At 70.3% G+C, this 57,017-nt stretch carries 53 protein-coding genes (1 of these 53 cut by a window edge); 28 read left to right on the plus strand and 25 right to left on the minus strand.

Annotation, left to right across the window (positions count from 1 at the left end; genetic code table 11):
- Positions 1–1,368, minus strand: a 1,368-nt coding sequence (locus O6P37_RS10035) for a cadherin-like domain-containing protein (protein WP_269893911.1), incomplete at its 3' end; no start/stop codon positions are given.
- 831 nt (positions 1,369–2,199) lie between these two features.
- On the opposite strand from O6P37_RS10035, the gene O6P37_RS10040 reads away from it, so the two are divergent.
- Together O6P37_RS10040 and O6P37_RS10045 are read left to right on the plus strand one after the other, a co-directional pair.
- Positions 2,200–2,556, plus strand: coding sequence for an RNA-binding protein (locus tag O6P37_RS10040; RefSeq protein WP_269893912.1), 357 nt, complete (start codon positions 2,200–2,202; stop codon positions 2,554–2,556).
- 29 nt (positions 2,557–2,585) lie between these two features.
- Entirely contained in the window at positions 2,586–3,356 is a 771-nt protein-coding gene (locus O6P37_RS10045) for an SDR family NAD(P)-dependent oxidoreductase (protein ID WP_269893913.1), read from the plus strand.
- 30 nt (positions 3,357–3,386) lie between these two features.
- Here the strand turns inward: O6P37_RS10045 and O6P37_RS10050 are convergent, their stop codons facing one another.
- Together O6P37_RS10050 and O6P37_RS10055 are read right to left on the minus strand one after the other, a co-directional pair.
- On the minus strand, positions 3,387–4,181 hold the full coding sequence (locus O6P37_RS10050) for an enoyl-CoA hydratase/isomerase family protein (protein WP_269893914.1): 795 nt from the start codon (positions 4,179–4,181) through the stop codon (positions 3,387–3,389).
- A 43-nt stretch (positions 4,182–4,224) separates the two neighbouring features.
- Positions 4,225–4,905, minus strand: coding sequence for a TetR family transcriptional regulator (locus tag O6P37_RS10055; protein WP_269893915.1), 681 nt, complete (start codon positions 4,903–4,905; stop codon positions 4,225–4,227).
- A 70-nt stretch (positions 4,906–4,975) separates the two neighbouring features.
- On the opposite strand from O6P37_RS10055, the gene O6P37_RS10060 reads away from it, so the two are divergent.
- Entirely contained in the window at positions 4,976–6,043 is a 1,068-nt protein-coding gene (locus tag O6P37_RS10060; RefSeq protein ID WP_269893916.1) for a ferredoxin reductase, read from the plus strand.
- Between the two features lie 15 nt (positions 6,044–6,058).
- A complete protein-coding gene (locus tag O6P37_RS10065; RefSeq protein ID WP_269893917.1) occupies positions 6,059–7,204 on the plus strand; it encodes a fatty acid desaturase family protein in 1,146 nt (381 codons plus the stop codon).
- 71 nt (positions 7,205–7,275) lie between these two features.
- Here O6P37_RS10065 and nei2 read toward each other — a convergent pair whose 3' ends face one another.
- Positions 7,276–8,049 (minus strand): endonuclease VIII Nei2, encoded by a 774-nt coding sequence (gene nei2 / locus O6P37_RS10070; RefSeq protein ID WP_269893918.1) that lies wholly within the window; start codon positions 8,047–8,049, stop codon positions 7,276–7,278.
- Positions 8,050–8,308: 259 nt separating this feature from the next.
- Between nei2 and O6P37_RS10075 the strand changes: the two genes are divergently transcribed.
- Positions 8,309–9,754 (plus strand): PE-PPE domain-containing protein, encoded by a 1,446-nt coding sequence (locus tag O6P37_RS10075; protein ID WP_269893919.1) that lies wholly within the window; start codon positions 8,309–8,311, stop codon positions 9,752–9,754.
- 5 nt (positions 9,755–9,759) lie between these two features.
- Here O6P37_RS10075 and O6P37_RS10080 read toward each other — a convergent pair whose 3' ends face one another.
- The 4 genes from O6P37_RS10080 to O6P37_RS10095 form a co-directional block, all read right to left on the minus strand.
- Complete coding sequence (locus tag O6P37_RS10080; protein WP_269893920.1) at positions 9,760–14,337, minus strand: ATP-dependent helicase; 4,578 nt, start codon at positions 14,335–14,337, stop codon at positions 9,760–9,762.
- 68 nt (positions 14,338–14,405) lie between these two features.
- Positions 14,406–15,494 carry a GGDEF domain-containing protein gene (locus tag O6P37_RS10085; RefSeq protein ID WP_269893921.1) on the minus strand — a complete coding sequence of 363 codons (1,089 nt, stop codon included), beginning with the start codon at positions 15,492–15,494 and terminating at the stop codon, positions 14,406–14,408.
- A 187-nt stretch (positions 15,495–15,681) separates the two neighbouring features.
- Positions 15,682–16,953 carry a sensor domain-containing phosphodiesterase gene (locus O6P37_RS10090; RefSeq protein ID WP_269893922.1) on the minus strand — a complete coding sequence of 424 codons (1,272 nt, stop codon included), beginning with the start codon at positions 16,951–16,953 and terminating at the stop codon, positions 15,682–15,684.
- 98 nt (positions 16,954–17,051) lie between these two features.
- On the minus strand, positions 17,052–17,663 hold the full coding sequence (locus tag O6P37_RS10095; protein WP_269893923.1) for a TetR family transcriptional regulator: 612 nt from the start codon (positions 17,661–17,663) through the stop codon (positions 17,052–17,054).
- A 137-nt stretch (positions 17,664–17,800) separates the two neighbouring features.
- Between O6P37_RS10095 and O6P37_RS10100 the strand changes: the two genes are divergently transcribed.
- Together O6P37_RS10100 and O6P37_RS10105 are read left to right on the plus strand one after the other, a co-directional pair.
- Positions 17,801–18,808, plus strand: coding sequence for an NAD(P)-dependent alcohol dehydrogenase (locus O6P37_RS10100; RefSeq protein ID WP_269893924.1), 1,008 nt, complete (start codon positions 17,801–17,803; stop codon positions 18,806–18,808).
- A 76-nt stretch (positions 18,809–18,884) separates the two neighbouring features.
- Positions 18,885–20,255 (plus strand): cytochrome P450, encoded by a 1,371-nt coding sequence (locus O6P37_RS10105; protein ID WP_269893925.1) that lies wholly within the window; start codon positions 18,885–18,887, stop codon positions 20,253–20,255.
- Here the strand turns inward: O6P37_RS10105 and O6P37_RS10110 are convergent.
- Positions 20,252–21,052, minus strand: a complete 801-nt coding sequence (locus O6P37_RS10110) for an SDR family oxidoreductase (RefSeq protein ID WP_269893926.1) — start codon at positions 21,050–21,052, stop codon at positions 20,252–20,254. The genes O6P37_RS10105 and O6P37_RS10110 overlap by 4 nt on opposite strands.
- A gap of 74 nt (positions 21,053–21,126) precedes the next feature.
- Between O6P37_RS10110 and O6P37_RS10115 the strand changes: the two genes are divergently transcribed.
- The gene (locus O6P37_RS10115; RefSeq protein WP_269894160.1) at positions 21,127–21,660 is read left to right on the plus strand and encodes a hypothetical protein; all 534 of its coding nucleotides are present in this window, start codon (positions 21,127–21,129) and stop codon (positions 21,658–21,660) included.
- Between the two features lie 68 nt (positions 21,661–21,728).
- Here the strand turns inward: O6P37_RS10115 and amaB are convergent, their stop codons facing one another.
- On the minus strand, positions 21,729–23,285 hold the full coding sequence (gene amaB, locus O6P37_RS10120) for an L-piperidine-6-carboxylate dehydrogenase (protein WP_408633139.1): 1,557 nt from the start codon (positions 23,283–23,285) through the stop codon (positions 21,729–21,731).
- A gap of 42 nt (positions 23,286–23,327) precedes the next feature.
- Between amaB and O6P37_RS10125 the strand changes: the two genes are divergently transcribed.
- The gene (locus O6P37_RS10125) at positions 23,328–23,807 is read left to right on the plus strand and encodes an Lrp/AsnC family transcriptional regulator (protein ID WP_269893927.1); all 480 of its coding nucleotides are present in this window, start codon (positions 23,328–23,330) and stop codon (positions 23,805–23,807) included.
- On the opposite strand, the gene O6P37_RS10130 is transcribed toward O6P37_RS10125, so the two are convergent.
- Entirely contained in the window at positions 23,808–24,065 is a 258-nt protein-coding gene (locus tag O6P37_RS10130) for a hypothetical protein (RefSeq protein ID WP_269893928.1), read from the minus strand.
- Positions 24,066–24,153: 88 nt separating this feature from the next.
- The gene (locus O6P37_RS10135) at positions 24,154–28,479 is read right to left on the minus strand and encodes a cation-translocating P-type ATPase (protein ID WP_269893929.1); all 4,326 of its coding nucleotides are present in this window, start codon (positions 28,477–28,479) and stop codon (positions 24,154–24,156) included.
- 104 nt (positions 28,480–28,583) lie between these two features.
- On the opposite strand from O6P37_RS10135, the gene lat reads away from it, so the two are divergent.
- Entirely contained in the window at positions 28,584–29,924 is a 1,341-nt protein-coding gene (lat, locus tag O6P37_RS10140) for an L-lysine 6-transaminase (protein ID WP_269893930.1), read from the plus strand.
- On the opposite strand, the gene O6P37_RS10145 is transcribed toward lat, so the two are convergent.
- The 3 genes from O6P37_RS10145 to O6P37_RS10155 are packed head-to-tail and all read right to left on the minus strand — an operon-like array spanning position 29,902 to position 34,054.
- Complete coding sequence (locus tag O6P37_RS10145) at positions 29,902–30,444, minus strand: restriction endonuclease (RefSeq protein ID WP_269893931.1); 543 nt, start codon at positions 30,442–30,444, stop codon at positions 29,902–29,904. The genes lat and O6P37_RS10145 overlap by 23 nt on opposite strands.
- A gap of 29 nt (positions 30,445–30,473) precedes the next feature.
- Entirely contained in the window at positions 30,474–33,224 is a 2,751-nt protein-coding gene (locus O6P37_RS10150; RefSeq protein WP_269893932.1) for a molybdopterin-dependent oxidoreductase, read from the minus strand.
- Complete coding sequence (locus tag O6P37_RS10155) at positions 33,221–34,054, minus strand: FAD binding domain-containing protein (RefSeq protein ID WP_269893933.1); 834 nt, start codon at positions 34,052–34,054, stop codon at positions 33,221–33,223. The genes O6P37_RS10150 and O6P37_RS10155 overlap by 4 nt, the downstream gene beginning before the upstream one ends.
- Positions 34,055–34,184: 130 nt before the next feature.
- Here O6P37_RS10155 and O6P37_RS10160 point away from each other — a divergent pair, with 130 nt between their 5' ends.
- Genes O6P37_RS10160 through usfY form a run of 3 tightly spaced genes read left to right on the plus strand, consistent with a single transcriptional unit; the run spans position 34,185 to position 35,621 of the window.
- Complete coding sequence (locus tag O6P37_RS10160; protein WP_269893934.1) at positions 34,185–34,856, plus strand: PAS and ANTAR domain-containing protein; 672 nt, start codon at positions 34,185–34,187, stop codon at positions 34,854–34,856.
- Positions 34,857–34,892: 36 nt separating this feature from the next.
- Positions 34,893–35,258: a hypothetical protein gene (locus O6P37_RS10165; protein ID WP_269893935.1), complete on the plus strand. Its 366-nt coding sequence runs from the start codon at positions 34,893–34,895 to the stop codon at positions 35,256–35,258.
- Positions 35,259–35,312: 54 nt separating this feature from the next.
- The gene (usfY, locus tag O6P37_RS10170) at positions 35,313–35,621 is read left to right on the plus strand and encodes a protein UsfY (protein WP_269893936.1); all 309 of its coding nucleotides are present in this window, start codon (positions 35,313–35,315) and stop codon (positions 35,619–35,621) included.
- 64 nt (positions 35,622–35,685) lie between these two features.
- Here usfY and mbp1 read toward each other — a convergent pair whose 3' ends face one another.
- Positions 35,686–35,922: a microaggregate-binding protein 1 gene (mbp1, locus tag O6P37_RS10175; protein ID WP_269893937.1), complete on the minus strand. Its 237-nt coding sequence runs from the start codon at positions 35,920–35,922 to the stop codon at positions 35,686–35,688.
- Between the two features lie 112 nt (positions 35,923–36,034).
- The gene (locus O6P37_RS10180) at positions 36,035–36,832 is read right to left on the minus strand and encodes an SDR family oxidoreductase (RefSeq protein ID WP_269894162.1); all 798 of its coding nucleotides are present in this window, start codon (positions 36,830–36,832) and stop codon (positions 36,035–36,037) included.
- A 226-nt stretch (positions 36,833–37,058) separates the two neighbouring features.
- Between O6P37_RS10180 and O6P37_RS10185 the strand changes: the two genes are divergently transcribed.
- On the plus strand, positions 37,059–38,024 hold the full coding sequence (locus O6P37_RS10185) for a glycosyltransferase (protein ID WP_269893938.1): 966 nt from the start codon (positions 37,059–37,061) through the stop codon (positions 38,022–38,024).
- Positions 38,025–38,044: 20 nt separating this feature from the next.
- Complete coding sequence (locus O6P37_RS10190) at positions 38,045–39,277, plus strand: glycosyltransferase (RefSeq protein ID WP_269893939.1); 1,233 nt, start codon at positions 38,045–38,047, stop codon at positions 39,275–39,277.
- 5 nt (positions 39,278–39,282) lie between these two features.
- On the opposite strand, the gene O6P37_RS10195 is transcribed toward O6P37_RS10190, so the two are convergent.
- Positions 39,283–40,179, minus strand: coding sequence for a glycosyltransferase family 2 protein (locus tag O6P37_RS10195; protein WP_269893940.1), 897 nt, complete (start codon positions 40,177–40,179; stop codon positions 39,283–39,285).
- A gap of 73 nt (positions 40,180–40,252) precedes the next feature.
- On the opposite strand from O6P37_RS10195, the gene O6P37_RS10200 reads away from it, so the two are divergent.
- The 9 genes from O6P37_RS10200 to O6P37_RS10240 are packed head-to-tail and all read left to right on the plus strand — an operon-like array spanning position 40,253 to position 50,341.
- Positions 40,253–41,245: an NAD-dependent epimerase/dehydratase family protein gene (locus tag O6P37_RS10200; RefSeq protein WP_269894163.1), complete on the plus strand. Its 993-nt coding sequence runs from the start codon at positions 40,253–40,255 to the stop codon at positions 41,243–41,245.
- A 10-nt stretch (positions 41,246–41,255) separates the two neighbouring features.
- On the plus strand, positions 41,256–42,911 hold the full coding sequence (locus O6P37_RS10205; RefSeq protein WP_269893941.1) for a carbamoyltransferase family protein: 1,656 nt from the start codon (positions 41,256–41,258) through the stop codon (positions 42,909–42,911).
- On the plus strand, positions 42,908–44,404 hold the full coding sequence (locus O6P37_RS10210; protein WP_269893942.1) for an HAD-IIIA family hydrolase: 1,497 nt from the start codon (positions 42,908–42,910) through the stop codon (positions 44,402–44,404). Before O6P37_RS10205 ends, O6P37_RS10210 begins: the two co-directional genes overlap by 4 nt.
- Positions 44,401–45,417, plus strand: coding sequence for a glycosyltransferase family 9 protein (locus O6P37_RS10215; RefSeq protein WP_269893943.1), 1,017 nt, complete (start codon positions 44,401–44,403; stop codon positions 45,415–45,417). Before O6P37_RS10210 ends, O6P37_RS10215 begins: the two co-directional genes overlap by 4 nt.
- Positions 45,414–45,983, plus strand: coding sequence for a D-sedoheptulose-7-phosphate isomerase (locus O6P37_RS10220; RefSeq protein ID WP_269893944.1), 570 nt, complete (start codon positions 45,414–45,416; stop codon positions 45,981–45,983). The genes O6P37_RS10215 and O6P37_RS10220 overlap by 4 nt, the downstream gene beginning before the upstream one ends.
- Entirely contained in the window at positions 45,976–47,364 is a 1,389-nt protein-coding gene (rfaE2, locus tag O6P37_RS10225; protein ID WP_269893945.1) for a D-glycero-beta-D-manno-heptose 1-phosphate adenylyltransferase, read from the plus strand. Before O6P37_RS10220 ends, rfaE2 begins: the two co-directional genes overlap by 8 nt.
- 18 nt (positions 47,365–47,382) lie before the next feature.
- Positions 47,383–48,072 carry an SDR family oxidoreductase gene (locus tag O6P37_RS10230; RefSeq protein ID WP_269893946.1) on the plus strand — a complete coding sequence of 230 codons (690 nt, stop codon included), beginning with the start codon at positions 47,383–47,385 and terminating at the stop codon, positions 48,070–48,072.
- Positions 48,063–49,046 carry a glycosyltransferase family 9 protein gene (locus O6P37_RS10235; RefSeq protein ID WP_269893947.1) on the plus strand — a complete coding sequence of 328 codons (984 nt, stop codon included), beginning with the start codon at positions 48,063–48,065 and terminating at the stop codon, positions 49,044–49,046. Before O6P37_RS10230 ends, O6P37_RS10235 begins: the two co-directional genes overlap by 10 nt.
- Positions 49,043–50,341: a UDP-glucose dehydrogenase family protein gene (locus tag O6P37_RS10240; protein ID WP_269893948.1), complete on the plus strand. Its 1,299-nt coding sequence runs from the start codon at positions 49,043–49,045 to the stop codon at positions 50,339–50,341. Before O6P37_RS10235 ends, O6P37_RS10240 begins: the two co-directional genes overlap by 4 nt.
- Here O6P37_RS10240 and O6P37_RS10245 read toward each other — a convergent pair.
- Positions 50,335–51,354: a DNA topoisomerase IB gene (locus O6P37_RS10245; protein WP_269893949.1), complete on the minus strand. Its 1,020-nt coding sequence runs from the start codon at positions 51,352–51,354 to the stop codon at positions 50,335–50,337. The genes O6P37_RS10240 and O6P37_RS10245 overlap by 7 nt on opposite strands.
- 239 nt (positions 51,355–51,593) lie before the next feature.
- Between O6P37_RS10245 and O6P37_RS10250 the strand changes: the two genes are divergently transcribed.
- Positions 51,594–52,031 carry an ATP-binding protein gene (locus O6P37_RS10250; protein ID WP_269894164.1) on the plus strand — a complete coding sequence of 146 codons (438 nt, stop codon included), beginning with the start codon at positions 51,594–51,596 and terminating at the stop codon, positions 52,029–52,031.
- A 62-nt stretch (positions 52,032–52,093) separates the two neighbouring features.
- The gene (locus tag O6P37_RS10255; RefSeq protein WP_276009836.1) at positions 52,094–52,819 is read left to right on the plus strand and encodes an RNA polymerase sigma factor SigF; all 726 of its coding nucleotides are present in this window, start codon (positions 52,094–52,096) and stop codon (positions 52,817–52,819) included.
- On the opposite strand, the gene O6P37_RS10260 is transcribed toward O6P37_RS10255, so the two are convergent.
- The 4 genes from O6P37_RS10260 to uraD all read right to left on the minus strand — a co-directional run bounded on the left by O6P37_RS10260 (position 52,790) and on the right by uraD (position 55,215).
- A complete protein-coding gene (locus O6P37_RS10260) occupies positions 52,790–53,245 on the minus strand; it encodes an STAS domain-containing protein (RefSeq protein ID WP_269893950.1) in 456 nt (151 codons plus the stop codon). The genes O6P37_RS10255 and O6P37_RS10260 overlap by 30 nt on opposite strands.
- 220 nt (positions 53,246–53,465) lie before the next feature.
- Entirely contained in the window at positions 53,466–54,380 is a 915-nt protein-coding gene (pucL, locus tag O6P37_RS10265; protein WP_269893951.1) for a factor-independent urate hydroxylase, read from the minus strand.
- Between the two features lie 3 nt (positions 54,381–54,383).
- The gene (gene uraH / locus O6P37_RS10270) at positions 54,384–54,704 is read right to left on the minus strand and encodes a hydroxyisourate hydrolase (RefSeq protein WP_269893952.1); all 321 of its coding nucleotides are present in this window, start codon (positions 54,702–54,704) and stop codon (positions 54,384–54,386) included.
- A 4-nt stretch (positions 54,705–54,708) separates the two neighbouring features.
- Entirely contained in the window at positions 54,709–55,215 is a 507-nt protein-coding gene (gene uraD / locus O6P37_RS10275; protein ID WP_408633140.1) for a 2-oxo-4-hydroxy-4-carboxy-5-ureidoimidazoline decarboxylase, read from the minus strand.
- A 33-nt stretch (positions 55,216–55,248) separates the two neighbouring features.
- On the opposite strand from uraD, the gene O6P37_RS10280 reads away from it, so the two are divergent.
- A complete protein-coding gene (locus O6P37_RS10280) occupies positions 55,249–55,785 on the plus strand; it encodes a nucleotidyltransferase family protein (protein WP_269893953.1) in 537 nt (178 codons plus the stop codon).
- Here O6P37_RS10280 and O6P37_RS10285 read toward each other — a convergent pair whose 3' ends face one another.
- Positions 55,786–56,103 carry a hypothetical protein gene (locus tag O6P37_RS10285; protein ID WP_269893954.1) on the minus strand — a complete coding sequence of 106 codons (318 nt, stop codon included), beginning with the start codon at positions 56,101–56,103 and terminating at the stop codon, positions 55,786–55,788.
- Between the two features lie 42 nt (positions 56,104–56,145).
- On the opposite strand from O6P37_RS10285, the gene O6P37_RS10290 reads away from it, so the two are divergent.
- Positions 56,146–56,970 carry an alpha/beta fold hydrolase gene (locus O6P37_RS10290; protein WP_269893955.1) on the plus strand — a complete coding sequence of 275 codons (825 nt, stop codon included), beginning with the start codon at positions 56,146–56,148 and terminating at the stop codon, positions 56,968–56,970.
- A 3-nt stretch (positions 56,971–56,973) separates the two neighbouring features.
- Here O6P37_RS10290 and O6P37_RS10295 read toward each other — a convergent pair whose 3' ends face one another.
- Positions 56,974–57,017, minus strand: partial view of an acetyl/propionyl/methylcrotonyl-CoA carboxylase subunit alpha gene (locus O6P37_RS10295; RefSeq protein ID WP_269893956.1) — the end only. It continues 1,771 nt past the right edge of the window; the window shows 44 of its 1,815 coding nt (coding positions 1,772–1,815); the start codon falls outside the window, past its right edge; the stop codon is at positions 56,974–56,976.

The following is a 57,017-nucleotide window of genomic DNA, read 5'->3' on the forward strand; positions in this document are numbered from 1 at the left end:
CGGTCCGTCGGGGTCGGAGTCGTTCTGCAGCAGGACGGTCGGGTCGAGGACCTTGGTGGTGTCCTCGTCGACGGGGGCGGCGTCGGGTCCCATGGTGGCGGCGTCATCGACCGCCGTGACCGTCACCGTGACGGTGGCCGTGTCCTGGTGTCCGACGTTGAACAACCCGCCCAGAGGGCCGTGCCAGTGGGGCAGGCCACCATGGTCAGAGACCGCGTACTCGAACGAGTCCGTGCCGTGGAAGTTCTCGTCGGGGGTGTAGGTGAACTGCTTGGTGACCGGGTCGTAGGTGACCGTGCCGTTCTCGGGCTGGGTGTAGTCGGTGACGGTCAGCGGGTCCTCGTCGGTGTCGAAATCGTTGGTCAGCGCCGAGATGGTGACAGCTGCATCCTCACCGGTGGTGATGGACGTGTCGTCGACGGCGGTGGGGGTTTCGTTGAAGAGCGTTCGCTGGAACTCCCGACGGACCCATGCGAGCACCGCCCACAAGACCGGGGGCTGTACGGGCGCATTGGGTCCACCCACCACGAACGGCGACAGGAACGCTGCCGCCACGGTGTACGCCAACCGCGCGGCCACGCCGGGGATCGTGGCGATGCCGGCCCAGAGGTCCGGTTGCTCGGGTTCGATGATGTTCGGCTCAGGTGCGATCAGGGCCGAGAATGTCTGCGAATCCTCGGCGTTGAAGGCAGTCAGCCTGTTCGCGGCGCCGTCATCGAGTTGCTCGACCTCGAATTCGACTGGGCCGGCGCCGTCGAGTAGCTGCTCGACTCCACTCGGGCCGGTGTCGGCATCGAGAGGTGCGCCGCCGCCGGATTCAAGTTTCTTCTGTTCCGCAACAGGGTTGCTATCGCCCACCGCGGGCTGGATCGGGTCCACAGGCGGTTTCGGCACTTCCGGAATCGGGGCGGCCGGCGGGGGATCGGCCAGCGGCGCGGGAGGTGTGGCGTCCACTGGCGGCGTGAGATCCAAGGGAGGCTCCGCCGGCGGAGGAGTTCCGCCGATGACGTCGCCCTGCAGCAGCAGCGTGCCACCGTCCTGCTCTTGCTCCTGATCGTTGCCTACGCCGTCGCCCGTTTCGAGGTCATCCTCGGACAGGTTGGCTTGACTGTCGTCGCTTTCCTCGTCGTCGCCGGCACTTTCGTCGTCGCCCTTGTTGTCCTGCGAATCGTCGTCGTTGTTCTGGTTCTTGTTCTCGTTCTCGTTCTCGTTCTCGTTCTCGTTCTCGTTCTTGTTGTCGTCGTTGTCCTGACCGGACTCCCCGTCGCCCTTGTTGTCGTTCGACGACTGCGTGGTGTCCTCAGCATGGGCAACGGGCATGCCGTAACCGGTCGCGACCGCGGCACCGACGCCGAGCGCGACCGCCAAGGCGCCTACGCGACCGATGAACCGCGCGTAGCCGGGCATCGGGGCGGAAGCGGGGAGTCGCTCGAGTCCCGTGCTCGCGAGCAGCGAATTCCGTTCGCAGCTGCGCGCTGACCTGTCATCCCGACGCTGACGCCGACGTGCCTGGCGATTTTGGGCAGCAGCCATCCCGGTTTCCCCTACTCCTGATCCTCGTTGTCGAGGCCCCCCACCATGGGTTCAGCAAACTATAGGTTCGTCATTTTCATGATCGATAGCTGTTATAGGGAACTTGTTCAATCGTGTTTACGAACCTTTTTCGATGGGAATGGATAGCAGGTCCGACCGCCCTCAGGGAAGTCATTCACTGCGCAAGTATGTTGCCGTTGCTCATTATTTGAGAATGCGCGCGTCAATTTCGGGGCTGCGGCACCGTGTCGTCACGGACCCGTCGTCGCGCGCATCCTCAGGCAAAAAGCAGGTGTCAACAGGCTGTATGGGGCATATTACGGATTGGCTAGTGTTCGCCCGAACGCAAGGGAAGCCGAGCCCGATTCCGGGTGCGGGGCAATCATTCAGCTTCCTCTCAGGTTTGCTACGTATCACGCCCGTGTGTGTCGCCGCCGAGTGGATGAACACCGAGGCGCAAGATCATTTTCTGGGTTGGCTTCGTTTAGCAAACGATTCATTGATTGAAATGGCGAAGACTGTGGCGTGTCGCAAACTCCGCCGAAGCCGGCGATGTGGTGGTCAGCGGCGGCCATGCGGGACCCCACGAGCAGGGATGCCCTGCACCTCTGGTTCCGGTTCGACCGAACGGATGTGGTGTGGCGCGCTATGCAGCACGATATTGACGTGCACAACTCGAGGCGCTACACCGTCGCCGTGACCGCGCTGCTGTTCGTCGGCGGTCTCGTCACCCCGATCACGCCCGTCGCCGACGCCACCCTGTGCGGTTCGATCGGCGGTCGCCACGTCGACGTGAGCACCTGCGCCGACCCGCTGTCCTATCTCAACGACGCGCTGCCGCCACCGCCTCCTCCGCCTCCTCCGCCACCGCCACCTCCTCCGCCCCCGGGAGCGCCGCCACCGCCTCCACCCCCACCGCCGCCCCCGCCACCGCCGGTATGGGTGCCGCCGCCTCCGCCGCTGCCGAATGTCAACGTGTGCGCCAACGTCGGACGCCGCATCAGCGTCAGCGGCTGCATCTGACCCCACGGTCGGCGTGGTCTACTGACGCCGTGGATCGCGCAGCGTTCGACCGCCTTTTCGACCTCACCGGCCGTACCGTCATCGTCACCGGCGGCACCCGCGGTATCGGGCTTGCACTCGCCGAGGGGTTCGTCCTCGCAGGCGCTGACGTCGTAGTGGCCAGCCGCAAAACCGACGCCTGTGAGCAGGCCGCGGCGCACCTGCGTGGCCTCGGCGGCCGCGCCATCGGCGTGCCCACGCACCTGGGTGACCTCGGCTCTCTCGACGCACTGGTCACCCGCGCCGCCGACGAGTTCGGCGGCATCGACGTGGTGGTCAACAATGCGGCGAACGCGCTGGCCCAACCGCTCGGAGAGATGACGCCGGAGGCGTGGACGAAGTCGTTCGAGGTGAACCTGCGCGGACCGGTGTTCCTGGTGCAGCAGGCGCTGCCGCACCTCAAGGCCAGCCCCGCGGCGGCGGTCCTCAACACCGTGTCGGTGGGGGCGTTCAACTTCGCGCCCGGGGTGTCCATGTATGCCGCGGGCAAGGCGGCGCTGCTGTCGTTCACTCGGTCGATGGCCGCCGCATACGCCCCCTTCGGCATCCGGGTCAACGCACTGGCTCCCGGCCCCGTCGACACCGACATGATGCGCAACAACCCAACCGAGGTGATCGACGCCATGGCGAACGCGACGCTGCAGAAGCGGCTCGCCTCACCCGACGAGATGGTCGGCGCCGCACTGCTCCTTGTCTCGGACGCGGGCAGCTACCTGACCGGCCAGGCGATCATCGTGGACGGCGGTGGGACTCCCCGCTAGGAACCGTGGACGCTGTACGCAGTCTCGAACTCACATGGCATTCCGCCGCCGGTGCCGGAACGCCTCACTCGCAGCGGCCATCTCGCCGCTGGTGGAGGCCAGGATCTGACTGCGGTTCTCCACCTGCAGCGCCGTCTCGAGGCAGCCAGCATCCAGGTTCGCCCACAGCACCTGCTTGGTCGACTCGAGACCGAACTTGCCGTAGCCGCATAGTATTTCAGCCACCGCGAGCGCATCGTCGAGCACCGAGCCGTCGCGCGACAGCCGGGTGACGATGCCGAGTCGCAGCGCCTCGGCGGCATCGACATCGCGCGCGGTGAGGATCAGATCGAACGCGGGCCCGGCGCCGATGATCCTAGGCAGCGTATAGCTGACCCCGATGTCACACCCGCCGAGACCGAGCTTGATGAACTGCGTGCAGAACCGGGCGGATTCGGCGGCGATGCGGATGTCGGCGGCCAGGGCGATCGCGAAGCCGCCGCCGTAGGCTGGCCCGTTGACGGCGGCGATCACCGGCTGGCGCAACCGGTGCAGCCGCGTGGTGAGCTCGGCGATGCGCTCCTGCCATCGCATCCCCGAGCGCGGAAACTCCGTGCCGCCTGCAGCTTCCGGTGGGTTCGGCGCCGTGAGGTCCAGGCCCGAGCAGAATCCGCGGCCTGCTCCGGTCAGCACCACCACCCGGCACTCGTTGTCGGCCACGATGCCGTCGATCGCGCTGTGCAAATCCTCGACGAGCTCGTAGGACAGCGCATTGAGTTTCTCGGGCCGGTTCAGCGTGATCACTGTGACGTCGGGCCGCGGGCGGGACAGGTCAAGAGTGGGCATGGCCGACACGCTAATGCCCTCGCCGGAGGTGGGTCTTGAGCGGTCAGTCCGCGCTGCGCCAGCCGGCGATCCCGACGACGATCATCCGCAACTGCTTGATCGCGGTCCGTTTGATCTCGTCGAGTGCGGTGCCCGAGGCGTCTCCGGTGTCCTCGATGGCTTCGGCGATCGAGATCATCGCGTTGACGAACAGGCTGGCCAGGATGTTCAGGTCCTCGCTGCTCCAGCCGGTCAGGCCGGGGAAGCGGGCGAGGTCGATCGCCAGCTCCGAGGTGATGAGGCGGATCTCGGTGCGGATCGCATAGCGCAGGACGCTGACCCCGCTGGAGCGCTCGCGTCCGATGAAGCGCCAGTGCTCGCGGCGGGCGTGCACTCCGGCGACGAGGATCTCGACCGAGGATTCGATCACCCGGTTGGGGTCGAGCTTGCCAGCGCGGGCGCCGCGCAGCATGTCCCGGAGCGACCGGAACGACTCGTCAATGAGGACCAGTCCCAGGGCGTCCATCGACTCGAAGTGCCGGTAGAACGCGGTGGGCGCGATGCCCGCGGCGCGGGTCACCTCACGCAGGCTCAATGCGCTGAAACTGCGGTTCTCCAGGAGCGCGAGGGACGCGGCGACGATGGCCCTGCGGGTGGCCTCCTTACGCTCCTCGCGCGTGAGGGAATCCCGCGAGCGGGACATTCCTGACCTGCCTGTATGTGACTTCGGCGAACGACTGTTCACTGTGTGAACCCCACCACTATCTGCACTCATATCATTGACGAACCCTACCGTACTGCTGCACGGTGTACACATGTTCACTCAAACTTTGACGCGGGGCTTTCGAGACAGGGTGCTCGCCTCGCCGCTGGTCGACCTGCTCACGGGGCCGCACGGCGTCGACCGCTACACCGAACTCCTCGCACCGACCTGGACCATGGGCGACGCCCGGGCCAAGGTGATCGCCGTCGCGCGGCAGACGCCGCGCAGCGTGACCCTGACCCTGGAGCCGAACCTGGCCTTCCAAGGGTTCCGGGCGGGGCAGCACATCAACCTGTCGGTCGAGATCGACGGCCGTCGCCGCACCCGCTGCTACTCACCGGCCAGCGCCGAGGGCGCCCGCCACATCGAGCTGACGATCGGCCATCACGACGGCGGCCTGGTCTCGACACACCTGTTCGACCACGCGCGCCCGGGCATGATCGTCGGTCTCGACTCGGTCGGCGGCGACTTCACGCTGCCTGCGGCGCGACCGCGGCGCGTTCTCTTCGTCTCCGGCGGCAGCGGCATCACCCCGGTGATGTCGATGCTGCGCACCATGCGAGCCGAGGGGTCGGACCGGAAGGTCGCGTTCGTCCACTACGCCCGCAGCGCGGCCGAGGCCTGCTACCGCGACGAACTTCGGGGAATGTCCGGCGTGCGCGTGCTGCACGGCTTCACCCGCGACACCGCCGGCAGTGACCTCACCGGCCGGTTCGGCGTCGAGCACATCGCCGCCGCAATGCCCGAACCCGACGCGGTCTACGTATGCGGGCCGCCGGCACTCGTCGCGGCAGTGCGCGAGCACTTCCCCCAGGCGCTGTCGGAGAGCTTCGTGCCGCCTGTGTTCGACCTGTCGGGCGGGGCGACCGGCGGGCGCGTCGCGTTCGCCGACAGCGGAGTCGACGTCACCGACGACGGACGGCCACTGCTCGAACAGGCCGAGTCGGCCGGGCTCACCCCGGAGAGCGGATGCCGGATGGGCATCTGCCACAGCTGTACCCGCCGCAAGACCCGCGGCGCCGTCAAGAACCTGATCACCGGCGCGGTGTCGGGCACCGACGAGGAGGACGTGCAGATCTGCGTGTCCGTCCCCGTCGGTGACGTCGACCTCGCGCTCTAAGAAAGGAGAAAAGTCATGACCATCACGACCACTCCCGAGATCACCACACCCGAAACCCACGTCCCCGCCGCGAATCCCGCGCAGAGGACTCTGGAGAAGACCGTCGCCGGCCGCACCATCCGGCTGACACCCGAACAGACCGAGGCCTTCGGCCGCGAACTGGATGCGCTGCGTGAGCGCGTGATCGCCGACCTCGGCGAGCGCGATACCACCTACATCCGGCGCGTCATCAAGGCACAGCGCACCCTCGAGGTCGGCGGCCGGGCACTGCTGTTCGGTGGCATCTTCCCGCCGTTCTGGCTGGCCGGCACCGCGATGCTCGGGTTGTCGAAGATCATCGACAACATGGAGATCGGCCACAACATCATGCACGGCCAGTACGACTGGACCGGCGATCCGGCGTTGTCGGGCAAGAAGTTCGAGTGGGACACCGCCTGCCCGGCCGACCAGTGGCGGCACTCGCACAACTACATGCACCACACCTACACCAACATCGTCGGGATGGACCGCGACATCGGCTACGGCATCCTGCGGATGAGCGAGGATCAGCGGTGGAAGCCGTACTTCCTGGGCAACCCGGTGTACGCGTTCCTGCTGATGGTGCTGTTCCAGTACGGCGTCGCGCTGCACGAAATGGAGACCGAGCGCATCACGTCCGGTGAGATCTCGATTGCCGACAAGCGTGAGGTGCTGAAGGGCATCTGGGCGAAGACCAAGCGGCAGACCATGAAGGACTACGTGGCGTTCCCGTTGCTGGCCGGCCCGTTCGCGCCGTGGGTGTTCACCGGTAACCTGACCGCCAACCTGATGCGCAACGTGTGGTCGTACATGATCATCTTCTGCGGCCACTTCCCGGAGGACGTGCAGGAGTTCAGCATCGAGGAGACCAAGGCCGAGACCCGCGGCCAGTGGTACTTCCGCCAGGTCCTCGGTTCGGCGAACCTGAGCGGCGGCAAGCTGTTCCACCTGCTGAGCGGCAATCTGTCGTTCCAGATCGAGCACCACCTGTTCCCCGACATCCCGGCTTTCCGGCACGCCGAGATCTCGACGCAGGTGCAGGACATCTGCCGCCGCTACGGCGTTCCGTACAACAGCGGTCCGCTGCCGCGCCAGTTCGCGACCGTCGTGCGCAAGATCGTCCGGCTGGCCCTGCCGAAGTGACCGCCGAGACAACGGTTGTTGACGCGTTTTCCCGCGATTTCCGTCAACAACCGTAGTCTCGCGGTGCTTTGTCACCGCTGACAGTTCGGGCACCAGTAACTGATCCGGTCGCCGCTGTCGTCACGCCTGATGGGTGTGCCGCAGCGGCGACACGGCTTTCCGGCCCTGCCGTACACCCAGACGTCGCGGCCGGGCCTGGTGTCGCCGGTGGTGGTGCGATTCCACCGGTCCCGGTTGAGCCACAACATGTCCCGTGACCTCTGCACCACCCGGAGTGGATCCTTGATCTCGCCGACGGGTGTGGTGGGCAGATGCCCGAAGACGAAACAGATCTCGTTGGCGTAGACATTGCCGACGCCGGCCATCACCCGCTGGTCCAGCAGCGCCTCCGACAGCGCACGTTCGGGGTCGGCGGCCAGATTCGCCGCCGCGATCCGCGGCTCCCAATCCACACCCAGCAGGTCCGGGCCGAGGTGTGCGACGGCGTCGACGTCGTGCGCGCGTTCGAGCACCTCGAGGACACCCAGATCGATGCCGGCGGCCTGCACGGCGTCTGTGCCTTCGCCGGCCTCCAGGATGATCCGGATGCGGTGGCCGGCGCGGCTGGGCCGGGAGACCGGGTTGACCTTCCAGCTGCCGTCCATCTTCAGGTGCGAGTGGATGCTCGCCGCGCCGATGCGGATGAATAGGTGCTTGCCCCGGGTGAGCACCTCGTCGACGACGTCGCCGGTGAGGTCCACCGCGGCGTACCGCGGCACCCGGACGTCGCAACGCGTCACGGTCTTGCCGACCAGCCCCTCGCGCAGGGCGGTGGCGGTGCGGTAGACGGTGTCGCCCTCGGGCATCGCTGCGCTGCTCCTCGGTAGCGGTGGACGGATATGTCGAAACCTACCGGCCGCCCCATGCGCTCGACTTTCCGCAAACTTTCGTTGAAGTTTCAATCGAAGAGATGACGGGCGGTGGTCGTTTGTGACGGATGGCCGCGCCGGACTGCGTTCTGCCTGCAGGTACCGCTACACTCGGCGCGGACCTGCGCGATCGCCAGGTGGGGTTGGGAACCTGGTGGGGATGGCAGTGGGCAAACATCGCAAGCATGTGCGTCGGATGAAGCTGGCGCCGGTGGTCACGACGGGTCTGGCGCTTCCAGTGGCCGGAGCGTTGGCCGCCGTGTGCGCGACGAATCCGACCATCGCCGAGGTGGGATTGGCGGCTGCGAGTACCACCATCTTCGTCGACGGCACGGTGTCGCCGTTCCTGACGGACAGGGATGATCCCCCCGGTTCGAATCCCCTTGGTTCCAACACGGGACGGATGACGAAGAGCTTCGACGGTCGTTACGACAATTTCCCGAACAACAAGTTCGTCGACTACCCCGGCTCTTTGGGGATTGTGAGCATCCTGAGCCATGGGCTGGGCGCACCGACGTTCGACGAGTCGGAGCAGGAAGCCGTCGACAAGCTCAAGACCGAGATCCTCGCTGACGAGAGCACCGAAACCCTCTACGTCGTCGGCTACTCGCAGGGCGCCAGCGCCGTGGTGCGGGCCGTCAAGGACCTCGAAGCAGACGAGGAATCCGGCTACACCCCGGGCAACGTCGTCGTGATCCTCGCCGCCAACCCGCGGCGCAACGACGGCGGTCTGCTGACCCGGTTCCCCGCATTCACGCTGCCCCTCGTCGGCGCAACGTTCGGTGAAGGCACGACGTCCGGCGAGACGAAGATCATCCAGGTCACCAAGCAGTACGACGGGGTGGCCGACGCTCCGGTGTACTTCCTCAACCCGGTCGCCGATGCGAACGCGATTCTGGGCTACGTCTACCTGCACAGCGGCTACTACCAGGATGTCACCATCGATCCGGATAACCCGCCGGCCGACGCTGTCGTTTCCACGGACGGCAATGTCACCGACATCCTGCTTCCCAATGCGGTCGGACAACTGCCGTTGACGCAGCCCCTGCGTTCCCTGGGTGTGCCGGACGACGTGATCGCGGCGCTCGATCCGCTGCTGCGTGCGGTCATCGAGACGGCCTACGACCGCACCCCGGACGGCGACACCGCGCCCAGCGAGCCGGTGCGCTTCAAACTGTTGCCGGGCCCGGACCAGTGGGCAGGTGACGCGCAGTCGGTGGCAGCCGGCGCCGTGCAGACCGTCCAGGCGCTGGGCGCTCTGGGATCGCCCGCGGCGACCTTGCAGGACGCCGACAACGCCCGAACGACCGCCAACACGCCGCCCGCGGCCGCTACCACGGTGGCCGACTCCGACCTCGGCGCGAAGACAGCCGCCGAGCCGGCGCCGAAGAAGTCGTGGCGCATCAACCGCGTCAAGCCGGCATCGACGACCGAGCCGACCGAGAAGTCGACGTCCGGGGGATACAAGCCCGGCGACGGACTCCGTTCGGTGCACGGCTCGGTGCGTAAGGCCGTCGAGTCCCTCACCCGCACGAAGTCGGATACCCGCGGCGCGCAGTCGCAGGACGATGCCGACTCCGAGGGCGCAGAGCGGTCGGATTCCGGCAGCGGCACCGATCGCTCGTCTGCTCCGGCGTCCTGAGGTAGCTAGCGCAACCGCAGGCCGCGCGGCGTGCGGCTGAACCCGGCATCGGTCAGCGCCTGCTGCACCGCCGCGTGCTGACCACCGGCACCCGGATCGAGAACGGCTGCGCCGTCGACCTTCTCGACGAGTAGCGACGGCACCCGGCCCGCGGCGACCAGTTCGGCCAGCGCGGCGCCCGCCGCGTGGTGGGCCTCGGCGTCCTGGGTGAAGCTGAGCAGCGACCGGCCCCCGCGCTCGAGGAACCACGTCAGCTGCCCGTCCACCAGGGCGACGAGGGCTCCGGCCTTGCGGCCCGGCCGGTGCGCGGCGTCTTCCCGTCCGTCTCCGTCGGCCGACCTGCGGGTGGGCCATGGCAGCGCCGCGCCGTACGGGTTGGCCGGATCGGCCGCGGCGAGCACCACCGCGTGGTACTCGGGCCGCTCTTTGTCCACGCCGTCGAGATAGGTCCGGAGCCGGTCGACGGTGGACGCCACCGCGAACTGCGCGCCACCGAGCGACTCCACGAAATAGCCGCGCTGGCACCGGCCGGCGTCCTCGAACGCGGTCAACACCTTGTAGAGCATCGCGAACCCGCCGGGCACTCCCTCCGCGGCAGCCGCGCCCTTGGTCAGCACCCCGTGCCGGCTCAGCAGCACGTCGGCGAGCAGATGCGCGCGCATCGTGGAGTCCGGTTCGGCGGCAGGCAGCGCCGACCACCGCCCGGCCACCGTCGGGTCCGACGTGCGGACCTGCGCGTGCGCCACGCTGTAGCGGCTCAGCCGAGGCGCCCGCTGCCGTTGCCGGTGTGCCGGGGCGCCGGTCCGTCGGCCGCCCGACCGCCGGGGTCCGGACAGCTTCGCGCGCACCGGCGCGAACGTGTCACCGGTGACCCAACCGGACCAGATCAGTTCCCACAGCGCCTGTTTCACCGAGTCGCCGTCATCGCCGGTGAGCTGGCGGAAGAAATACGCGCCGCCCCCGCCGAGGGTCTCCATGATCGCCCGGTGGGTGTCGGTGAACTCGATCTCCATCGGCGCGGTGAGGGTGAGCGGCGCCGAGTCGGCCGGGTGGAACGCGATCCAGCCGTCGCCGCTGCCGATCGGGCCCACTCCGGACCAGGTCACCTCGCCTGAGGCGAGCAGCTCGTCGAGCATGGCCGGCTGGTAGTCACGCACCCGCTGGGCGAACACCAGCGGCTCGATCGCCGACGCCGGTATCGGCGCCCCGGCGAGCTGGTCGATCACGGTCGCCAGGCCGTCGATCCCCGAGCTGTGCGTCGACCCGACCTGTTGCCACGCCGGCAGGAAGCGGGCGTAGGCGGCGGTGCTGACCGGTTCGACCTGCGCCCGCAGCGCGGCCAGCGAGCGGCGCCGCAGGATCTTCAGAACGTCGGCGTCACACCACTGTTCGCCGCCGACCGCGCCGGGTGACGCCACATCGGTGAACTCACCGCGCACCAGCTTCCCGTCGACCGCCATCCGGCCCAGCACGTCGGCGGCGACCCGGACCCCGAGGCCGAACCGCGCGGCGGCCTCACCGGTGGTGAACGGCCCGTTGGTGCGGGCGTAGCGGCCGAGCAGCTCGCCGAGCGGGTCGGTCACATTGGCCAGGAACGTCGCGGGCACTCCGACGGGCACCGCCACGCCGATCCCGTCGCGCAGCAGGCCGATGTCCTCGACGGTGACCCACCAGGTCCGGTCGGCGAAATTCACCCGCAGCGCGCGCTTGGCGGCCAGCAGGCCGTCGAGCCAGCCGGCGACGTCGTCGGTGGTCGCGCGCTCGGCGACCTCGGCCTCGGTCAGTGGCCCGAGCAGCCGCAGCAGATCGGCCACCCCTTCGGCGTCGCGGGCGCGCCGGTCCTCGGCGAGGTGCTGCAGCTGGCGGATGGTGGCGGCGATGACATCGGCGTCGAGCAGCTCGCGCAGTTCCACCCGGCCGAGCAGCTCGGCCAGCAGCACACTGTCCAATGACAGTGCGGCGGCGCGCCGCTCGGCCAGCGGACTGTCGCCCTCGTACATGAACGCGCCGACGTAGCCGAACAACAGCGACGCCGCGAACGGCGACGGCGTGGCCGTCTCGACCTCGACGATCCGCAGCCGGCGCTGAGCCACCCGGTGCATCAGCTCGGTCAGGGCGGGCACGTCGTACACGTCCTGCAGGACCTCGCGCACCGCCTCGAGCACGATCGGGAAGTCGGGGTACTTGCGGGCGACGTCGAGCAGCTGCGCCGCGCGCTGGCGCTGATGCCACAGCGGCGACCGCTTTCCCGGGTGGCGTCGCGGCAGCAGCAGAGCGCGGGCCGCGCACTCGCGGAAGCGCGAGGCGAACAGCGCCGAGCCACCCACCTCGGCGGTGACGATCGGCTCGATCTCGTCGGCGTCGAAGACGAACAGGTCGGCGAACGAGATGGTCTCGCCTGAGGTGACATCGGTGTCGGGCAGCCGCACGATGATGCCGTCGTCGGAGGCGGTGGGTTTCTCGTCGATGCCGTAGCGCTCGCGCAGTCGTCGCCCGACCGCCAGCGCCAGCGGACCGTGCACGCGCAGCCCGTAGGGGGAGTGCAGGATCACCCGCCAGTCGCCGAGCTCGTCGCGGAACCGTTCCACCACGAACGTGGTGTCGGTGGGCACCACACCGGTGGCCTCGCGCTGGTCGTCGAGCAACCGCCGCAGGTTGTCCGTGGCGTAGTCGTTGAAACCCATTAGCTGGCAACGCTTTACGTACTCGTCGGCGGGCAGCCCGGCCAGTTCGCCGGTGAATGCGCCGACAGCGGCGCCGAGCTCGGCCGGTCGGCCCACGCCGTCGCCGCGCCAGAACGGCAGACGCGCGGGCTGTCCGGGCGCCGGGACGACCAGCACGCGGTCGTGGGTGATCTCGATGATCCGCCAGCTGGTGGCCCCGAGCGAGATAACGTCGCCGGGCCGCGACTCGTAGACCATCTCCTCGTCGAGTTCGCCGACGCGCGAAGGTTTTTCGGAGTCGGTGGCGAGGTAGACGGTGAACAGACCGCGGTCGGGGATGGCGCCACCGGAGGTGACGGCCAGTCGTTGCGCGCCGGGCCGTGCGGTCAGCGTGCCGGTGTCGCGGTCGTAGACCAGTCGCGGCCGCAACTCGGCGAACTCGGTGGACGGGTACTTGCCCGACAACAGGTCGAGCGTGGCCTCGAACGCGCTGCGAGGCAGCGTCGCGAACGGTGCGCTGCGCCGGACGGCCTCGAACCAGCGGTCGGCGTCGAGCGGCTCGAGCGCGGCGGCCGCCACCGTCTGCTGTGCCAGCACGTCGAGCGGGTTCGCCGGCACCCGCATGGTCTCGATCGCGCCGGCCAGCATCCGCTGCACGGTCACCGCGCAGCCGATGAGGTCGGTGCGGTGCTTGGGGAACAGCACCCCCTGCGAGATCTCACCGACCTGATGGCCGGCGCGCCCGATGCGCTGCAACCCGCTGGCCACCGACGGCGGCGACTCCACCTGGATCACCAGGTCGACCGAGCCCATGTCGATGCCCAGTTCGAGGCTGGACGTCGCGACGACGGCTTTGAGTCGCCCGCTCTTGAGGTCGTCCTCGACGATCGCGCGCTGTTCCTTGCTCACCGACCCGTGGTGGGCCTTGGCGAGCAGCAGGTCCGCGCCCATCGACACCCCGCTGGCCATCACCTGCGCGGGTGCGCCGCCGCCGACCTTCCCGTTGGGCTCGTTGCCGAGGTCGACGCCGGCGCGCTCGGCGTGGATCTCATTGAGCCGCGACGTCAGCCGTTCGGCGAGGCGGCGCGAGTTGGCGAACACGATCGACGAGCGGTGCGCCTCGATCAGGTCGACGATCTGCTCCTCGACGTCGGGCCAGATCGTGTTGTTCTCGAGGTCGGCCATGTCCGGCACCGGGACCTGCACCGCTAAGTCGAACGTCTTGGTCGCGGGCGGCGCGACGACGGTGGCCGGGGCCTGGCCGGACAGGAACCGGGCGACCTCCTCGGGCGGCCGCACGGTCGCCGACAGACCGATCCGCTGCGCGGGACGGTCCAACAACTGGTCCAGCCGCTCCAAGGACACCGCGAGGTGGGCGCCGCGCTTGGTGGCCGCCACGGCGTGCACCTCGTCGACGATCACCGTCTGCACCTCGGCCAGCGTGTCGCGGGCGGCGGACGTGAGCATCAGGAACAGCGACTCGGGAGTGGTGATGAGGATGTCGGGCGGGCGGGTGATCAGTTCCCGGCGCTGGGCGGGTGTGGTGTCACCGGAGCGCACGCCGACGCTGATGTCGGGCGCGGGCATGCCGTGCCGCTCGGCGATGCGGGCGATGCCGGTCAGCGGGGTGCGCAGGTTGCGCTCGACGTCGACGGCCAGGGCCTTGAGCGGCGAGACGTAGAGCACCCGGATGCCCGCCGTCGCGGGGCGGGGTTCGGCCTCGGCGAGCCGGTCGATGGCCCACAGGAACGCCGCGAGCGTCTTACCGGAGCCGGTGGGTGCGATGACCAGCGTGTTGTGCCCGTCGGCGATGGCCTCCCAGGCCTGCGTCTGCGCGTCGGTGGGCGCCGGGAAGGTGCCCGTGAACCACTCCCGCGTCAGCGCACTGAAGCGGGCGAGCGGATCGGTCTGGACGGCCACCCCACCATGGTGCCCCCACCCACCGACACGTCGTCCCGACGAGGTCAGGCGTGCAGCTACAAACCCCCTCAGGCTCGTAGCTGCACCGTGGCGTTTCCGCCGTTGCGCTTCGCGTCGAACATCGCACGGTCTGCGCGCTCGATCATGGTGTCGAGCAGCGCCACCGCATCGACCCGGCGTGCGGCGGAGCCGGTGAACGCAGTGCTGGCGATGCCGACGCTTGCGGTGATCGCGTGCTCCGTCGGTGCGGCGATCGCGTCACGGACGCGGTCGAAGTCCTGCGCGGCGCGGCTGTGCGGGTCCGCCAGGTCGACGATGACGAATTCCTCGCCGCCGAGGCGCGCCACCAGTGCACTGCCCCGAACCGCGGACTTGATCCGGCGCGCGCAACGGATCAGGACCGCATCGCCCACCGTGTGACCGAATCTGTCGTTGATCGCTTTGAAGCGATCCAGGTCGACGACCATCACGGTCACCTCGCTGTTCGTCGTGGCGGCGTCGCGCATGAGGTCTTGGACCTGCGCATGCAGGCCGCGCCGGTTGAGGAGACCGGTCAGCGGATCGGTGACGGATTCGTTGGCGTCGTTGCGCAGCGCCCAGATCGCGGCTTGGATGCCCAGCGGTGTCCCGACCACCAGTGCCACCGAGACAACTGTCTTCACCGTGAATCCGGTGACGTCGAGCTGCGCTTCGGCGGCGAGGTGCACGGCGAAGGCGGCCACCGTCGCGAGGATCCACACCACATGACTGGCAAGCGCTTTCGGGCCGTCGAAGAAGATCAGGTACACCGACAGCATGGTGAAGAAGCTGAACCCGAACGATGCCAGCACCCAGTTGGCATCGAGCAGGACCATCGCGGTGATGGCGATGTCGGCGGATATGACGAATGCGAGGGACATTCGCCGCGACGGCCACTCCCGGCACACCCAGACCCATGCCCAGAAGGCTTGCAGCGCGACGAACACGGCCACGGCGACCTGCGACGCGACGGTGCTCGCGGACGGCAACAGGATGACTGCCGAGATGACCGCGTCCAGTCCCGTGCCGACTCCGATCAGGATTTGGACCGCCCCCGACATCGCCCGTCTGAAGTACTGCACCTGCGCGGCGTAGTCGATCGGCGAACTCCACCACTCGCGGACGAGGCGGCTGAACACGACACCTCTCTCATACGCCAGCAACCCGAACCCCCAACGCGGCACTCACCACCGACCTGTGCAGTGCCGCCCGGTCGGCGAGACCGCGCGCGTGGCACAGCAACTAATTTACGGGGATGTTAGCGCCTAATGGCTCGTGATGGTCCACTCCTGTTGAGCCCGCGTCATCCGAACAACACCTGGAGTTTTACGGCTCCGGAGGTGTCAGCATCCGGGTGAGGAGCTGACGCGCGACCTTGGTCACCAGGGCGCGGTCGTTGGTGAGCGCCACGTCGAAACGCCGATCGGTGTCAGTGCTCGCGCGCCCGCGATCGTTGACTTCCTGGGACACCAGGGCGGCGGCGATGTTGGCTCCCAACGCGAGGACGATCCACTGGCTCTCGAGTGAATCGCCACGCGCAAGCGGCACCCCTCTGATTCCGCAGCCGAGGTCGTCGGCGACGTCGCGGCCGAACACGGCGACCAACGGATTGTGCGCCGCGAGACGCCGGTAACGCGTGCGGGTCTCTCCGGTGAAGAATTGTGCGTCCTGCAGCGCGGCGAGCACCATCGGAGGATCCCGGGCTTCCAGCGCCTGTTGTTCGAGGGCCAACGACAGGGCGAGGACGGTGTCCATGCGTTGCCGGCGGAGTATCGGATCGCCGCCCACCAACGCGAACGGAGATCCCGCATCGACGCATGGAGACTGCGTCCTGATCGCCGGCGGCAGCACACCGGTGCTCGCACCGGGGCTCAACGGGCTGGGACGCCCGAACCGGAAGCCCTGCCCCAGAGTCGCGCCCAGCGCCAGTGCGCGATGGAGATGCTCGGCCGTCTCGATCCCTTCGGCCAGCACGAGTGCGCCTGCGTGCTCGTGGTGTGCCAGCACTGCGGCCCACGTCCGTGCCTGCCGATAGTGGGGTTGTGACTGTACGAGCGCGAGGTCGAGCTTGATCACATCAGGCGCCAGCACGTCGAGCAGTGCCAGTGAGTTCGGATCCGAGCCGACATCGTCGAGCGCGAAGGCGAACCCGTCCATCCGCATCGCAACCACCTTCCGCAAGAGATCGGGCGGGTGGGCGAGCAGGCTGCGTTCGGTCACTTCGAAGACGATCTGGAAGCGTTCGGCGCCGTGCGCCAGTATCTGGCTGTCGGCACGGCTGAGGTAGGGCGTCGTCGCCTCGCAGTTGATGAACACGGCGCTGCCCGGCGGCAAGCCGGCGTCCAGCGCGCCGACGACAGCCGTCTCGATGCACTTACGTTCCAGCGCACCTGCGCGGCCGGTTCGCGCGGCGTGGGCGAAGACGTCGCCGGCGTCACCGTCGCCGAGGTGATCCCACCGCGCCAGGGCCTCGAATCCGACTCGTTCCCCGCCGGGCAGCGAGACGATGGGCTGGAACACCACCTCGAGGCCGTCGCCGGCGGCCGCCGCGTCCAGCTCCCGGCGCGACGGTGGTGATGCGGTTCCGGCGGGCCTCACGAGGGGCTCGCGCAACGGACCACGTACCTGCGCACGTCGCTCCTGCCCTCGGTGGCTGATCGATGCATTTGATTGCTGATATTGCCAGACGGGACTCGTTACCGATGCTGGATGCGCGACCGGTCCGTGGCGCGGTCGTGGAAGGCATCGCGTACGGCTGCGGTGAGCGCGGCCCGGCGGCGCTCGTGCGCGGCGCGGGGCTCCCGTGCCGACGCCGTGACCTGAAGCGACGCAGGCGACCAGCTCAACGCGATCGCGGTCAGCATGGACAGCACGTCGACCGGGTCGAGCGACGGGTCGATGTCGCCGGCTTCCTGCGCTGAGCGGATGAGCGCATGCTTCTCGGCGTCCCGCCCGCCGGGCAGCAGGTCGCCGGTGGGTACGCGCTCCAAACGCATCCACGCGGCGAGCCGGACCAGCGCGGGACGCCTGAGGCAGATGTCGTAGAGCGCGACGGCGTAAGCGGCCAGGTCGCTTGCGTCCAGCGGCACCTCGTCGACCAGCCAGGCGACGTGATGTTCGAAGACCGCGTCGAAGAGGCGGTCCTTGCTGCCGAAGTACTGGTACAGCTGCGCCTTGTTCGACCGGGCTGCGGCCACGATCCGGTCCACCCGGGCGCCCGCGATGCCGCGTTCGGCGAATTCGGCCGCCGCGGCATCCATCAGGCGTCGTCGGGTGGCCTCGCCACGGGCGGTCGGCGCCGTCTGCATGTGGTGAGAGTAGACCGACTGGTTGGTTTGACGCAGCATCCGTGGCATAGTTCAAACAGACTAGTTGGTTTATTACGGGGAGAGTGACGATGGCGAGACGAGTCCGAGGGTTGGCCGCTCACGCAGCCGGCCGGCCGTTGGCTGAGTGGGACTTCGAGCGCCGCGATCTGCGACCCGACGATCTCGCGGTTCGCATCACCTACTGCGGGATCTGCCACACCGATCTCCATGCGTGGCATGGCGAACCGGCCTACGGCGACACATTCCCCCTCGTCCCGGGTCACGAGTTCGTCGGCGAGGTCGCCGCGATCGGCGACGCGGTGAGCGGGTTCGCTGTCGGTGACGCCGTGGCGGTCGGCAACATCGTGGATTCCTGCGGAGTGTGCGAGATGTGCACCGGCGGTCACGAGCAGTTCTGCGACGAGTTCCCGACTCTCACCTACGGCGGGAACGACCGGCGCGACGGCCGTCCCACCCATGGCGCCTATTCGACGGAATACGTCGTCACCGAGGGCTTCGCCTACCACCTTCCCGACGGATTGGACGCGGCAGGCGTGGCGCCGCTGATGTGCGCCGGCATCACGGTGTGGGAACCGATGGAGCAGTGGAAGGTCGGGCCCGAGATGTCGGTGGGAGTGGTCGGCCTCGGCGGCCTGGGCCATCTCGCCGTGAAGTTCGCCTCGGCTCTCGGCGCTGAGGTCGACCTGTTCACCACATCGCCGGCCAAAGCGGACGCCGCGCGACGTCTCGGCGTCCGCCGGGTGGTGGTGTCCACGGACAGCGAGCAGATGGCCGAGGCGCGGAATCGCTACGACTTCATCGTCGACACGGTGGCCGTCGCCCACGACCTGTCCGGCTACTCGCTCGCCCTGAAGTACGGCGGCACGCTGTGTCTCGTGGGCGCATTGGGGTCGACGTCGGTCAACCCGCTGACCATGCTCGGCCGCAACCTCACGGTCGCCGGGGGAGGCGGCCGGCCGGCCACCCGGCGCATGCTGGCATTCTGCGCCGAGCACGGCATCACCGCTGACGTCGAGGTGCTGCCGACATCGGCGATCGGCGACGTCTTCGATCGGCTGGCCCGCAACGACGTCGAGTTCCGGTTCAGCCTCGATGTCGCCCAACTGACTCAGGACGGGACGTAGCGCAGATCAGTGTGACCGTCACGTGAGACGCTAGGCGTCGCTTGCACGTCGACGATCGGCGGTTGGACACCGAACTATGCGAACTCACCGGCGCGACCATCCGGCCCTGCCGCACCCGCCGTGGCGCGTCCCTCTGCTGGGTGACGTGTTCGGCTTCCACGCCGACACCCCGAGCCAGTCGGCGGTCGACATGGCGCGGCTGGGGCCGATCTTCGAGTTCACGTTCCTCGGCGCACGCTGGGTGATCGCCGCCGCCGCCGACGTGGTCACGGACCTCAACGACGAGTCGCGATTCTGCAAGCACATCGGGCCCGACATCGAGGCGCTGCGGGTGATCGGCGGCGACGGGCTGTTCACCGCGTACAACGACGAGCCGAACTGGCGTCGTGCCCACGACCTGCTGATGCCGGCCTTCAGCCAGGCCGCCATGCGGCGCTACCACTCGGTCATGCTCGACGTCACCGCCGAACTCACCGCCCGCTGGGACGACCGGGCGAGCGAGGGCAGCACGGTCGACGTCTCGGCGGACACCACGCGTGCCACCCTGGAGACCATCGGCCGCTGCGCGGCGGGATACTCCTTCGGCTGCTTCGCCACCGAGCAGACCCACCCGTTCGTCGACCACATGGTCGCGGCGCTCAAGGGTTCGGACTACGTGGGCGTGCTGCGGGAGACCTTCCTGCCCGACGCCGTCACCCGCCTCGCCGAGCGCCGGGTGCGCCGCCACGCGGCCTATCTGCACGGCCTGGCCGACGAGATCGTGGCCGAACGCCGCGCCGTCGGCCTGGGCCGCCACGACGATCTGCTCGACACGATGCTCGGCTCCGATCTCGACGCCGCCAACATCCGCTACCAGCTGCTCAACTTCCTCATCGCGGGCCACGAAACAACCTCGGGCGCAATGTCCTTCGCGCTGTACTACTTGGCGCAGCACCCGGAGGTGGCGGCCGGGGCGCGCGCCGAGGTGTCCGAGGTGTGGGGCGAGGACGAACGCCCGGACTTCGACCGGATCGCCAAGCTTCGCTATGTGCGCCGCGTGCTCGACGAATCGCTGCGGCTGCAGCCGACGGTGCCCGGTTACTACCGCGCCGCCCGCACCGACACCGTGCTCGGCGGCGTGCATCCGATGAGGGCCGGTGACTGGGCGCTCGCCCTGACCTCCACCCTGCACCGCGACCCCCGGTGGGGCCCCGACCCGGACGCGTTCGACCCGGACCGGTTCGCGTCCGAGCGGGTCCGGGCCCGCCCCGGCGGGCTGTACAAGCCGTTCGGCACCGGCGAACGGTCCTGCATCGGAAGGCAGTTCGCGCTGCACGAGGGCGTGCTGATGCTGGCCGCGCTGATCCGGCGTTACGACCTCATGCCCGAACCCGGCTACGAATTGCAGGTCGCCGAGCGGCTGACGATGATGCCGCGCGACTTCCGGCTGGAACTGCGGCGCCGCTAGTCCGTGCGCAGCGAACGCTGGTAGCGCCGCATCCCGGTGATCCAGCGGTCGTGGTCGGCCGCCTTCTGCGCCACCATCCCCGCGACCTCCGGATGCGGCAGCACCCGGAACGCGCCGTCGCGCACCGCCGCGACGGTCTGCCTCGCGACGTCGGCCGGTTCGACGACGTTGCCCGCGTTGACGACGGAGTCCGCGCTCAGGCGCACCGCGGTGTCGGCAGACGCCCGGATCGTCTGCAGCAGCGCCGTGTCCACGCCCATCGGGCAGACGCAGGTGACCCCGACGCCGTCGTCGCCGTAGGTGATGGCCAGCCACTCGGCGAACCCCACGGCGGCGTGCTTGCTCACCGCGTACCCGGCCGCGCCGATCTGGGTGAGCAGCCCCGCCGCTGATGCCACCGCCACGAAGTGCCCGCTGCCGCGCTGTAACCACTCGGGCACCAGCGCGGTGGCGGCGCGGATGTGGGCGCGCAGGTTGATGTCGAGGATCCGGTCCCAGTCGCGCTCATCGCCGAGGCCGGGTGCGCCGATGATGCCGGCGTTGGCGACATAGCAGTCCACCGGGCCGAACTCGGTGCGGGCCTTGCTGATCAACGCGCCGATGTCGTCGGCGTCCGCGGCGTCCGCGCGTATCGCGACGACCCGCCCACCCACCTCGGCCGCGGTGGCCTGCACGGCCGCCGCGTCGATGTCACCGGCCACGACGGCGGCGCCGTGCGCCGCGAATTCGGCGGCCAGTGCCCGGCCGATGCCCGACCCCGCCCCGGTGACGATGACGACGCTGTCTTCGATCTGCATGCCACCAGTCTCGCCGGTTACCGGTTCCGCGATGCGGGTACTCCCCGTGTTTATCGATGAGGCAGGTGATGACCATGAACATCGTCCGCAGCACGGCGCGATTCGTCGCCGGCACCGCGAGCGCCGCCACGGCGGCGGCCGGCGCGGTGAGCGGGGCCGCGATCAACGGCATCGTCGGTGGCGTCACCGGCACCGCCGCCGGAATCCGCAACGGGCTCAGAGACGGATCACACTCCACTCCGGCGGCGTTGCTGACGTTCGGTGCGGTCGGCGCCGCGGGGTTGGTCGAGTGGCCGGTGCTGGTGACCGTCGGCGGTGCTGCGCTGGTCGCGCGCCGGCTGGGCGGGCGGGCGAGTGCGCCGCCGCCGTCGCCGGCTCCCACGGTTCGCGTGCTCACGCCGGTGCGGGACCCCGCCCCGGTGAAGGAGGCTCCCGCACCGGCGCGGCCGGCGCCCGCCGCCAAGAAGGCGCCCGCGAAGAAGGCGCCCGCCAAGAAGACTCCCGCGAAGAAGGCCGCCAGGAAGGCCCCTGCCAAGACGTCAGCGGCCAAGAAGTCCGCCGCGAAGAAGACGTCGGCGAAGAAGGCGCCCGCCAAGAAGTCCAGTTAGTCCCACGCCGCGATTTCGGCGCGTCTGCGTTCACTCAGCGGACGTGAACGCGCCGAAGTCACTCGCAGCTAGCCGAAGTGAACGCCCTGGGCCAGCGGAAGCTCCGACGAGTAGTTGACGGTGTTCGTCGCCCGGCGCATGTAGGCCTTCCACGAGTCCGATCCGGATTCACGTCCGCCGCCGGTCTGCTTCTCGCCGCCGAACGCCCCACCGATCTCGGCGCCCGACGTGCCGATGTTGACGTTCGCGATGCCGCAGTCCGAGCCGTCGGCGGCCAGGAACCGCTCGGCCTCCCGCACGTCGAGGGTGAAGATCGCCGATGAAAGCCCCTGCGGTACCGCGTTGTTGAGCTCGATGGCCTCGTCGAGCTCGTCGTAGGTGAGCACGTAGAGGATCGGCGCGAAGGTCTCGGTGTGCACCAGGTCGGTCTGCGCGGGCATCCGCACCACGGCGGGGGTGACGTAGAACGAGGTGTCGCCTGAGTCGCCGTCGAACATGCACCGCTCACCGCCGAACACTTCGCCGCCGTCGGCGCGGGCCCGCTCGAGGGCTCCGACCATGTCGCGGTATGCGGTCTCGTGGATCAGCGGCCCGACCAGGGTGCCGTCGACGCTCGGATCGCCCACCGGCAACTGGCGATACGCGGCGACGATGCGGTCGACGAGCTCGTCGGCCACCGACCGGTGCACGATCAGTCTGCGCATCGTGGTGCAGCGCTGCCCCGCCGTGCCCGCCGCGGAGAACACGATCGCGCGGACGGCGAGATCCAGATCCGCCGACGGCGTCACGATCGCGGCGTTGTTGCCGCCGAGCTCCAACAGCGCCTTGCCGAACCGCTTGGCGACCCGCGGTCCGACCTCGCGGCCCATCCGCACCGAACCGGTCGCCGAGACCAGGGCGACGCGCGGATCGTCGATGAGCCGCTCGCCGACCTCACGCCCACCCAGCACCAGCCGGCTGACCGCAGGTGGCGCGCCGACGTCGGCCGCCGCCCGCTCGATCAGTGCCTGACACGCCAGAGCCGTCAACGGGGTGAGCTCTGAGGGCTTCCACACCACGGTGTCTCCGCACACCAGTGCCACGGCGGTGTTCCACGCCCACACGGCCACCGGGAAGTTGAACGCCGTGACGACGCCGACGACCCCGAGCGGGTGCCAGTTCTCCATGAGCCGGTGGCCGGGCCGCTCGGAGGCGATGGTGCGGCCGTAGAGCTGCCGCGACAATCCCACCGCGAACTGGCAGATGTCGATCATCTCCTGCACCTCGCCGAGGGCCTCGGCGCCGATCTTTCCTGCCTCGACGGTCACCAGGGCGGCGAGGTCGGACTTGTGCTCGACGAGGAGTTCACCCAGCCGCGCCACCAGGGCGCCGCGCACCGGGGCAGGCGTGGTGCGCCACACCGTGAACGCCTGCGCCGCCTCGGCGATGGCGGCGTCGGTCTCCGGGCCGTTGGTCTCGGTGACGGTGCCGAGCACCTCGCCGGTGATCGGCGTGCTCGCGGGCAGGCCGGGTGCGCCGGGTTCGCCGAGCTCGACATGGGAGCCGATGGCGCGCAACGCGTCCGCCACCCGGGCGCGCAATTCGGCCGCCGTCGGCAGCGGCGCCGTGGTGGTCGTTGTGGTCATGATGTCCCTTCTTCCCGGGGTGTGGAGCGATACAGTGCGGCCATGGTCGATGCCGACGAACATCCGCACCGATCGGCGCCGCTCGACGAGATCGACCGGATCCTGGCCCGCGAGCTGGTGGCCGACGGGCGGGCCACGCTGGCCCACCTTGCGGCGAGCGCGGGTCTGTCGGTGTCGGCTGTGCAGTCACGTGTGCGCAGGCTGGAATCGCGCGGCGTCGTCACCGGGTACCAGGCTCGGCTGAACCCGGAGGCGGTCGGCCACCAACTGTCCGCGTTCGTCGCCATCACCCCTCTCGATCCGTCCCAGCCCGATGATGCGCCCACCCGGCTCGAGCACATAGCGGCCATCGAGTCCTGCCATTCGGTGGCCGGCGACGAGAGCTACGTGCTGCTGGTGCGGGTCGGCTCGGCGCGGGCGCTCGAAGACCTGCTCCAGGAGATCCGCACCGCGGCGAACGTTCGCACTCGAAGCACGGTCATCCTACAGACATTTTACGAAGGACGGCAGAGCGTGCCGTAATTATTCCTGTTGCGACCCCGGATTAGCTGATTTTTCCGTGGAGCGGCCGCTGATCAGAGCGTGGCCGGCTCCGATCGCCACCGCCACCGGCCACTCCACGAGTTCGACCGCCACCAGCGCGGCCAATGCCCCGTAGAAGGCCAGCTGGTCGGGGCGCGGGAAGGGCACCCGGCCGAGCACCGGCAGCTGGAGTGCGAAGCGGTCGGCGCCCGCGACGCGACGTGCGGTCTCCCGATGGGAATCCCCGTCCTCGGTCACCTGCTCGTCACCTTCCGTTGTCCGGTCTGTGGCGTGTCCCTCACCGGAGCGGCGATCGCGGCCTCTACCTTGCGAAGTCATGGGCAACCTACTTGCCGGACTCGGACAGGACGCGCTCCTCGGCGGCGCGGTCCGCGTCCTCACCCCTCCGCTGTGCGACCTCTACGCCCTGCTCGTGCGGGCCGGCGTGGTCGTCATCGAGGACGACTGAACCGACTCCGGTGAACCGGGCGAGCAGACCCGGGGCCACCGCCGACGCGGCCGTGGCCGCCAGTGCCGCCGCGAAGGCCTGACCCCACGCCACGGGGCCGACCGGTGTGCAGCCGAACAGGTGGCTGATCCCCGGCACGCTGATGACCCCGATCATCACCGCGAACGTGCCCACGTTGGTGGCCACCACCAGGGGGGCACGCGAGTCGATCAGCGTCTGCAGCATCTGAGTGGACACCAGCCCGATCAAGGCGGCCGTCGCGGCGCGGCGCTGCGTCCCGGTGAGCCTGGCCATCATCCATGCCGCGGTGGCGCCGCCGGTGGTGGCCGCGCCACGGATGGCGATGGCGCGCCACATCGCCTCCTCGTCACGGTCGGCCTGTCCGTTCTCGATCTGCTGACTGACCGCCAGCGCCGCCGCCGGCAGCGCATCGGTGAGCATGTTGACCAGTAGCATCTGCCGGGCATTGAGCACCGATCGGCCGGTCAGCAGCGAACTGATCAGTGCGAAGCACACCTCACCGGCGTTGCCGCCCAACAGCACCGACACCGCCGACTGCACGCGGCGCCACAGCTGGTTGCCCTCGTCGATCGCGTCGAGCAGCGCCTCGATGTGCCCGTCCAGCAGCATCACGTCCGCGGCGGTGCGGGCCGGATCGCTGCCACGGGCCGCCACCCCGACGCCCACACTGGCCGCCCGGATCGCCGCGGCGTCGTTCGCGCCGTCGCCGACCATCGCCGTCACCAGGTCGATGCGCTCGAGTGCCTGCACCACGTCGATCTTGTGCTCCGGCGACATCCGGGCGAACACCACGCTGTGGGCCACCGCGTCGGCCCGTTCCTCGGCCGACATGTTCTCCCAGGCGTCGCCGGTGACGACGTCGTCCGGGTCGACGTCGAGTCCGAGGTCGTTGGCCACCACGGCCGCGGTGACGGGGTGGTCACCGGTGAGCAGGCGCACCCCGATGCCGCGTTCGTCGAGCTGCGCCAGCAGATCGCCTGCGGCGGGACGCAGGGTGTCCGCCAGACCGACCACTCCCAGCGGCCGCAGATTGCTGCCGCACATCCGCTCGAACCTCTCCGGATCCGCGGCCGCCGCCCCGGCCTCCTCGTCACTCAGCTCGCGTTCGGCGACGGCGAGCACACGTAGCCCGTCGGCGGTCATCTCGTCCAGCAGCCGCGACATCTCGGCGTCGTCGTCGGCAAGCCCGGAGAGGATCCGCTCGGGTGCGCCCTTGATGGTCAGCCGGGTGCCGGTGAGCGCCGCGGCGAACGGCCGGCCGGACTGGAAGGGCAGCACCGCATCCGGCACGGCGCTGCCGTCGACGCCTGCGGCTCGCAGGATGGCGTCGTCGGTGGCGTGTTCGGTGCGCTGCCCGTTCTTGACGACGATCGTGGCCGCCGCGCCGGCGAGCACGTCGTCCTCGGTGCGTCCCTGGACGGCACGAAGGGCCTTGACCTGCAACCGGTTCTCACTGAGGGTGCCGGTCTTGTCGAAGCACACCACCTTCACCCGGGCCATCGCCTCGATCGAGTGCGGATTGCGGATCAGCACCGACTCCCCGGAGAGCCTGCGCGCCGCGGCCAGCTGCGCCAGCGTCGCGACCAGCGGCAGCCCCTCGGGCACGGCGGCGACCACCACGCCGACCGCACTGGACACCGACTCGCGCAGCGGGGTGCGGCGCAGCATGCTCAACACCGCCACCAGCGCGCCGCCGCCGAGGCTCCACGGCAGTGCGCGGCCGGTGATGCGGCGCAGCTGGGCCTGTAGCCCGATCTCGCGGGTTTTCGAGGGTGCCATCGCCATGGCGCGTTGCATCTCCGAGGCGGAGCCCACCGCGGTGACGATGCCGAGCGCCGTGCCCGCCACGACGGTCGATCCGGCGTAGAGCATGCCCGCCCGCTCGGCCAGCGGTGCTCCCGGCGTCGCACCGGTCTGCTTGGCCACCGGCAGCGACTCGCCGGTCAGTGACGACTCGTCGACCTCGACGTTGGTCGCCTCGATGACCCGGGCATCGGCGGGAACGACCTCGCCCGAACGAATCTCGATGACGTCGCCGGGCCGCAGCCGATTGGCGGGCACCTCCTCGCCGGCGCCGTCGGCGGTGCGGCGGCGCGCCGGTGGGTCCTGCACGGCGAGCAGGCGACGCAGCACCCGCTCGGCGTGCACCTGCTGTTCGGCCGACAGCGCCGCATTGCCCAGCAGCACACTGCTGACGAGGGCGGCGTCGAAGGGGGAGCCGAGCAGGGCGCTGGCCATCGCACCGGTCAGCAGGATCGGTGTCAGCGGGTCGGCCAGATTGGTCCGCATGGCACCGACGAAATCGCTTGTCAGTCGCCATGTTCCGGCGGCCGCGCGACGCAGCGGCATCGGCACCGGAATGCCCGTGGTGTCGCCGGACAGGGATTCGGCGGGCTGGGGCAGCAGGTCGCGTACCTCGTCGACCGGCAGCGCATGCCAGTCGTGGCCGGGTTCGGGGTTGGGCAGCGGGTCCGACATCACCCGGTTGCCCGCGGCGTAGCCGGACAGCAACCCGGCCATCGCACTGGCGTGGACCGAGACGGGGCCGCGGCCGGGCACGCCGGGGATCAGCATCAGCGCACCGAGCGATGAACCCGACAGCGACAGCCGAACGCCCTTGTCGCTGGCGTCGCGCGCGGCGGGCAGGGCGTGCAGCAACCGCCACACCCCGGTGAGGTTCTCGACCAGGAGGTCGGCGCTCCAGACCGGCGGCCTACCGTCCCGGATGACACCGACGGTGACATCCGCGCCGTGGGGCGTCGTCATGTCGGCGGTGCTGAGCAGCGCGACGGTGGCGCCGTCGGCCTTCGCCGCCGAGACGGCTTCGGCGAGTGCATCGTCGACCGATTCACCGACCGGGTGCAGATAATTGAATCCCTGTGCCAGAGAACGCAATCCGTCGTCGGCGATGGATACCACCCGGGGCCTGGACCGGCGCGCCTCGGCCACCACCGCCGCCGCGTGCGGATCACGGACATGGCTGACGAGCACCTCGCCGTCGCCGCCGGCGTCCGGTATGTCGGTGACGGAATGCCAACCGGCGTCCAGCTTTCCGTCGGCAAGAGCCCGCCGCGCGGCGTCCCATGCGCGGCTGCGGCCGGAGTCGGTGACGCCGCGGACCCGGCTGACCATGAGCTCCTCGGTGTGCAGTGCGCGTGGATCGATGATCACGGTGTCGACGCGATCCAGGCTGCGCAGCGCCCGCGGATGGAGCACCAGTCCGCCGTGGCGCGCGGTGAGTCCGCGGCTCAGCGCGCAGGCGAACGCCTCCCGCGTGGTGCGCACGGCCTTGGGCGCGGCCACCACCGCTGCCTCGCCCGCGGTCGCTAGGCTGCCCGACAGCAGGCCAAGAGCCACACCCGCACCGGCGCCCACGGTGGCGGCCCGGTCGGCGTAGTGGTCGGCCCGGCCTTCCCCGGGTGCGACGCGGCTCGTCGGCGGGCGGTCGTGATCCGCGTGGCGGGCCAGCCGCGGTTCGTGCCGGCGCCAGGCCAACCGGTCGTTCCAGGCCTCGGCGGCCAGCATCGTGCGCTGGGCCGACTCCGCGGCGGCGGACACCGGCGAGACGGCGAGGGCGGCTGCGGCGGCGTGCACGGTGGCGAAGAACAGGTCCGTGCCGTCGGGGCCGAGCCGGCCCTCGACCTGCTTGCGCAGCCGCGGCATGTGGTCGGTGAGGGTCGGCAGGGCGGACACGACGTCGGGCAGGCCGCGCAGCCGCAGCACGGTGCCGGTCACCGAGATGCCGAGACCGGCAAGGGCGACGGCGGCCCCGGCAGTGCGCGCCGCCAGCACCGCATCGTCTCCCGGGAGGTTCACCGGCCTGCTGCGGCGGGCGTCCGCATCGGCGGCGCGCTCGGCCCCGTCGACGGCACGCAGCAGCGCGGGCAGTGACGGTCCGTCGTCGTCGATGCTCACCACGATGCGCGAGACCGTCGTGTTGAGCGACACCGACCGCACACCGGTCATCCCCTTCACCGCCCGGACGACCTCGGCGGCCACGGCCTTGCCGTGCGGCCCGCCGAGTCCACGCACCTCGACCCAGCAGCGGCCACCGCGGGCCTGGCACCGGCGAGCGGGCGGGCCGCCGACGGCCTCGAGGGCCACGGCGGCGGCGGTGCGGGTCACCGTCTCGGCGGCGCGGAGCGGGGCGGTCAGCAGTCCGTGGCCGAGGGGTTTGAGCATCCCTTCTCGGTACCCGCTGCCCACCGGCGCCACACGCGCGCGTCAATAGGAATAGTTGCGGTTGCTGGGCTAGCAGAGCGGAAATATTACGATACGATGCCCGCATGACCGACCTGATGATGCGCCCCGGCCTCGCCGCCGACGACGTCCGCGACGTGCTCGGCCGCAACCTGCTCACCGACGGTCTGGACTTCGTCCTCGACCTCGAGCATTCCCGCGGGGCCTGCCTCGTCGACGCCCGCAACGGGGATCGCTATCTCGACATGTTCACGTTCTTCGCGTCGTCGGCGCTGGGGATGAACCACCCGGCGCTGGCCGACGACGACGCGTTCCGCGCCGAACTCGCGGCGGCCGCCGTGAACAAGCCGAGCAACTCCGACGTGTACACCGTCGCGATGGCCCGGTTCGTCGACACGTTCGCCCGGGTGCTCGGCGATCCGGCGCTGCCGCACCTGTTCTTCGTCGACGGCGGCGCACTGGCCGTCGAGAACGCGTTGAAGGTGGCCTTCGACTGGAAGAGCCGGCACAACGAGGCGCACGGGATCGACCCCGCCCTCGGGACCCGGGTGCTGCACCTGCGCGGAGCGTTCCACGGCCGTAGCGGCTACACACTGTCGCTGACGAACACGGACCCCAACAAGGTGGCGCGGTTCCCGAAGTTCGACTGGCCGCGGATCGACGCACCGTATCTGCGCCCGGGTATGGACGACGACGCCATGACCGCGCTCGAGGCCGAGTCGCTGCGGCAGGCCCGCGCCGCCTTCGAGGCGCATCCGCACGACATCGCCTGTTTCCTCGCCGAGCCCATCCAGGGCGAGGGCGGCGACCGGCACTTCCGTCCGCAGTTCTTCGCGGCGATGCGCGAACTGTGCGACGAGCACGACGCGCTGCTGATCTTCGACGAGGTACAGACCGGTTGCGCGATGACCGGGACCGCCTGGGCCTACCAGCAACTCGGCGTGGCGCCCGACGTGGTGGCCTTCGGCAAGAAGACCCAGGTGTGCGGCGTGATGGCGGGCCGGCGGGTCGACGAGGTCGCCGACAACGTGTTCCGGGTCGGCTCGCGGATCAACTCGACATGGGGCGGCAACCTCACCGACATGGTGCGTGCCCGCCGCATCCTCGAGGTGATCGAGTCCGACGACCTGATGGCGCGGGCCGGCAAGGCGGGCAGGTATCTCCGCGACGAACTCGACCGGTTGGCGTCCGACTTCCCGGGCCTGGTCGGCGACGTTCGCGGCCGCGGGCTGATGTGTGCGTTCAGCCTCCCGTCGGCCGCCCTGCGTGACGCGCTGATCGCGCGGCTGTGGGAGCTGCGGGTGATCATGCTCGCCAGCGGACCGGACTCCGTGCGGTTCCGGCCACCGTTGACCGTGACCCGCGACGAGATCGACGCCGCGCTGGCGGCGGTGCGCACCGCGCTCAACTCGTCGCTCGCCGGATGATCGAGCGCAGCCGGGGCAGCTCGTCGCGGCCGACCAGTTCGCAGCCGTGCCGTTCGGCGAGTCGTCGTGCGGCAGGGGTGAAGTCATGGTTGGTGACGACCATCGTCCGGACGCAGTCCTGCATGGGTGCCCCGGCGACCACCTCCTGAACGGCGGCGGTGCCGACCGGCCTGGCCTGGCGCTTGCATTGGATGGCCAGCCGGTTGGGCCGGTGTCCGACGATGATGTCGACGCCCCAGTCGCCGGTGATCGCGGTCATGATCACCGGCACCCCGCAGGACCTGGCGATCCGGGCGATGTGGTCCTCGAACTCGGTGCCCGACATCGCCGCGGCCGGATCCTCTCTCGGCCCCGGTGTGCCGACCCCGGCGATCGCACCCCGCAGGAAGTGCGCGGTGGCGACAGCGACCACCGGTGCGGCGACTGCCGCGGCGAGGCACCAGGCCGGGTCGAGGCCCCACAGGAAGGCGGCCACGCCGGCGCCGGCGGCCAGCAGCACGAACCACTTGACGCGCGCCACGGCTGAATCGTAGAAGCGGACGCCGACAACTATCGCGGTGCGCGCCGCGGAGTGGGGTCGACGATCGACGGCTGCAGCGCCCGCCACACCCGCGCCGGTGTCATCGGCAGCTGGTGCGGCCGCACGCCGCAGGCCCTGGCGATCGCATTGGCCAGCGCTGGGGCCACCGGGTTGTACGGCGACTCACTCATCGACTTCGCGCCGCGCGGGCCGAGCGTGTCGTAGGTGTCGGCGAAGTACACCTCGGTCTCCGGCACGTCCGCCAGCTGCGGGATGTGATAGTTGCGCAGATCGCGGGTCAGGACGGTTCCGTCGGGCCCGACGTGCATCTCCTCGTAGAGCGCGGAGCCGATCGCCTGGGCCACACCGCCTTCCACCTGCCCGCGGCACTGCTCGGGATTGAGCACGACACCGGCGTCGGCGGTCTGGATCGACTGCAGGATCCGCACCTGTCCGGTCTCGACGTCGACCGCCACCCGGAACGCCTGCACGTTGAAGGCCACCGACCGCGGCGTCCCGTCGTGGCGGCCGTACCCGACCAGAGCACCGGCCGGGGCGTCGCCGAGACCCGCGAAGGACACGAAGTGCTCGCCGCACTGCACACCCGACGCGGTGAGCGTGCATGCCGACACGTCCGCGCCGGTGCGCCCGGCCGCCGCGGTCAGCACCGCGGCGCGCAACTCCCGGCATGCGTCGAGCACCGCGCGGCCCGCCACCACCGTCCCGGCCGAACCGAACGCACCGGTGTCGTAACCGGTGGCGTCGGTGTCGGACTGGCGCAACAGCACCCGGTCGGCGGTCGTGTTCATCTCGTCGGCCACCAACTGGGTGTGCACGGTCGACGTGCCGTTGCCGAACTCGGCGGTCCCCACGCTCACCGTGTACGTCCCGTCGGCGTCGACGCCCAGCGACGCCTCGGCGAAGTGCCCCCGCGGCGGGATGGTGGCGATCATCGCCACCGCCATGCCCTCGCCCACCCGCCACTGGGCACCCGGTGGCGCCGGTACTCCGTTGCCCGCCGCCAGCGCCGCCTGCGCGAGGTCGAGGCACTGGTCGAGCCCGTAGCTGCCGAACGTCAGGTCGTCGTGCGGAGAGTGGGTGTCGTCCAGCGCGTCGCCGGGCACCACGGCGTTGCGCCGGCGCAGGTCGAAGGGATCGACGCCGAGCCGTTGAGCCAGTTCGTCGAGCGCCGACTCGATGGCGAAGATCACCTGGCCCAGGCCGTAGCCGCGGAACGCCCCCGACGGCAGGTTGTTGGTGTAGACCGCCTGGGCGTCGACTCTCTTGTTCGCGCAGCGGTACACGGCCACCGACTCGCTGCACCCGTGGAACAGCACACCGATGCTGTGGTTGCCGTAGGCGCCGGCGTCGCTGAGCACGTCGACGGCAAGGGCGGTGAGCACACCGTCGGCGCCCGCCGCGACCGTCGCGTCGACGCGGAACGGATGCCGGCACGGCGCCATGGTGAATTCGTCGGCACGGCTGAACTCGTAGCGCACCGGCCTGCCGAGTCGCAGCACCGCCAGCGCCACCAGGTCCTCGGCGAGCATCTCCTGCTTGCCGCCGAAGCCGCCGCCCACCCTGCCGGTGAACACGTGCACCTGCTCGCGTGCCAGCCCGTAGACGCGGCACAACTCGTCGCGCACCAGGAACGGCACCTGAGAACTCGTCCTGATCACCAGCCGGCCCCGGTCGTCGGTCCAGCCGGTGCAGCCGTGCGTCTCCAGATGCGCGTGCTGCACCCGCTGCGTGGTCCACCGGCCGCGCACCACCGCGCCGCCACCGGCCAGCGCCGCCGCCACCCCGGCCTCGACGTCGCCCGCGACCCCGTGCAACTCGGCGACGGTGTTGCGCGCCGGGTCGGCGATGCGCGCATCGGCGCCCTTGTCGCCGTGCACCAGCGGCGCGCCGGGCGTCCTGGCCCGTTCCGGGTCGAACACGGCGGGCAACTCCCGGTACTCGACGGCGATCAGCCGGCAGGCCTGCTCGGCGATCGCCGGGCTGTCGGCGACCACCGCGGCGACCCGCTGGCCGACGAAGCGCACGGTGTCATCGAGCACCCGGGTGTCGTCGGGGTCGTCGAGCCGGTTCTCGTGGCGGGCGGTGCTGAACGCGGCGGGTGGACTGTCGCGGTGGGTCAGCACCAGGTGCACGCCCGGCAGCGCCTCGGCCGCCGTGGTGTCGATCGCCTCGATGCGGGCGTGCGGCACCGGGCTGGTCAGCACCGCGATGTGCAGCAGGCCCGCCGGGGTGACGTCCATCGTGTAGCGCTCGGTGCCGGTGACGACCCCGACGGCCGCAGGCGCACCGATGGACCGGCCGGCGTCACCGTGGCCCGCCGACTTGTCGGTGTTGACGCGACCCGCCAGGGCGTCGGTGATCGCGCGGTAGCCCGTGCACCGGCACAGATTCCCCTTCAGGTGCTGCGGCAGGTCCGCCAACTGGTCCTCGGTGAGGGCGGCGGCGGTGGTGACCATGCCCGCGGTGCAGAAACCGCACTGGAATCCGGCCGCCTCGACGAACCGGCGCTGCACCGGATGCAGGTCAGCTGTGGTGCCGAGGCCCGCCACCGTGGTGACGCGCCGGCCCGCGGCGCGGAACGCCGGCACCACGCAGGAGTGCACCGGAGCGCCGTCGAGCAGCACCGTGCACGCTCCGCAGTCGCCGGCGTCGCAGCCCTTCTTGACCTCGACGCGGCCGTGTTCGCGCAGCAGCGTCCGCAGACACTGGCCGGGCCGCGGGTCGGCGTCCATCGGGTCGCCGTTGACGTCGAATTTCATGTCAGCTCCGCGCAGACCTGCCGGGCCAGCAGCAGCGTCATCGCGCGCCGCCAGTCCGGGTCGCCGTGTGCGTCGCGGGTCCACGCGGCCTCCGGGATGCCGGCGTGCGCCGCCGCCAGCGACTCCGGGTCGGGCACGCCGTCGAACCGGAACACGTACGGGCGCACCGTCGCGGCGGTGACCGACAGCACGAACCCGCCACCGTCGGTTCGGGTGTCGTGGCGGCCGATCACCACCACGCCCGAGCGGCCGAGCGGCGCCGGTGCGAGTTTGCGAAAGGCGGTGCGGGCGCGCAGCGCCGCGGCGGGCAGGTGCACCGACCTCAGCACCTCGCCGACCGCCAGGGCGGTGCTGCCGGCACCGATCACCAGCTCACTGACGGGGCGCCGGTAGTCGTGACCGTCGGCGCGCCACACCGTCGCGACCCCGTCCAGCGCGGTGGCCAGCGCGATCATCGCCCCGGCGGGCAGGCCCAGGCAGATGTTGCCGCCCACTGTGGCCGAGCTCCAGATCTTGAACGACGCCAGCAGCGCGGTACAGCACTGGTGCAGCAGCGGCGCCGCCGACCAGTCCGGCCGGCCCGCCGCCAGCCGTGCGCCCAGCCCCGACACCTCGGCGACCGTGCACGTCGCCGCGAGCTCGACACCGTTGTCGCCCACGGTGATCGACGGCCAGCCCAGCGCCGTCACGTCGACCAGGCGGTGCAACTGGGGCTGCGGCTCGGAGAACAGCCAGGTGCCGCCGGCCAGCACCGCGTCGCCGAGGCCGAGCGGCCACAGCTGATCGCGGGCGGTGGGGAGGTCGACGACCCCGACGGTGTTCAGGTCCACTCATCGACGGTAGTCACGCGCCACACGGTCCGCATGCCGACCGGGCAACTGGTGTGTATCCACAAAACGATGCGCTTTCTGGCTGTCGGAACGAAAATCAGGGCCCGCGCCGAGCGATAATCTGCAGGTCATGACCGATCAGCTGGCCGACGGCGACGGGAGGTTGGCACCTCTCGAGCACGCCTTCGCCAGCGGGCAGTCGCAGCGGGTCGGTTGGTTCCGGTTCTACTTCGACGACGAACGCTGGGAGTGGTCACCCCAGGTCGAGCGGATGCACGGCTACGAGCCCGGCACCGCCGAGCCGACCACTGCACTGGTGTTGTCGCACAAGCATCCCGACGACTACCAAGAGGTTGCGGCCACCCTCGACGAGATCCGGCGGACGGCAGGTGCATTCAGTACGCGACATCGCATCATCGACACGCACGGAGAGGTGCACCATGTCGTGGTGGTGGGCGACCACCTGCACGGCGAGTTCGGCGCGGTGATCGGCACGCACGGCTTCTACGTCGACGTCACCCCGTCGCACAACGAGGGCATCACCGAGGCGGTGGCGGAGATCGCCGAGGCCCGCGGCGCGATCGAACAGACCAAGGGCATGCTCATGGTGGTCTACCGGATCACCGCGAATTCGGCGTTCGAGCTGCTGAAGTGGCGTTCCCAGGAGACCAACGTCAAGCTGCGGACACTGTCGGAGCAGATCGCCGAGGACTTCCTCGCGCTGCAGTACGACGAGACGCTGCCGGCGCGCGCCGAATACGACCGGTTGTTGCTGACAGCACACCTGCGCGTCCCGTCCTGAGGTTTATCCCGGCGCTGGTCAGGGAATATCCCCGGCGTGTTCCAGAACCCCAACCAGCTGCGTTCCGCCGACGCCGGCGTCCGTGATGCCCTGCGCTTCGCGCTCGTCGTCGCGGTGGTCGCAGCGGGGTTTCTGGCCGTCGCCGCCGTCTGGGTGAGTACCTGCAGCGGTTCGGTCGCCGACGCCCTGGCCTGCGGAGCGCCGCAACGCACCATGCTCGCCATGGGTGCGCCGGCCATCCTGCTGCTCGGCGGGCTGCGCGCCTTCGTGCGCACCTACCAGAGCTGGCGGCGCAACGAGGCGTCGTGGGCCTGGCAGGGCGCCGGATGGATCCTGCTCACGCTGATGCTGCTGGCGCTCACCACCAGCATGCCGGCGCTGGCCGGACCGGTGTTCGGCTGATGAAACGGCACGCCACCTCGTGTGCCGCCATCGCATTCTGAAGAAGGAGTCACCATGAAGAGCCCCGAAGACCCCGTCGACCACGCCCGGACCACCCGTCCGCATGCCGGCGAGACGATGAAGGACACCAAGAACCTGCCTGCCCTGATCCTGCTCGGCATCGCGATGGCGGCGTTCGTCGGCGCGCTGGCCGCGCACGCCAGTGGTCACGCCGACGTGGGCGTGATCCTGGGCTCCATCTCGGCGGTGGTGTTCATCGTCTCCGGCGTCTGGTTCCTCGTCGAGCACCGCCGGGTGCGGGGGATGGAGGAGCGCTGGCACGCCGAGCACCCCGACACCTCGCGGCAGACCCCGAGCAGCTAGTCCCGCTCGACCAGGCACGCAAAAGAGGCCCAGCCGATCGGCTGGGCCTCTTTCGTGTGCTTATTTACTGCTCGGACTTCTGCCGCTCTTCGGCGGTCTTGGCGCCTGCGCGGGCCGACTCTGCTTCGGCTTCCTTCTTCGCGGCGTCCTGCTGAGCGTCCGCCTTATCCTGCTGGGCCTTGCCCTCGCGGACCATGTCGTCGCGTCCGGTGACGGTGCCGACCGTTTCCTTGGCCTTGCCCTTCACGTCCTCGACGACGCCCTTGATGCCTTCTTCGGGACCACTGTTCTTCTCGGTCATACTCACCTTCCAACTTGATCGTGAGTGTTCACGACGGGGCACGTCCCCACGGACGCAGTGTTCCCGAGGACCGCTCCGGGTAAACCCGGCGCGCCACTTCCGGATCGCTCCGTCAGCCGGGCAGCGTCTCGCCACCGATCGGTGCCAGCACCTCACCGCTGTAGTACGACGACATCGTGCCCGAGGCGAAGAACACGTAGGACGGCGCGATCTCGTCGGGCTGGGCCGCACGCCCGAAAGGTGTCTGCTCGCCGAAGGATTCGGTCTTCTCGGCATCCATCGTCGCCGGGATCAACGGTGTCCACACCGGACCGGGCGCTACGCAGTTGACCCGAATCCGCCGGTCTGCCAACGATTGTGCGAGCGAGTAGGTGAGCGCCAGGATCGCGCCCTTGGTGGCCGAGTAGTCGATCAGAGTCTTGTTGCCGCGCAGGCCGTTGATCGATCCGGTGTTGATGACGGCCCCGCCGTCGGGCAGGTGCGCGAGCGCCGCCTTGGTCACCCGGAAGTAGCTGTCGATATTGACCGAGAACGTCCGCCGCCATTGCTCGTCGCTGATGTCGGTGAAGTCCTCGGTCGGGTTCTGATAGGCGACGTTGTTCACCAGGATGTCCAGTCCGCCGAGTTCCTCGACGGTGCGCGCCACCACATCTCGGCAGTGCTGGGCGTCGCCGAGATCGCCGGGCAGCAGCACGCTGCGCCGGCCCGCCGCCTCAACCAGCGAGCCGGTGTGCCGGGCGTCGTCGTCCTCGTCGAGGTAGGCGATGGCGACATCGGCGCCTTCCTTGGCGAACGCCGCGGCGACGGCGCGACCGATGCCGGAATCGCCGCCGGTGATCAGTGCGCGCTTACCGGCGAGCAGGTCACGGCCGACGTATTCGCGCATCTCGTCGCGCGGCGCCCGGTCCATGTCGGCGGTGTGGCCGGGGTAGGCGATGACGCCTTCGGGTTCAGTCACGTGCCTCGTCTCCTCGCTTCTCGGCATGCATGGCCGCGCCCACCGGGTATCCGTCTCCGGCCGGTCGAAACGGCCAGTCGCGCCGATGAAATCCACTTTGCGAACGGTCTCCGGTCGCTTCGCGAAATCTCTAACGTTCGACGTTTATGGCCCTCTGGGCTCGGATAACCGTCGCCGCATGACCGACCGTGCGCGCGTGCTGCTCGTCTGGCACGTACACGGATCGTGGACGCAGTCGCTGGTGGCCGGGCCGCACCGCTACCTGATACCCGTCAGCCCCGCGAAGGACGCCAACGGCAAGGGCCTACTGGGTCGCAATTGGCCGCGTGCGCAGGAAGTTCCGCTCGACCAGCTGCGTGACCGCGACGTCGACCTGGTGATCCTGCAGCGGCCGGAGGAGCTGGACCTCGCGGCGCGGTGGCTGGGCCGTGAGCCGGGCGTCGACGTACCCGCGGTGTACGTCGAGCACAACGCGCCACGCCCGTCGGCGGTGGACAGCGTGCACCCGATGGCCGACCGCTCCGACATCCCCGTCGTCCACGTCACCGACTTCAATCGGCTGATGTGGGACAGCGGCCGCGCGCCCACGCGGGTCATCGACCACGGCATCGCCGATCCCGGCGCGCTGTACACCGGGGAGGTCCCGGCCGCGGCGACGATGATCAACGAACCGCTGCGGCGGTGGCGCACGGTGGGTGCCGATCTGCTGCCCGAACTGGGCCGGCATGCGCCCGTCGACGTCTGGGGCATCGACACCGGCGCGCTGGACGACAAGCAGTGGCCCGGTGTCCGCGGCCTCGGCGACGTGCCCACCGCGAAACTCCTGCGCGAGGTCGCGCGCCGGCGGGTCTACGTGCACACGGCCCGCTGGACGTCGCTGGGGCTGTCGCTGGTGGAGGCGATGTATCTCGGCATGCCGGTGGTCGCGGTGGCCTCGACGATGGCGCCCCTGGTGGTGCCTGCCGAGGCGGGAGTGGTCAGTGCGGACGTCAAGACGCTGGCGTACGCGTTGGAGGGTTTCGTCACCGATCTGCCCGCGGCCACCGCCGCGGGTAAGGCGGCCCGTGATTTTGCGGCGGCGCACTTCGCGCTCGATCGCTTCCTCGCCGACTGGGATGCCCTGGTCGACGAGGTCTGCGGATGATTTCAAGGGAGGACCCTGCGATGAGAATCGCGATGGTTTCCGAACATGCCAGCCCGCTGGCCGCGCTCGGCGGCGTGGATGCCGGTGGTCAGAACGTGCACGTCGCGGCGTTGTCGGCGGCGCTGTGCCGCCGCGGTCACGAGGTGACGGTGTACACCCGTCGCGACGATCCGCACCTGCCGGAGCGGGTCGAGACGCCGCAGGGCTACACCGTCGTGCACGTACCCGCCGGTCCGCCGGAGCGGCTGCCCAAGGACGAGCTGCTGGCCCACATGGGCCCGTTCGCGCAGTACCTCGACGAGCAGTGGTCGGTCGATCGGCCCGATGTCGCGCACGCCCACTTCTGGATGTCCGGCATCGCGACCCAGCTCGCCGCCCGCCACCTCGACCTGCCCGCCGTGCAGACCTTCCACGCGCTCGGGGTGGTCAAGCGCAGGCACCAGGGTGTCCAGGACACCAGTCCGGAGGATCGGCTCAAGCTCGAGGCGATGGTGGCGCGTACCGCCACCTGGGTCGCCGCGACCTGTACCGACGAGGTGTTCGAATTGATGCGGCTGGGCCGGGCGCGGTCCCGCATCTCGGTGGTGCCCTGCGGCGTCGATCTCGACCTGTTCACCCCGGAGGGCCCGCGCGCCGAGAAGGGCGCCAGACACCGCATCGTCAGCGTCGGCAGGTTCGTGCCGCGCAAGGGTTTCGACGTGGTGGTGCGCGCGCTGCCGGCGATCGCGGACACCGAACTCGTGATCGTCGGCGGTCCGGACGTGTCGGGCCTCGACGCCGACCCCGAGGCGCGTCGACTGCGTGCGCTCGCCGTCGAGCTCGGGGTCGCCGACCGGGTGCACTTCCACGGTGCGGTGGCACGCGAGGACATGCCCGCCCTGCTGCGGTCGGCCGACGTGGTGGCGTGCACACCGTGGTACGAGCCGTTCGGCATTGTGCCGCTCGAGGCGATGGCATGCGGGATCCCGGTGGTGGCCTCGGCGGTGGGCGGCATGCTCGACACGATCGTCCACGACGTCACCGGCCGGCTGGTGCAGCCCAAGCGGCCCGGCGAGGTGGCCGACGCGGTCAACCACCTTCTGCACGACGACTTCCTGCGGCAGAGTTTCGGCGCGGCAGGCCGCGACCGGGCCAGGGCGCGCTACTCGTGGGACCGCATCGCCGGCGACACCGCGCGCATCTACGACCGGCTCGTCCCGGCGCCTGCGATGCCGGTCCCCGTTCCGACCACCTCGAGCATGTCGTCCGGATGACTGTGTCAGCCGCCTTCCAGGACCGCCAGCGCCTCCTCGACGTGGTCGGGCAGCGGCCGGCGACGCTGCAGCACCGCGGGCAACCGGCGCAGCGCCTCACCGGCGGCCTTCACATGGTCGGGCCCGCGCATCGCGCCGGCGAGCAGGGTGCCGGTGGCGCTGACGCAGTGCCGCGGCGGCCGGCGCAGCCAGGTGGTCAGCACGGCGTTGCGCATCACCCGGGCGTCCTGCGCGGCCGTGGTGGGCCGCACCTGGGACGGCTGGTGCACCGCGACCAGCTGCGGGCAATAGCACAGCTCCCAGCCGAGCGCGGCCATGTCGACGGCCACCAGTTGTTCCTCGCCGCGGAAGTGCAGGATCTCGCTGAATCCGCCCGCGGCCTCGAACGCGGTCTTGCGCACCATCGCCGCGCAACTCATGAAGCCCAGGATCGACGGGCCGGGCAGCTCGGCGCGCCGGCCCAGCGGCGAGTCGGCCAGCTGACGGCAGAAGTCGTCCTCGGTGTCGCGCGGCAGCACGATCGTCCTGGCGGCGAGCAGGCCGACGCTGGGATGCGCGTCGAACAGCTCGGCGCCCACCGCGGGCGCCTCGGGCTGCCACCACGAGTCGTCGTCGCAGAAGGCGACGTACGGGGTGCGGCTGGCGGCCACTCCCGCGTTGCGGCCGACGGCTCCGGCGTTGGTGTCGAGTTCGAGCACTCGCAGCCGGCCTGCCGAGCGGGCACCGACCCGGCGCACCGTCGCCACCGAGTCGTCCTCGGAGGCGTTGTCCACCACGACGATCGGGCAGTCGGTGGTGTCGAGCAGCCGCTGCACCACATCCGCGAGTTCCGCGGCGCGGTTGCGGCTGGCGATCACGAACGTGATGCGCGACGAATCACTCTGTGTCCGCGGACGTCCCATGGCCTGTGGAGCTACCCGGTGCGGCGGGGAGCAAACGGAGTTTGCAAGATCAAACCGGGGGTAACTGCGCATGATGCGTGAACTGAAGAAGGTGGTGGTGCTCGGGGGAGTGGGGTTCGTCGGCGGCCATCTCTGTGAGCGCCTGCTGTCCGAGGGAACCGAGGTGATCTGCGTCGACGACCTGTCGACCAGCGCGCGCGACGCGGAGAAGTTGTTCCGGGACCGGCCCGGCTACCGGTTCGTCCGCGCGGACATCAACCAGCCGCTGACCGCGGTGGATCCTGACGTCGACACGGTGTTCCACCTCGCCTCCCCGGCATCGCCCGCCGACTACCTGCGGCTGCCCGTGCACACGTTGCGCACCGGCGCGACGGGCACGGCGAACGCGCTCGACCTCGCGGAGCGGTGCGGCGCCCGGCTGGTGCTCGCATCGACCAGCGAGGTCTACGGCGACCCGTTGGAACACCCACAGGTCGAAAGCTATTGGGGGAACGTCAACCCCATCGGGCCACGCAGCGTGTACGACGAGGCGAAGCGGTACGCCGAGGCGCTCACGTTCGCCTACCACCGGGAACGCGGATCCGATGTCGGGGTGGCACGCATCTTCAACACCTACGGACCGCGGATGCGTCCGGACGACGGCAGGATGGTGCCCACGTTCTGCCGTCAGGCGCTGGCCGGCGAACCGATCACCGTCACCGGCAGCGGCGCACAGACCCGCTCGCTGTGCTACGTGGACGACACCGTGGCCGGACTGATCGCGCTGGCCCGCTCGGACCACGCCGGCCCGTTCAACATCGGCAATTCCCATGAACTGTCGGTGCTGCACATCGCCGAACTGATCCGCGACCTCGCCGCTGACGAGTCGCAGATCCACTTCCTGCCCGCCGTCGAGGACGACCCGCAGCGCCGCTGCCCGGACATCAGCGCGGCCCGGGACGTGCTGGGCTGGCAGCCGGAGGTCGGCTACCGCGACGGTCTGGCCCGCACCATCGAGTGGTTCCGCCGCCAGGCCGATCATGCCGTCGACGGATCCGTTGTCCTGCAATCCGGTTCGAGAACCTAGGGGAACTCGCGTGCGTATCCTTGGAATCAACGCGGTGTTCCACGACCCCGCAGCCGCGCTCGTCGTGGACGGACAGATCGTCGCGGCCGCCGAGGAGGAGCGGTTCTCCCGGCGCAAGCACGGCAAGCAGGCAGTGCCGTTCTCGACCTGGGAACTGCCCGTGCAGTCGGCGCGCTGGTGCCTGCAGCAGGCCGGCCTCACCCCGGCGGACCTCGACGCCGTCGGATACTCCTACGACCCGCGCCTGATGGACGAGACCACCACCGATCTCGCCGGTCTGGACCGCGACTGGGAGTATCTGCGCACCCTCTACGCCGAGCGGGCGCCGCGCTTCCTGCAGAGCGCACTGCCCGGCCTCGATCCGGGGATCGTGCGCTACGTGCGCCATCACGTCGCGCACGCCGCGTCGAGCGCGCTGGCGTCGCCGCATCCGGACTGCGCGGTACTGGTGGTCGACGGGCGGGGGGAGCGGACGTCGATGCTGGCGGGCAGCTACCGCGACCAGAAGATCGACGTGCTGGCCACCCAGGCGCTGCCACATTCGCTCGGCCTGTTCTACGAGGAGCTCACCGAGCACCTCGGCTTCACCCGGTCCAGCGACGAGTACAAGGTGATGGCCATGGCGTCCTACGGCACGCCACGCTTCGCCGACCGGTTCCGGGAACTGGTCTACGCCACCGGTGACGGTGGGTTCCGCACCGAACCCGTCGACTGGGACTCGTTCACCCCGCGACGCCGGGCGGGCGCGGGCAAGGGACACGCGCTGGCCCGGCCCGAGCCCGAGCACGCCGACCTGGCCTGCAGCGTGCAGACCGTCGTGGAGGAGGTCTTGCTCGAGCTGACCGGCTGGCTACGGGCCCATACCGACAGCGACAGTCTCTGCCTCGCAGGCGGCGTTGCCCTGAACTGCGTGGCGAACTCGAAGATCCACCAGCGCAGCGGTTTCCGCAACGTCTGGGTGCAGCCTGCCGCGGGCGACGCGGGCACTGCACTGGGTGCGGCGCTGTCACTGGCCGGGGAGGCAGGCGAGCCGATCGCGCCGATGCCGTCGGCCGCGCTGGGCCGCGGCTGGTCCGACGACGAGATCGAGGCCGTGCTGCGCGAGGCGGCGGTGCCGTTCGAGCGGCCCGCCGATTTCGCCGCGGCCGTGGGTGACGCCCTGGCCGACGACCTGTTGATCGGCTGGTTCCAGGGCCGTTCGGAGTTCGGGCCGCGGGCGCTCGGTTCACGTTCGCTGCTGGCCGACCCGCGCCGCATCGACAACCTGGAACGGCTCAACAACGTCAAGGGCCGCGAGCAGTTCCGGCCGGTGGCACCGATGGTGCTCGCCGAGCGCGCGGCCGAGATCTTCTCGGGCGGGCCGATTCCCAGCCCGTACATGCTGTTCGTCCACGACGTCGCCGAGCAGTGGCGTGACCGGATTCCGGCCGTCACGCACGTCGACGGCACCGCCCGCATCCAGACCGTCGATCGCGATCAGCCGGTGTTGCACGCGACCATCAGCCGGTTCGCCGAACGCACCGGCGTGCCGGTGGTGGTCAACACCAGCTTCAACACCGCGGGCCGGCCGATGGTCGACAGCCCGCGCGACGCGCTGGAGTGCTTCGGCAGCTCGCCGATCGACGTGCTGGCCATCGGGCCGTTCATGGTGCGGAGACCGCGGTGAGAAGCGACGACTTCGCCATCGTGATCCCGACGATCGGCCGGCCGTCGGTGCACCGGTTGCTGGCCGAGCTCGACGGGCAGGACGGTGTGAAACCCGCCGAGATCGTGGTGGTCGACGACCGGCCGGACCCGCACCCGGCGCTGCAGTTCGACACCGCACTGCCGGTCACGATGCTGCGCAGCGGCGGTCGCGGTCCCGCGGCCGCCCGCAACGCGGGGTGGCGCGGCACCAGGGCGCGCTGGATCTGCTTCGTCGACGACGACGTGCTGCCGCACGCCGACTGGTTCGAGCACCTCGCCGAGGACCTGGCCACCGCGGACGCCGAGGGTGCGGCGGGCTCGCAGGCCGTCATCGAGGTTCCTGTGACGCCGGGCCGGCGCGCCACCGACGACGAGAAGCGCACGCAGCGGCTGGCGGACGCCCGGTGGATCACCGCCGACATGGCCTACCTGCGGTCAGCCCTCGTCGACGCCGGCGGGTTCGACGACCGCTTCCCGCGCGCCTACCGCGAGGACTCGGATCTGGCGCTGCGCATCACCCAGCGCGGTGGCGAAATCATCCAGGGCAGAAGGCGCTCCACCCACCCGGTGGCGAAGGCCACCCTGATGAGCAGCGTGCGGGCGCAGATCGGCAACCGGGACAACGCTCTGATGCGCCGCAAGCACGGCCGGGATTGGCGAGCAGCCGTGGGGGAGGGCCGCGGACGGCTTCCGCTGCACAGCGCGACGACGGCCGCACTGGCCTGTGCGGTCGGCGCGCTGCTCGGCGGCCGGTGGCGCGCGGCGCGCTGGGCCGGCGCCGCGTGGGCGGCGCTGACGGCCGAGTTCGCACTCCGCCGGTTCTGGGCCGGACCGCACAGCATTGCCGAGGCCGGCCGAATGACTCTGACCAGCGCGCTGATTCCGCCGGTCGCCGTCGCCCACCGGCTGCGCGGGGAGTGGACGTTCCGCACCGCGCGCCGCGATCCGCCGCTGGCGGTGCTGCTGGACCGCGACGACACGATCATCGTGGACGGCCCGTACCTCAACGATCCGGACGGTGTGCGGCCCATGCCCGGTTCGGTGGCCGCGCTGGAACGGTTGCGGGACAAGGGGCTACTGCTCGGAGTCGTCACCAATCAGTCCGGGGTGGCCAAGGGATTGATCAGCAGGGAGCAGCTGGACGCCGTCAACGCCAAGGTGGACGCCGAACTCGGGCCGTTCCACACCTGGCAGGTCTGTGTGCACGACGCCGACGACGGGTGCGGGTGCCGCAAGCCGGCGCCCGGCATGGTGCGGGCGGCCGCCGCGGCGCTCGGTGTGGACCCCGCGCGGTGCGTGATGATCGGTGACACCGGCGGTGACGTGGCGGCGGCGCTGTCCGCCGATGCCGACGCCGTGCTGGTGCCGACGCAGCGCACCCTGCCCCACGAGGTCGACGAGGCCCGGGCGCGGGCCCGGGTGGCGCCAAGCCTCGTCGACGCGGTCGACCTCGTCCTGCGGGACTGCCGATGAGCACCGCGGTGGTGGCGAGGCTGGACAGCGCCGGTGACGTGCTGATCACCGGCCCCGCGGTGCGCGCCATCGCCGCGGGCCACGACGCGGTGACGATGCTCTGCGGTCCGCGTGGACGGGCCGCCGCCGAACTGCTGCCCGGCCTGGACGAGATCGTCGAGTGGCAGGCGCCGTGGGTCGACTTCGACTCGCCGGGCCTGACGTCCGACCACGTCGAATCGCTGGTCAAGCAGCTGCGGGACATCCGCCCCGACCGGGTATTCGTCTTCACGTCGTTCCACCAGTCGCCGCTGCCGCTGGCGCTGATCTGCCGGATGGCGGCGGTGCCGTGGATCGGCGCGATCTGCGAGGACTATCCGGGGACGCTGCTCGACCTGCGGCACCACGTGCCCGACGGCATCCCCGAACCCGAACGGGCGCTCTCCCTGGCCCGCGCCGGCGGATGCGAGCTGCCGGCGGGGGACGACGGCGCCCTTCGCGTCCGGGAGACGGCGCTGCCCGACGACCTCGCGCCGATCGCCGGCGATGGACCGTTCGTGGTGTTCCATCCCGGCGCGGCGGTGCCTGCGCGCCGGCCCTCGGCCGAACGCAGCGCGGGCATGGTGGCGGCGCTGCGGGCCGCCGGTCACCGCGTCGTGGTCACCGGTGACCCGGCCGAGCGGGAACTGACCGCGGCGGTGGCCGTCGAGGGCGCACTCGACCTCGGTGGGCGCACCACACTGGCCACCCTCGGCGCGGTGTACTCGCGGGCGTCGGTGGTGGTCACCCCCAACACCGGGCCCGCCCACCTGGCCGCCGCCGTCGGCGCGCCGGTGGTCTCGTTGTTCGCGCCCGTGGTGCCCGCGTCGCAGTGGAGCCCATACGGCCGCAATGTCATTCGTCTCGGCGATCAGCAGGCCCCATGCCGGCTGACCCGAGCCAGGTCGTGTCCTGTGCCCGGCCACCCGTGCCTGGACGGCATCACCGATGCCGAGCTGCTGGCCGCCGTCGACAGATTGGGAGGTACGTCGTGATCGAGACCCACATCTCCGCGCTCGCCGAGGCCGTCGACCGCATCGGGGTCGAGGCGCCCCGGGTCACCGCATGGGGGCGCCATCTGGCGGGGGTGCTGACCTCCGGCGGCCGGTTGCTGGCGTGCGGCAACGGTGGCAGCGCCGCGGAGGCGCAGCACCTCACCGCCGAGATCGTCGGCCGCTTCAAAGACGAGCGGATCCCGTTGTCCGCCATCTCGTTGCATGCCGACACCTCCGCGCTCACCGCGATCGTCAACGACTACGGCATCGACGAGATGTTCGCCCGCGGCGTGCGGGCCCACGGCAGGCCAGGCGACGTCCTGGTGGCGTTGTCGACCAGCGGCACCAGCCCCAACGTCCTCGCCGCCGTCAAGGCCGCCCACGAGAACGGGCTCACCACCTGGGCGCTCGCCGGCCCGGCGCCCAACCCGCTCGCCGCCATGTGCGACGACGCGATCTGCGTCGAGGCCGGTACCACCGCCACCGTCCAGGAGATCCACCTGATGCTCGTGCACGGACTGTGCATCGCGCTGGACGCCGAACTCCTGGGGAGCGACCGTGGCTGAACCGGTGGTGATCGTGGGCGATTCGATGCTCGACGTCGACATCGAGGGCAGCGCCACCAGACTCAGCCCGGAGGCGCCGGTGCCGGTGGTCGACGCCGAGCGGGTGTGGCACCGCCCCGGCGGCGCCGGTCTGGCCGCGGTGCTGGCGGCCCGGGTAGATCGCGACGTGGTGTTGGTGACGCCGGTCGCCGACGACGCCGACGGGCGCGCACTCACCGGTCTGCTCGACGCGGCCGGCGTGCGGGTGGTGGCACTACCCATGACGGGAAGCACCGTGTGCAAGACCAGGATCCGGGCCGGCGGCCAGTCGATGCTTCGCCTCGACCACGGCGACGGCGCCGCGGCCGGCGGTGATCTGCCTGCCGAGGTCGCCGAGATTCTCGAGAGCGCCCGGTCGATCTGCGTCGCCGACTACGGCCGCGGGGTCACCGCCCACACCGGAATGCGGGAGGTGCTGACGCGCGTCGCCGAACGGACCCCGGTGGTGTGGGATCCGCATCCTCGCGGCGCGGCACCGACGCACGGCTGCTGGCTGGTCACCCCCAATCAGGCCGAGGCGGAACGGTTCTCCGAACGCGGCGACAGTGATGCGCACTCCGCGGAGCGGCTGCGGCAGCGGTGGCGGGCCGGAGCGGTCTGCGTCACCCTCGGCGCGGGCGGCGCGGTGCTGGCCACCGAGTCGGGCAGCATGCACGTCCCGGTGCCCGCCGCATCGGGAGCGACCACCGGCCGCCGCGACACCTGCGGCGCCGGCGACCGGTTCGCGATCGCTGCCACCGTCGCACTCGGCGCCGGTGACGACGTGCCCGCCGCCGTCGCCGCCGCGGTCGAGGCGGCCAGCAGGTTCGTCTCCACCGGCGGCGCGGTCGGAGTGTCCAGCGCGGCGCCCGTCGGTGGGAACCACACCGGCACCGGCCATTCGAACGCACTGACCGGTGACCTCGACGAGGTGCGTGACAGGCTCCGCCGCCGCGGCGGCACGCTGGTCGCCACCGGCGGATGCTTCGACCTGCTGCACACCGGCCACATCCGGCTGCTGCACCAGGCCCGCCAACTCGGGGACGCGCTGGTGGTGCTGCTCAACTCGGACTCGTCGGTGCGGGAACTGAAGGGCCCGCGCCGCCCGGTGATGGCCGAGCAGGACCGGGCCCGGGTGCTGGCGGCGCTGGCCTGTGTCGACGCCGTGGTGATCTTCGACGAGCACTCACCCGAGCAGGCCCTGGAGCGGCTCCGGCCGGACGTGTGGGTCAAGGGCGGCGACTACACCGAGAACGACCTTCCGGAGGCCGGCGTCGTCCGCAGGCACGGCGGTGAGGTGGTGCTGCTGCCCACCGTCGCCGGCTACTCATCGTCCAACCTGATCGCCGCGGCGCGATCCTGAGCAGAGGAATTTTTGAACATGAGCGGACTCGGCAACATCATCATCACCGGAGGCGCTTCCGGCCTCGGCGCGGCGACCGTGGAAGCCGTTGTGCGCCATGGCGGCACACCGCTGGTGATCGACATCAACACCCCGTCGGGCGACGTCGCGTTCGCCCACGCCGATCTCGCGGACACCGAGGCGGTGGACGCCGCCGTGCGCAGCCTGGCCGACTCGGTGAACGGCCGGATCGACGGCGTGTTCACCGCCGGGGGCACCGACAAGTGCGGCAAGCTCGGCGACGTCTCGGCCAAGGACTGGGAACGCGTCGTGCACGTGAACCTGCTCGGGACCGCCGCGGTGGTCCGGTCCGCCTTGCCGTACCTGCGGGCCAGCGGCGGCCGGATCGTCACCTGCGCCTCGACGCTGGGCATCAAGGCCGTCAGCGACGCCACCGCCTACTGCGCGTCGAAATTCGGGGTGATCGGGTTCAGCCGGGCGCTGGCCGCCGAACTCGCCGGCGAGGTGGGCGTCACCACGTTGATCCCCGGCGGCATGCACACCGCGTTCTTCGACGACCGCGACGACCAGTACAAGCCGCCCGCGGACGCCAAGCTCAACCGGCCCGAACACGTGGCCGAGACGGTGGTCTTCGCGCTGTCACAGCCGCAGGGCTGCGAGATCAGGGAGCTGGTGGTCGCCGCGTCGACGGAATCCTCATGGCCGTGACGGCCCCGGCCGCGGGGGACACCATCCTGGTCCTGCGCGCGCTGGGACTCGGCGATCTGCTCACCGGCATCCCGGCACTGCGCGGGCTGCGCCGGGCCTACCCCGACGCCCACATCGTGCTCGCCACCCCCGAACGGTTCTGCGGTCTGGCCAAGCTGTCGGGGGCGGTCAACTCCGTCGAGCCGACGCCGGGTCTCGGCCGGTTGCATCCTTGGCGCACCCCACCTGCGCTGGCGGTGAACCTGCACGGCAGTGGACCGCAGAGCATCGACGATCTGCTGGCGATGCGGCCCCGCACCCTGCTCACACACCGGCACGAGGTCTTCGACGGGCTGCAGGGCCCGCCTTGGCGTGCCGACCAACACGAGGTCGACCGCTGGTGTGGGCTGCTGCAGTGGGCCGGAATACCCTGCGACGCAGACGATCTGCGTATCGCCCGGCCACACGGCTATCCGGACCGCTCCGGCGTGGTGGTCATCCACCCCGGCGCCGCGTCGGCGGCGAGGCGCTGGCCCGCCGAGCGGTTCGCCGCGGTGGCGGCGGCGCTGCGCGACGCCGGCCATGAGGTGGTGGTCACCGGCGACTGCAACGAGCTGGACCTGGCCCGGTCGGTGGCGCGGCAGGCCGGCCTGCCCGACACATCGGTGCTGGCGGGAACACTGGGCCTGTTGGGCATGGTCGCGCTGATCAACGACTGCCGACTGCTCATCTGCAACGACACCGGCGTGGGGCACATCGCGACGGCCACCGGTGCGCCCTCGGTGCTGCTGTTCGGGCCGACCCCGCCGGACCGCTGGGGTCCACGTCCGGGGCGAGCGGAGCGACGGGAAGGGCTGGGCGGCGGGCCGCACATCGCGCTGTGGGCCGGGGAGACCGGCGACCCACACGCCCGCGAACCGCATTCCGGGCTGTTGCGGCTGACCGCGGCGCAGGTGCTCGACGCTGTCGGCTCGCTGCTCGAGGTACGCGCATGACGGCGCCTCGCACCGGCGTGGTCGGCGCCGGCTACGTCGGCCTGACCACTGCCGTCTGCCTGGCCGAACGGCACGACACGGTGTGCGTCGACGTCGACGCGGTGCGGGTGCGGGAACTGTCACGGGGGGTGGCCCTGCTCGATGAACCCGGCCTGCCGGAACTGCTCGAGCAGGGGCTGGCCGCGGGCCGGTTGCGGTTCAGCGCCGACTACTCCGATCTGGCCGACCGCGATGTCGTCTTCGTCTGTGTGCCCACACCGAGCCGGCCGGACGGATCGGCGGACCTGAGCGCGGTCGACGCGGCGGTCGACTCGCTCGCCGAGGTGCTGCGCCCTGGCGCGGTGCTGGCGATGAAGTCGACGGTGCCGGTCGGCACCACCCGGCGCGCTGCGCAACGGCTCGCAGGCACCGGCATCCGCGCGGTGTCCAATCCCGAGTTCCTGCGGGAGAGTCACGCCGTCTACGACTTCCGCAACCCCGACCGGATCGTGGTCGGCGCCGACGACGCCGACGCCGCCAACCTGTTGGAGCAGGTGTACGGGCGCGGCTCGGGGCCCGTGCTGCGGATGACCCCGGAGAGCGCGGAGCTGGCCAAGTACGCCAGCAACGCGTTCCTGGCGGTGAAGATCTCCTACATCAACTCGCTGGCCCGGTTGTGTCCGGAGGTGGGCGCCGACATCGGCGACGTCACCCGCTGCATGGGCGCCGACGTGCGGATCGGGCAGCACTTCCTGCGTCCCGGACCCGGTTGGGGCGGTTCGTGCCTGCCCAAGGACACCGCGGCACTGCTGCACACCGGACGTCTGCGCAATGTCGAGCTGCGGGAGGTGGCGTCGGCGTGCGAGACCAACGCCGCGCATGCCGATCAGCTCGCCGCCGCGCTGACCCGTGCGATGGGCGTGCCGTTGGCGGCCGCCCGGGTGACAGCGCTCGGACTGACGTTCAAGGCGGGCACCAGCGACGTCCGCGACTCGCCGGCCCTGACCGTGTGCGCGCAGTTGAGCCGGCGGGGCGCTCAGGTGTGCGGCTATGACCCGCGGCTGGCGAGCCTCGACCAGACCGCGCTGCGCCGTGCCTCGGTGGTGGGCGTGGACGACCCGTACCTGGCGGCGAAGGACGCCGACGCGATCGTCGTGCTCACCGAGTGGCCGGAGTTCTGCGAGCTGGACTGGGCGCGGATCGCCGAGCAGGCGCCCGGGGCCGTCGTCGTCGACACCCGCAATCTGCTCGACCCCGCAGGCCCGACCGAGGCCGGCCTGATCCACCTCGGCAACGGAACACCGTCGGGCTACTGACTTCTGGCGACCTTGCGGATCATCTTCGCGGTCGCGCGCTCGATGATGGCCTGCTTCTCGTCGGCTCGGCGGGTGCGGTCGGCGCGCCGCACGGCGGGCGCGATGGTGGTGCCGCCCTCGTAGGCCTTCAGCACCCGCGGGTCGACGTAGGACGCCCGCGCCACGGCAGGGGTGTTGCCCAGTTCCTCCGAAACCTCCTTCATCACCGCCGATTCCACCCGTTTGATCACCTTCTCGTTGACGGGTGGGTCGGCGTCGACGAAGGCCGCCGCCGCCAGCACGGTGCCGTGCCAGGTCCGTAGGTCCTTCACGCTGAACTCGGCGCCGACCAGTTCCTTGAACCGGGCGTTGAGGTCATCGGCGTGGATGTCGCGCCAGCCGGCGGAGTTCCGGCACACCAGCAGCCGATCGGTGCGCTCCGGCCTGCGCATCAGAGCGCGCACCGAACGCACCACCTCGGGGTCGTCGATCACCCGCGTCCGGCGCACTCCGCTCTTGGCGGGGAAGTCGAACGCGACCGCGTCCCGTTGCACGGTGACGTGCTCGCACAGCAGGGTGGCGATCCCGAATGAGTTGTTCTCCAAGGCGTACTGCTCACCACCGGCGCGGAAGTACCCGAGGTCGAGCAGGTGCAGCGCCAGCGCCAGCACCCGGTCGCGCTCCAGGCCGCGGCCCCGCAGGTCGGCCGCGATCTGGCGGCGCATGTCCGGCAGCCCCTTGGACATCTCCAGCACCCGGTCGAACTTCTCCTCGTTGCGCTCCTCCTGCCACTGCTGGTGGTAGAGGTACTGCTTGCGCCCCGCCACGTCGACCCCGAGCGCCTGGATGTGGCCGTTCGCGTGCGGTGAGATCCACACCTTCTTCCACGCCGGCGGGATGACGAGGTCGTTGATGCGTTCGAGCGTCTTCTTGTCGGTGATCGGCCGGCCCTCGTTGTCGGTGTAGGAGAAGCCCTTGCCCCGGCGGACCCGGCGCAGTCCGGGTCCGGTGACTACGCTGCGGCGAAGACGCATGTGGGGTTCCTGTGTTTGGCGCCGGCCGACGCCGGGGTACTGGACGTGGACCATGGTGAGGACAGGGACGGCGCACAGAGTGTCGGTGTCATCGCAAGTCCCGGACGGCGGCTGGCATGCGTTGCAGTTACCCGGTCGAATCACCGGTCACACGTGTGTTTTCGCGGGATCCCGGGCCGCCGGTGGTTAGCTGGGATTCGTCCTGGGGTAGTCTCGCTTCGATGTTGCCGGGAGGTCAGATGGTGGATTCGGAGATTCCAGACGACGGGCACCTCAGCGCCGACCGGTCGGTCGAACTGCGGGTGGCCGCCAAGCTGGAGAATCTGGCCGTGCTGCGCACCCTGGTCGCCGCGGTCGGCACGTTCGAGGACCTCGACTTCGACGCCGTCGCCGACCTGCGCCTCGCGGTCGACGAGGCGTGTACCCGGCTGATCCGTTCCGCGGTGCCCGACTCGACGCTGGTGGTCGCCGTCCACCCGCGCGACACCGAGGTCGTCGTCGACGCCTCCACCACGTGTCAGACCACCGACGTGCTCGCCCAGGGCAGTTTCAGCTGGCACGTGCTCAGCTCGTTGACCGACGACGTGCAGACCTTCCAGCGGAACGGTCAGGGACCGGCGGAGGGACAGATCTTCGGAATCTCGATGACCACGAGGAGAGCGAGCTCACTGCGGTGACTCGATCCTCGTCGAAGGGTTCGTCGTCTCGATCGAACTCTGAATACGCGGATGTGGCAGCGATGTTCCGCGAACTCCAGGGGCTGCCGGAGGGTTCCGCGCAGTTCCAGCGGCATCGCGACCGCATCGTGGAACGATGCCTGCCACTCGCCGACCACATCGCCCGCCGGTTCGACGGCCGTGGCGAGCCGCGCGACGACCTGGTCCAGGTGGCCCGGGTGGGCCTGGTGAACGCGGTCATCCGGTTCGACGTCGACGCCGGATCGGACTTCGTGTCGTTCGCCGTGCCGACCATCATGGGCGAGGTGCGCAGGCACTTCCGCGACAACAGCTGGTCGGTGAAGGTGCCCCGGCGGCTCAAGGAACTGCATCTGCGGCTCGGCGCCGCCACCGCGGAGCTGTCCCAGCGGCTTGGCCGCGCGCCGACCGCGTCCGAACTGGCCGAGGAACTCGGGATGGACCGCGACGAAGTGGTCGAGGGTCTCGTCGCGGGCAGTTCCTACAACACCCTGTCCATCGACAGCGGCGGCAACAGCGGCAACGAGGATGCACCGGCGATCGCCGACACGCTCGGCGACGTGGACCTGGGTCTCGATCAGATCGAGAACCGTGAGGCGCTGCGGCCGCTGCTGGCCGCGCTGCCGGAGCGCGAACGCACCGTGCTGCTGCTGCGGTTCTTCGAGTCGCTCACCCAGACTCAGATCGCCGAACGGGTCGGCATCTCACAAATGCACGTGTCGCGGCTGCTCGCGAAGTCGCTAACGCGGCTCCGCGACCAACTGCAGTAGCCGGGGCGTTTCGCCCCGCATCCAGGCCAGCGCGGAGTCGACGTCGGCGCACAGTGGGAACATCGCGTCCGGGTCGCAGATCCGCAGCAGGCGCAGCACGGCAGGTCCGGGCACCATCAGCCAATCGGCGCGGGCGCCCGCGCACCGCACGTTGAACGTGTGGAGCGCCGAAAATGCTGCGGTGCCGAAGAACTCGACACCCGACAGGTCCAGCACCAGCCGCGAGGCCCGGTCGGAGTGCCGCAGTGCCCAGTCGACGAAGTCGTTCGAGTTCGCGGCGTCGAGGTCACCGCGGGCGGTGATCAGGACGCAGTTGGGCTCCGGCCACCGGGTGCCGAAGGTGGCGCCGTGACTGGTGTGCTCGTCCGCCCGGTCCGCATCCGGCGGCGACGTGGGTGACGACGAAGAAGAAAGTGATGATGACATTGTGACTCCCGTGGATGGGTGTGCGCGGTTCGCGCTGTGTCACGTCACTTGATCAGGCCCTGCGTCCTCAAAGCCTTCAGCGTCACGGTCGAGGGTTCGGCCGCGCCGATGACGTATCCAGCTGGCTGTTGAACTCAACCTGGTCTGACCCTACGCCGGTACTCGCGCCTTGGACAATCGATTCACCGAATGCCCAGCGATGTCTCAGCAGCTCGGCGGTTCAGCTCAGCCAGCCGCGCTGCGGATCCCAGGCGGGCCCGGCGGGCGGCGCGTCGGCACGGGTCACCGTGGCCTGGATCAACCCGTAGGGCCGGTCGTCGGCGTGGAACACCTCGTTGTCGTTGGTGAGGCCGAACGGCGACAGGTCGTAGGCGAAATGGTGCTTGTTGGGGGCGGACATGCGCACTTCGACGATCTCGGGATGGTGTTCGAGAACCGCACGGCCCATCTCGTAGAGCGTCTGCTGCAGCGCCAGCGACCGAACGGTGGCGAACTGGGTCAGCAGGTGGGTCTTCACGCCGGCATAGACGGCGTCCCAGTCGATCCCGACCGTCCCCGCGAACCGCCACTGCGCGACCAGCGAGGTGGCCATCACGCGGTCGTGGGTGGGCTCCAGCACGGTGTACGGGTCGGTGAGGAACCCCGCGAACTCCGACCCCGTCGATTTGAGCAGGACGAGGTCCTTGAGGCCGCCGATCACCCACTCGCCGGCCCGGTCGCCGTCGCCGGAGACCGTGATCGCGGCCGTGCGCACCTCCTCGCCGGCGCGCACCCAGGTGTGGTCGTGCTCGCGGCCGTCGACCGCCACCCGCCGCCATGCGTACTGCTCGATCTCGATCCGGGCACCCGTGACCGGGGCGATCTCGGCCACGAAGTGGCGCGCCAGGTCCAGACCGTAGTCCTCGATCGAGGTGATGCCTCTCTCCTTGGCGAACGCGTAGACGGTCTGCTTCTGGGTGTCGGTCGGCAGCACATCGGACTGGTCGCCGATCAGATGTGCGGCGCTGAAATCCCCCCGCAGGCAGGTCGAGACGCTGACGTCGTGGATCTCGTGGCGCGGAGTGTCGCGGTAGATGCGCACGACCCGGTTCTCGGCCTTGCCGTACTGGTTGTCGCCCAGGATGATGCCGGACACGGCTCAACTCCCTCGATAGGTCGAATAGGCGTAGGGGGACAGCAGCACCGGCACGTGGTACCTGGCCGCGGCGTCGGTGACCTCGAAGGCCACCACGATCTCGGGGTAGAAGCCGGTCACCTGTGCGGCCGCGAAATACGTTGCGGTGTCGAAGCGCAACCGGTAGATCCCCGCCTCGAGGCGATCGGCGAGGCCGGCGATGCGGCCGTCGTCGTCGGTGGTCTGCGACGCGAGCACTGCGCCGCCGGCGTCGGTGAGGGTGACCGGCACGCCTGTCGCGGGCCTGCCGGTGGTCGCATCGAGGACGTGGGTGGACAGGCTCATGGGCTCACCTTTGCACGCCGACGAGCCGCCGAAGCCTCAGCCGGTTGATCTCGGCCAACTCCTTGCGCAGCACCCGCCGCTCCGTGGCCGCGTCGTTGGTCAACCGGTCGGTGAGCACCGCCACGAGGTCCTCGGCCGACCGGCCGCTCGCACACACGAGGTACACATGCCCGAACCGGCGTTCGTATGCCTGGTTCTTCGCGGCGAGCTCCGCGCGCACGTCGTCACCCGCGGCCAGCACGCCGGCCTGCTCGCGCGCCGACGCGGCGTTGTCCGCCCGGCCGCCGATGCGGGGATGCCCGGCCAGCGCCGCGTCGATCTCGGCCTCGGGCAGCTCGGCCAGCACCAGGTCGGCGCCGTCGAGCAGCGCGTCCACGTCGGAGTACGGCGCACCAGCGGCCACCCGCTCCGCCCACACCGCGGACGCGCAGACGCCGGTAAGCAGTCGCACGCGTTGTGGTCCGGGCAGACCGTTGAACTCGGCCAGCCCGGCGCTCGGCGGGGGTGCCACCGTTCCAGGATCGGCCAGGTTCACACTATTCGCATGCCGAATGCCGCGGGTGTGGTGCTGGCCGCCGGAGCCGGCACCCGCTACGGGATGCCGAAAGTCATTGCCGCGCAGGGCGAATGGCTGCAGAAGGCCGTGACCGCACTGGCTGAAGGCGGATGCGGCGACGTGGTGGTGGTGCTGGGTGCGGCGCTCGTGGAGGTGCCGCGGCCCGCGCGGGCCGTTACCGCCTCCGACTGGGCGGACGGCATGAGCGCGTCGGTGCGGGCGGGTATCGCGGCGATCGGGCCGGCGGATCTGGCGGTGCTGCACACCGTCGACACCCCCGACGTCGGCGCCGACGTGGTGCGGCGGGTGCTGTCCGCCGCACTTGGGTCGCGGTCGGGCCTGGCGCGCGCGGTGTACGACGGCCGCCCGGGTCACCCCGTGGTGGTGCACCGGCGACACTGGCCGCAGCTGCAGCAGAGTCTCGTCGGCGATCGCGGAGCCGGCCCGTTCCTGCGCTCGCGCGCCGACGTGGTGACGGTGGAGTGCGTCGACCTGGCCACCGGCCTCGACATCGACGAGCGCTGACTAGCCGCCCAGCGAGGCGGCGAAGCGGCGCACGGCGTCGGCCGCGCTCCTGGCCGCCTCGGCATGGCCCGGCCGGGCACGCTGCGAGACGGACCCGGTGCCCGGCGTCAGCGCGACCTCGGCGAGCAGTTCGCCGGTGGTGGGCTCGGCCACCGCCCACGTGTAGCGGACGTCGGCGGCCCAATCGGCCGCGGCGCGTGCGACGTAGTCCTGGTCGGTCTCGCCCAGCTCCGTCAGCGAGGGCCGGTCGTCGATGCGATCGTCGGCCCGCAGAGCGCGCAGATACCAACTGCCGGCGTTGATCTCGATCGGTTCCATCCGCGCACTGTAACGTTCGCGTCCGCTGCGTAGCATGAGCCGATGCCTTTCATCACGAGCAACGACGGTGTCGACATCCACTTCAAGGACTGGGGGTCGGGCCAGCCCATCGTGTTCAGTCACGGGTGGCCGCTGTCTTCGGACGACTGGGACACCCAGCTGCTGTTCTTCCTCGCGCAGGGCTACCGCGTCGTCGCCCACGACCGTCGCGGCCACGGCCGCTCGACGCAGACCGGCGACGGCCACGACATGGACCACTACGCCGACGACCTGAAGGCCGTCGTCGATCACCTCGACCTGCGCGACGCCGTGCACGTCGGTCATTCGACGGGCGGGGGAGAGGTGGTGCACTACCTGGCCCGTCACGGCGAGGACCGCGCGGCGAAGGCCGTGCTGATCAGCGCCGTCCCGCCGCTGATGGTGAAGACCGACGCCAACCCGGGCGGCCTGCCCAAGGACGTCTTCGACGGCCTGCAGGCCCAGCTCGCGGCCAACCGCTCGGAGTTCTACCGCGCGCTGCCGTCGGGCCCGTTCTACGGGTTCAACCGGGACGGGGTGGAGCCGAGTGAGGCGATCATCGCCAACTGGTGGCGGCAGGGGATGATGGGCGGCGCGAAGGCCCACTACGACGGGATCGTGGCGTTCTCGCAGACGGATTTCACCGAGGACCTGAAGAAGATCCAGCTGCCGGTGCTCGTGATGCACGGCGACGACGACCAGATCGTGCCGTACGAGAACTCCGGGCCGCGCTCAGCGGAACTGCTGGCCAACGCGACGCTGAAGACCTATGAGGGCTTCCCGCACGGCATGCCCACCACGCAGGCCGACACCATCAATGCCGACCTGCTGGAGTTCATCCGGTCCTGACGGCTACTCGGCGCCGGCGTCCTTGATCTCGGCGAGGACGGTGCCCT

Origin of the sequence: Mycobacterium hippophais (assembly GCF_027529605.1) — a bacterium.
In the GTDB taxonomy this organism is placed as follows: domain Bacteria; phylum Actinomycetota; class Actinomycetes; order Mycobacteriales; family Mycobacteriaceae; genus Mycobacterium; species Mycobacterium arseniciresistens.

What these genes read in the sequence shown, in the direction of transcription:
- uraH (WP_269893952.1), bottom strand. Translation starts at nt 54,704, where the DNA reads ATGAGCCTGTCCACCCACGTCCTCGATGCGACCACCGGCAGGCCCGCG.
- usfY (WP_269893936.1), top strand. Translation starts at nt 35,313, where the DNA reads ATGAAGAGCCCCGAAGACCCCGTCGACCACGCCCGGACCACCCGTCCG.
- O6P37_RS10255 (WP_276009836.1), top strand. Translation starts at nt 52,094, where the DNA reads ATGTTCCGCGAACTCCAGGGGCTGCCGGAGGGTTCCGCGCAGTTCCAG.
- O6P37_RS10050 (WP_269893914.1), bottom strand. Translation starts at nt 4,181, where the DNA reads ATGCCCACTCTTGACCTGTCCCGCCCGCGGCCCGACGTCACAGTGATC.
- O6P37_RS10150 (WP_269893932.1), bottom strand. Translation starts at nt 33,224, where the DNA reads ATGAAATTCGACGTCAACGGCGACCCGATGGACGCCGACCCGCGGCCC.
- O6P37_RS10240 (WP_269893948.1), top strand. Translation starts at nt 49,043, where the DNA reads ATGACGGCGCCTCGCACCGGCGTGGTCGGCGCCGGCTACGTCGGCCTG.
- O6P37_RS10245 (WP_269893949.1), bottom strand. Translation starts at nt 51,354, where the DNA reads ATGCGTCTTCGCCGCAGCGTAGTCACCGGACCCGGACTGCGCCGGGTC.
- O6P37_RS10250 (WP_269894164.1), top strand. Translation starts at nt 51,594, where the DNA reads ATGGTGGATTCGGAGATTCCAGACGACGGGCACCTCAGCGCCGACCGG.
- O6P37_RS10230 (WP_269893946.1), top strand. Translation starts at nt 47,383, where the DNA reads ATGAGCGGACTCGGCAACATCATCATCACCGGAGGCGCTTCCGGCCTC.
- O6P37_RS10190 (WP_269893939.1), top strand. Translation starts at nt 38,045, where the DNA reads ATGAGAATCGCGATGGTTTCCGAACATGCCAGCCCGCTGGCCGCGCTC.
- O6P37_RS10215 (WP_269893943.1), top strand. Translation starts at nt 44,401, where the DNA reads ATGAGCACCGCGGTGGTGGCGAGGCTGGACAGCGCCGGTGACGTGCTG.
- O6P37_RS10185 (WP_269893938.1), top strand. Translation starts at nt 37,059, where the DNA reads ATGACCGACCGTGCGCGCGTGCTGCTCGTCTGGCACGTACACGGATCG.
- O6P37_RS10110 (WP_269893926.1), bottom strand. Translation starts at nt 21,052, where the DNA reads ATGCAGATCGAAGACAGCGTCGTCATCGTCACCGGGGCGGGGTCGGGC.
- O6P37_RS10200 (WP_269894163.1), top strand. Translation starts at nt 40,253, where the DNA reads ATGCGTGAACTGAAGAAGGTGGTGGTGCTCGGGGGAGTGGGGTTCGTC.
- O6P37_RS10260 (WP_269893950.1), bottom strand. Translation starts at nt 53,245, where the DNA reads ATGTCATCATCACTTTCTTCTTCGTCGTCACCCACGTCGCCGCCGGAT.
- O6P37_RS10115 (WP_269894160.1), top strand. Translation starts at nt 21,127, where the DNA reads ATGAACATCGTCCGCAGCACGGCGCGATTCGTCGCCGGCACCGCGAGC.
- O6P37_RS10135 (WP_269893929.1), bottom strand. Translation starts at nt 28,479, where the DNA reads ATGCTCAAACCCCTCGGCCACGGACTGCTGACCGCCCCGCTCCGCGCC.
- O6P37_RS10065 (WP_269893917.1), top strand. Translation starts at nt 6,059, where the DNA reads ATGACCATCACGACCACTCCCGAGATCACCACACCCGAAACCCACGTC.
- amaB (WP_408633139.1), bottom strand. Translation starts at nt 23,285, where the DNA reads ATGACCACAACGACCACCACGGCGCCGCTGCCGACGGCGGCCGAATTG.
- O6P37_RS10195 (WP_269893940.1), bottom strand. Translation starts at nt 40,179, where the DNA reads ATGGGACGTCCGCGGACACAGAGTGATTCGTCGCGCATCACGTTCGTG.
- O6P37_RS10075 (WP_269893919.1), top strand. Translation starts at nt 8,309, where the DNA reads ATGAAGCTGGCGCCGGTGGTCACGACGGGTCTGGCGCTTCCAGTGGCC.
- O6P37_RS10095 (WP_269893923.1), bottom strand. Translation starts at nt 17,663, where the DNA reads ATGCAGACGGCGCCGACCGCCCGTGGCGAGGCCACCCGACGACGCCTG.
- O6P37_RS10285 (WP_269893954.1), bottom strand. Translation starts at nt 56,103, where the DNA reads ATGGAACCGATCGAGATCAACGCCGGCAGTTGGTATCTGCGCGCTCTG.
- O6P37_RS10290 (WP_269893955.1), top strand. Translation starts at nt 56,146, where the DNA reads ATGCCTTTCATCACGAGCAACGACGGTGTCGACATCCACTTCAAGGAC.
- mbp1 (WP_269893937.1), bottom strand. Translation starts at nt 35,922, where the DNA reads ATGACCGAGAAGAACAGTGGTCCCGAAGAAGGCATCAAGGGCGTCGTC.
- O6P37_RS10280 (WP_269893953.1), top strand. Translation starts at nt 55,249, where the DNA reads ATGCCGAATGCCGCGGGTGTGGTGCTGGCCGCCGGAGCCGGCACCCGC.
- O6P37_RS10160 (WP_269893934.1), top strand. Translation starts at nt 34,185, where the DNA reads ATGACCGATCAGCTGGCCGACGGCGACGGGAGGTTGGCACCTCTCGAG.
- O6P37_RS10235 (WP_269893947.1), top strand. Translation starts at nt 48,063, where the DNA reads ATGGCCGTGACGGCCCCGGCCGCGGGGGACACCATCCTGGTCCTGCGC.
- nei2 (WP_269893918.1), bottom strand. Translation starts at nt 8,049, where the DNA reads ATGCCCGAGGGCGACACCGTCTACCGCACCGCCACCGCCCTGCGCGAG.
- lat (WP_269893930.1), top strand. Translation starts at nt 28,584, where the DNA reads ATGACCGACCTGATGATGCGCCCCGGCCTCGCCGCCGACGACGTCCGC.
- O6P37_RS10105 (WP_269893925.1), top strand. Translation starts at nt 18,885, where the DNA reads ATGCGAACTCACCGGCGCGACCATCCGGCCCTGCCGCACCCGCCGTGG.
- O6P37_RS10125 (WP_269893927.1), top strand. Translation starts at nt 23,328, where the DNA reads ATGGTCGATGCCGACGAACATCCGCACCGATCGGCGCCGCTCGACGAG.
- O6P37_RS10180 (WP_269894162.1), bottom strand. Translation starts at nt 36,832, where the DNA reads ATGGACCGGGCGCCGCGCGACGAGATGCGCGAATACGTCGGCCGTGAC.
- O6P37_RS10060 (WP_269893916.1), top strand. Translation starts at nt 4,976, where the DNA reads ATGTTCACTCAAACTTTGACGCGGGGCTTTCGAGACAGGGTGCTCGCC.